The sequence below is a fragment of the Streptomyces sp. NPDC028991 genome (assembly GCF_055564775.1).
Window position 1 is genome coordinate 228,578 of record NZ_JBVHVP010000003.1, and the last position, 54,944, is coordinate 283,521.

Genomic DNA, 54,944 nt, shown 5'->3' on the forward strand with positions numbered 1-54,944 from the left:
GCGGTAGGCGAAGGACTCACCCGGCGCCAGCTCGAACTCCTCGAAGAACGCCCAGGAGAACGCGACGGTCGGGATCGGCTCGGCGCGCACGAACCAGTGGGAGGGGTGGATCGCGGCCGTCCCGTCCAGGTTCTCGGGTGCGTGCGCGAAGACGAGCGTGGAATGGGCGTCGACGTCGTCGTGCTCGGCGGTGAAGGCGAGCCAGGGGCTCCGGGTGCCCATCAGCTCGGCGGCGTCCGCGTCGCCGTCCGGGGCGAAGGCGGTGCCGCCGGTGAAGTCGCGGGGGCCGCGCCACTGGAGGCCGGTGTAACCGGCCATCTCGCGTCCTGCGGTGGTCGGGGAGCCGAACACCAGTGATTCGGCGCGGGTGTTGGTGAGGCGGATCGACCAGTCCAGGGCCCAGGCACCGGCCTCCTCGTCGACCGAGTGGACGGTCAGGCCGCGCTCCTCGTGCGCCCACTCGGCGCCGGCGTTCTCGATCCAGGTGAGGTTCTCGGTGAGCGTGAGCCGGTCGTCCTCGACCGTGAAGCCGGGGAAGCCGTCGTGCCGCATAGAGCCGATGCGCTCGGGCAGCGGGAGGTAACCCTCGCCGTGGACATAGCAGTTGCCGCCCCAGAAGTTCTGCCCGGAGAGGTGACTGGCCGTCATCTGCAGGCCCTTGTGCCAGCGGTGGTCACTGGGGCGGTAGCCGGTCACCGTGCGTCCGGCGAGGGTGCGCAACGGGTGCGCGTAGGGCTTGCGGGACTCGAAGGCCTCGGGGTCGGGGCGGTAGACGTAGCGGAGGATCTCGGTTCCGTTCGCCGCGGTGACCGCGACGTGGTCGCCGTGGGTGTGGCTGACGCTCAGGGTGCTCATGCGCGCTCCTCGGGGGCCCAGTCGGGGTGGTCGCCGTGCATGGCCGAGTGGAAGGGGTCGCCTGGTGCGATCTCGCCGGCCAGGACGGGCCGCCCGGTGAACGCCGCCTTGTACAGGGCGGCGGCGAACTCGAGCGTGTCGCGGGCGTCCGGACCGCTGCCGGGGGGCCGCTCGCCCGCGTCCCAGGCGTCCAGCACGGCGCCGAGTTGCGCGGTGTGGGAGCTGGGCACGTCCGCAACCGGGGAGCGCCAGGCGGCGGCGCGCTCGGGGACGACGTGCCGGGCCGGGGTGTAGGTCCAGTCGTCGTTGCGGTGCCCGTACAGGTGGGTCAGCTCGACCGTCGCGTCGGCACAGTCGACGCGGACGCGGCTCACCTCGTCCGGGGAGAGCACGCTGTTGACGACGGTGGCGAGGGCGCCGTTCCCGAACCGCACCAGCGCGGTGGAGACGTCCTCGCTCTCGGTGTCGTGGACCAGGCGGGACGCCATGGCCCGTACCTCCGCCCAGGGGCCGAGCAGGTGCAGCAGCAGGTCGTACTGGTGGATGCCGTGGCCCATGGTCGGGCCGCCGCCCTCGGTGGCCCAGCGTCCGCGCCACGGAACCGCGTAGTAGGCGGCGTCGCGGTGCCAGGTGGTCTGGCAGTGGGCGACCAGCGGGGCGCCCAGCTCGCCGCCCGCGATCAGGTCACGGGCGTGCGCGGCGCCGGAGCCGTACCGGTGCTGGAAGACCACGGACGCGTAGGCGCCGGACGCCTCCTCGGCCGCCGCGATGTCGTCGTACTCGGCGAGGGAGAGGCACAGCGGCTTCTCGCACAGCACCCAGGCGCCGGCCTTCAGCGCGGCCACCGTCTGCTCCCGGTGCAGGGACGGCGGCGTGCCGACGAGGACGAGATCGGGGCGTACGGCGTCCAGCATCGCCCCCATCGACGTGTACGGGGCGACGTCGGCACCCGCCTCGGCCCGGAAGGCCTCGAGCCGGGCCGGGTCCACGTCCACGGCGGCCACCAGTTCCGTGCGGTCGGCGTGGGCTCTGAGGGCGGGCAGGTGGCTGCCGGTGACGATGGCACCGGTACCGACCACGGCGACCCGGCGGCGGGCGGGGCGTGGGGACATGCGGTCCTCCTCGGACGCCGGCGCACGACATGCGCGCACGCCGCTAGAAAGCGCTTGCACTCCGGCAGACCATAAGTGCGGAGCGAATGTCTGGACAACCCCCAGCGTTTGCGGGCCCGGCAGGCGGCTGGTCGACTGGCGCGGGGGGACCGGAGCCGGTCACACCGCGCCGGCACACTCTTCAGCCCTTTTCAGAAGGAGTTCAGGCGTGAGCAACCCCAAGTCGTCGTCCGTGGAGCACCGGTCCGACGGCAGCCAGCCCTGGCTGCACCAGAAGGGCCGGACCATCCAGGAGTTCGGCACCGTCAAGCAGTTCCCCGTGGCGCTGACCATGGAGACCCGCCTGTACTCCTGCCAGCGGCTCAACAAGGTCCTGGCGGACACCCGGATCCTGCACGACCTGTACAAGAAGTACCACTGGCTCATGCGCGGGGCGACGTTCTACCAGCTCCACCTGCTGCTGGACAAGCACGCGGGCGAGCAGCTGGAGCTGATCGACACCATCGCCGAGCGCGTCCAGACGCTCGGCGGCGTCGCGATCGGCGACCCCCGGCACGTCGCCGAGATCACCACCGTGCCGCGTCCGCCGGACGGGGTGGAGGAGGTGCCGTCGATGCTGTCACGGCTGCTGGAGGCGCACGAGCTGATCCTGGCCGACTGCCACGATGCCGCGGCACGCACGCAGGAACTCGGCGACGACGGCACCAACGACCTCCTCGTCTCGGAGGTCGTGCGCACCAACGAGCTGCAGGCGTGGTTCGTAGCGGAGCATCTGGTGGACACGCCGCTGGTGCACGCCTGACCCCGCGCCGCGAGTACTCCGCGACCGCTCAGCAAACCCGTCACGCTCCGTGACCCCCCGGGCGACGGCGCTCTTGGTGCCCTTTCGCCCCGGCTGTGGAAGCGTCCGGGACATGGCCCACATGTCCCACGGCGCCCATGCCCAGCCTCCGACGCGCGGACAGCGGTGGTCCGCCTTCCGGCAGTCGCCGTTCTGGCCGGCCACCGTGCTGGTGCTGATCCTCGCGGCGGCGGCGGGTCTCTTCGCGGGTTCGTACACCTACTCGATGGCGGACCCGACGCCGCACTCGATCCCCGCGGCCGTGGTCGGCTCGTACGACGAGGCCCGTGGCCGGGCCTTCCTGGACGGCCTGGAGAAGGCGCTGAACGCCTCGGTCAAGGTGCACCCCTACGAGAGCGGGGCCGCGGCCCGTGAGGCGATCCAGGACCAGGAGGTCTTCGCGATCTTCGAACTGCGCGACGGCGGACGGACCGCCGTGCTCGACCTCTCCAGCGCGTCGGGCGCCTCGGTCGCCGAAGTGCTGGCCGACACGGCGCCGGCCGTGGGGAAGAAGACCGGCGTCCAGGTCACCGTCCGGGACATCAACCCCCTTCAGGAGGGCGACCCGCGCGGGCTGGCGATCTTCTACATCTCCCTGGCCGCCGTGATCATCGGCTTCGTCGGGGCGATCCAGCTGAGCGTGCACGCGCGCTCCCTGACCCCCTTCGAACGCATCCTCTTCACGGCCGCCTACGCCTTGCTCGGTGGCTTCGCCATCGCCGCGACGGTGGACTGGCTGCTGGACGCGCTCGACCTGCCGTTCGCCGAGTCGTGGCTGATCCTGGCGCTCACGATGTTCGCGTCCGGCATGGTCTTCACCATGTTCAACACCCTGGTCGGGCGTTGGGCGATGCTGCCGACCTGGGGCCTGATGGTGCTCCTCGGCAACCCCTCCTCCGGCGGCGCAGTGTCCTGGCCGCTGCTGCCGTCCCCGCTGGGAACGATCGGCCGGTGGCTGCCGCCCGGGGGCTCGGTCAACGCCCAGCACACCGCGGTGTACTTCCAGGGCCATCAGCACGCGTTTCCGTTCCTGGTGCTGGGCGGGTGGGCGCTGCTGTCCTGCGCGGTCTTCTGGATCTGGCGGCACCGCCATCCCGGCGGCCGCGAGAAGCAGCCGGCGCACGCCGCGGACTCCTGATCCGTGCGGCACGCGCGATCGTTGCGCAGCCGTCCGTCTGGCGCGGTGAGTGAGTGTGGACCGGTCCGTCGCCCCCGGTGGCTGCGTACCGGTCCGTCGCCCCCAGTGGCTGTGTACCCGCCCGTCACGCCCAGTGGGCCGTGTACCCGCCCGTCACGCCCAGTGGGCCGTGTACCCGCCCGTCACGCCCAGTGGGCCGTGTACCCGCTGTGTACCCGCCCGTCACGCGCGGCGGTTGCATACCGCCGCTCGCACGCGGCCGTTGCGTGCCCGTCACGCGCGTCTGTTCCGGACGCCGCCCCTGCTGCGATCATGAGGCGGAGTCCCCCGCCTCAGCTTGGAGTGCACATGGCCCTCGACGTCGGCGCGATCCGCGCGCGGATACCCGCCCTGAAGTCCGGCTCCGCCCGCTTCGACGCGCCGGGCGGCACCCAGACCCCGCAGCCCGTCATCGACGCCATCGGCGAGGCGCTGGCCAACCCGCTGGCCAACCGGGGCCGGACGACCGAGGGCGAGCGCAACGCGGACGGCATCGTCGCGGACGCCCGCAGCGCGCTGGCCGACCTGCTGGGCACCGAGCCACGGGGCGTCGTCCTCGGCCGCAGCGCCACGCAGCTCGCCTACGACCTGTCCCGGACGCTCGCCAAAACGTGGGGGCCGGGTGACGAGGTGGTCGTCACCCGCCTGGACCACGATTCCAACATCCGGCCCTGGGTCCAGGCGGCGGAGACGGCCGGCGCGAGCGTGCGCCGCGCGGATTTCGACCCGGCCACCGGAGAACTGCTTCCCGAGCACATCGAGGCGGTGCTCTCCCCGCGCACCCGCCTGGTCGCGGTGACGGCCGCGTCCAATCTCATCGGCACCATGCCCGACCTGCCGGCCGTCGCCCGCCTCGCGCACGGCGTCGGCGCGCTGCTCCACGTCGACGCGGTGCACTACGCCTCGCACGCCGTCGTGGACACGGCGGTACTCGGCGCGGACACACTGGTGTGCTCGCCGTACAAGTTCCTCGGTCCGCACCTGGGGGTGCTGGCGGCGCGGCCCGAGTTCCTGGAGACGCTGCGCCCGGACAAGCTGCTGCCGTCCAGCGACGCCGTCCCCGAGCGCTTCGAGCTGGGGACGCTGCCGTACGAGCTGCTGGCCGGCGCCCGTGCCGCGGTGGACTTCCTCGCGGGCCTGGAGCCGGACGCGCGGGGCAGCCGCCGGGACCGGCTCGTCGCCTCGTTCGCGGCGCTGGAGGAACACGAGGACGCGCTGCGCGAGCGGATCGAGCGGGGGCTGGCGGGCCTCGGCGGGATCACCGTGTACTCGCGGGCCGCGCGGCGCACGCCGACCCTGCTGTTCACCGTGGCGGGCCTGCGCCCGGCCGACGTCTACCGGCAGCTGGCCGAGCGGGGGGTCGACGCGCCGGCCGGCTCCTTCTACGCCGTGGAGGCCTCGCGCCGGCTGGGACTCGGCGACGAGGGCGGCGTACGCGTCGGCCTGGCGCCGTACAACAGCACGGACGACGTGGACCGGCTGCTGACGGCGCTGGCCGCCCTCCGCCGCTGAGGACAGGTGAGGGGAGCGAACGCCCCGGCGCCACGCCGCACGCCCACGGCCTGGCGCCGGGCCGTTCGCTCCCCTCACAGCCACCGGCCTCACCCGAGCGGCACGCTCACCTCCGCGCTGCCCTCCGCGCTCGCCCCACCCGCGACCCGCACGGTGAACGGCCGGTCGGTGCCGCTCGCGCCGACCCGCAGGACGTCCCCGTCGCGCCGTACGCGGAACGTCGCGGCGGGCATGCCCAGCAGGTCGGGCACGGTGGTCTCGGCCGCGTAGTCGGGTCCGGCGGGCGGGTGGACCAGCAGGGTCGGGGCGTCCAGCCAGTCGCCGTCGGGGCGGCCGTCGTCGGAGGCCAGCGGCAGGACGGCGCCTTCGCGGACGTACAGCGGCAGGCTGTCGTAGTCGTGCCGTTCGGTGCGCCAGGCCGGGCCGGTGACGCGCTCGCCGGTCAGGAGGTGGGTCCAGGTGCCCTCGGGGAGGTAGACCTCGACCTCGCCGTCCTCGGTGAAGACCGGGGCGACCAGGATGTCGGGGCCGAGCATGTACTGGCGGTCCAGCGGGCGGCAGCCCGGGTCGTGCGGGTACTCCAGGACCATCGGCCGCATCATCGGCACGCCGGTGCGGTGGGCCTCGGCCGCGACGCCGTACAGGTAGGGCATCAGGCGGTGCTTGAGGAGGGTGAAGTGCCGGGCTACGTCGACCGCCTCCTCGCCGAACTCCCACGGCACCCGGTAGGAGGAGGAACCGTGCAGGCGGCTGTGCGAGGAGAGCAGGCCGAAGGCCAGCCAACGTTTGAAGACGGCCGGGTCGGGCGTGCCCTCGAAGCCGCCGATGTCGTGGCTCCAGAAGCCGAAGCCGCTCAGGGACAGGGACAGGCCGCCCCGCAGCGACTCGGCCATCGCCTCGAAGGACGACCAGCAGTCGCCGCCCCAGTGGACGGGGTACTGCTGGCCGCCCGCGGTCGCGGAGCGGGCGAAGAGAACGGCCTCGCCCTGTCCGCGTTCCTTCTCGAGGAGTTCGAAGACGGTGCGGTTGAAGAGGTGCGTGTAGTAGTTGTGCATGCGCTCCGGGTCGGACCCGTCGTGCCAGACGACGTCGGTGGGGACGCGCTCGCCGAAGTCGGTCTTGAAGCAGTCCACGCCCTGGTCGAGCAGCGGCTTCAGCTTTCCGGCGTACCAGTCTCGGGCGGCGGGGCTGGTGAAGTCGACGAGGCCCATCCCGGCCTGCCACAGGTCCCACTGCCAGATGTCGCCGTCCGGCCGGCGCACCAGGTGCCCGAGGGCCGCGGCCTCGTCGAAGAGGGGGGACTTCTGGGCGATGTACGGATTGATCCAGGCGCTGACCTTGAGGCCCTTGGCCTTGAGCCGGGCGAGCATGCCGTCCGGGTCCGGGAAGACCTCCGGGTCCCACTGGAAGTCGCACCACTGGTACTCGCGCATCCAGAAGCAGTCGAAGTGGAAGACCGAGAGCGGAATACCGCGCTCGGCCATACCGTCGACGAACGACGTCACCGTCTCCTCGTCGTAGGAGGTGGTGAAGGACGTGGTGAGCCACAGGCCGAAGGACCAGGCGGGCGGCAGGGCGGGGCGGCCGGTGAGCGCGGTGTAGCGGGTGAGGACGTCCTTGGGCGTGGGGCCGGCGACGACGTAGTACTCCAGCGTCTGGTCCTCGACGCTGAACTGGACCTGCCCGACGGACTCGGAGCCGACCTCGAAGGAGACCGCTCCGGGATGGTTGACGAAGACGCCGTAGCCGCGTGAGGAGAGGTAGAAGGGGATGTTCTTGTAGGCCTGCTCGCTGCTGGTGCCGCCGTCGGCCTGCCACATGTCGACGACCTGGCCGTTCTTGACGAACGGGGTGAAGCGCTCGCCGAGGCCGTAGACCTGCTCGCCGACACCGAGCGCGAGCCGGCTCAGCATGTGGTGTGCGCCGTCGCCGGTGGTGGCGAACGCGGTGCTCTTGGCCCCCGCGCGGGTCAGCTCGCGTCCGTCCGCGTCGTGGAAGGTGAGGCCCCAGGGGCCCTCGCGGTCCAGGCGGAGGGACAGCGGGCCGCTGGTCAGCTCGGTGACCGTGCCGTCCTGGCGCACCGTGCCGGCGTCGTCCGCCGCGCCCGTGAGAGCGAAATCGGGGCCGGGACGGCGCTTGCCGGCGTGGTGGGTGACGCGGACGCCGATGACGCCCTCGGCGGGAGAGAAGCACTCGACCGTGAGGAGCGGCGCGTTGAGCGTGTCCCCCCTCCGCGTCACCTTCTTCACGGCGGCATGAGCAGTGAAGCGCTTCGATTCGGGGCGCACATCGCGTACCTCGGTGGCGTACGAGAGATGCACACCCTCGCGGATGAGCCAGAAGCCGTCGGTGAACTTCATGATCTTCCTCGGGTGGGGCGGGAGCTGTCGGGTGGCAGCACGGGGCCGTCTCACAGCGTTTTGATCGTACACAAAACAAATCCGCGCCAGGAGGGTTTCTCTCCGAGCTCGGTGCGCTGAACAGGGGTTATTACCCACGGGAAGGCCCTTCTCACACCACGAAGTGGCGAGACGGGGGCCACTTTGCTCTAGCGCGACAGCCGGTCCTTGACGTATTAGTCATCACATCAAACAAAACGGTCCGGCAGGGAAGCCGGACGGTACGACAGCAAGGGCCGCACCATGTCGAAGCGCTTCACCTCGCTCGCCTTGACAGCACACCCTCCGGCTGCCACGCGCCGCAGGCGAGGACGCTCGCGCCGGGCCGTCGCCCCGTTCGCCGCCGTCTCCGTCCTGGTCGCCGGGGCGGCGCTCACGGGCTGCGGACAGCAGCGCGACGCCGACGTATACACCGTGATGAACTCCTCGACCGACGAGTCGTACCACCGCTGGGACGCGGAGGCGATGGCCCGCTGCGGCAAGCGGCTGGGCGTCACCATCGAGCAGCAGAGCGTCCCGGCGTCACAGGTGATGACGAAGGCACTGCGCATGGCATCGTCCAAGTCGCTCCCGGACATCGTGCAGTTCGACGCGTCCGAGATGCCGACCTTCGCCGACGCCGGCGGACTGGTCGACCTGCGGACCCTCGGGCTGAGCACCGAGGACATCCCCAAGGGCATCGTCGACTTCGGCTCGTACGAGGGGACGTACTACGGTGCGGCCCGGTCCGTGAACACCCTCGCGCTCTTCTACAACAAGGACGTCCTCGACAAGGCGGGCGTCGAGGTGCCCACCACCTGGGCGCAGTTGCGCAAGAGCGCCGAGAAGCTCACCGAGGGCAAGCAGTACGGACTGGCGCTCAGCGCGGGCGGCGCGGAGGACGGCGTCTTCCAGTTCATGCCGTTCATGTGGTCCAACGGCGGTGACGAGACCGACCTCGACAGCCCGCAGGTCGCCGAGGCCCTCGACTACTGGAAGGGCCTGCTGAAGGACGGCTCGCTGTCGAAGTCGACGGTCAACTGGACGCAGGCGGACGTCAACGACCAGTTCATGGCCGGCAACGCGGCGATGATGATCAACGGCCCGTGGCAGGTGGAGACCCTCAACACCGACGAGTCGCTGCACTGGGGCATCGCGCCGATCCCGGTGCCCGAGGCCGGCGACGACTCGGTGGGGCCGCTCGGCGGCGCGGTACTCACCGTGCCCAACACCGGTGACGAGGCACGGGAGAAGACGGCCGGGAAGATCGTCGCGTGTCTCTCCAGTGAGAAGGAGCAGCTGACCTACGCGCTCAACAGCTGGATGGTACCGGCCAACGCCAAGGCCGCCGCCGTCTGGCGCGAGCGGGTGCCGGAGCTGGACTCCCTCGCCGACCAGGTGGCCGTCGCCCGGTCCCGGACCGCGCAGCTGGGCGCCGGCTGGTCGAGTGTGTCGCTCGCCCTGCAGAGCGCCTTCCAGTCCGCCCTGACCGGCCAGTCCAGTGAGACCGCCCTGAAGCGCGCCCAGCAGCGGGCCACGAGCGGGAACTGAGGTACGCGCCCATGACCACGTCCACCGTCACCGCCCAGACGCCGGCCAAGGCGTCCACGACGGGCACCGCGCCGGACCCGGCCAGGCTCAGGCGCCGGCGCCGGCTCGCCCAGTGGGGGTTCGTCGCCCCCGCCGTCGTCTTCATGCTGCTGTTCTTCGGCTACCCGCTCGTCCGCAACGTCGTGATGAGCTTCCAGCACTACACACCGAAGACCTTCTTCACCGGTGAGGCGCCCTTCAACGGCACCGACAACTGGTCCGGCGTGTTCCAGGACGCCCTGTTCGGCAAGGCGCTGTGGCACACCCTCGTCTTCACCGCGGGCTCGCTGCTGGGCCAGTTCTGCATCGGCCTGGCGCTCGCGGTCTTCTTCAGCCGCCGCTTCCCGCTGAACGGGGTGCTGCGCTCGCTGATCCTGCTGCCCTGGCTGGTGCCCATGGTGGTGTCCGGCATCGTCTGGCGCCGCATCCTCGACCAGGACACGGGCGTGCTGAACTCGTTCCTGGACACCCTCGGCCTCGGCGGCCACACGCCGTGGCTGACCAGTCCGGAGATGGCCCTGGTGTCGGTCATCCTGGTCAACATCTGGATCGGCATCCCGTTCAACATGGTCATCCTGTACGGCGGTCTCCAGGAGATCCCGAAGGAACTGCACGAGGCGGCCGCCCTGGACGGCGCGTCGGCCTGGCGGACCTTCCGCTCCGTCACCCTGCCGGTGCTCAAGCCCGTCGTCACGGTCGTGCTCGTCCTCGGCTTCATGTCGACGGTCAAGATCCTCGACCTGATCCTCGCCCTCACCGACGGCGGTCCCGCCGACGCCACCCAGACGCTCGGCACGCTGACCTACCAGAACTCCTTCGTGCAGCTGGACTTCGGCGCGGGCGCCGTCGTCGGCAACGTACTCATCCTGATCTCCGCCGTGTTCGCGGTGTTCTACCTGCGGGCCAACCGCACCGAGGGGAAGTGACTGGACGATGGCAGCTCAGACGCCCACCGCGTCCCGGCGCCGCTGGGGTTCCACCGTCGCCGGCGTGCTCGTCCTCGGCGTGATGCTCTTCCCGCTGTACTGGATGCTCAACACCGCGCTCCAGCCCGACTCCGGGCTGCTCCAGGTCGACCCGGTGCCGGAGAGCCTGGACCTGTCCGGCTTCTCCAAGGCCGTCAGCGACCAGGGCGGCAACCTGCTGACCTCGCTGGCCGTCTCGATCGGCGCGGTCGCCATCTGCCTGGCGATCTCGGCGCCGGCGGCGTACGGGCTGGCGCGGTTCGGGCTGCGCGGCTCGCGCACCATCGTGTTCGGCACGCTGATCACCCAGATGGTGCCGGGCATCGTCATTGCCAACGCGCTCTACAGCTCGTACGTCGACCTGGGCCTGGTCAACTCCTACTTCGGTCTGATGCTGGCGGACGCCTCGCTGGGCATCCCGTTCTCCATCGTGCTGATGCGCTCCTTCATGGTGTCGATCCCGGGCGAGGTGATCGAGGCCGCGCAGATCGACGGTGCCGGACCGGTGCGGACCTTCGTGCGGGTGGTGCTGCCGATGAGCCGCAACTCGCTGATCACGTCGGGGCTGTTCGCCTTCCTGTTCTCGTGGAGCGACTTCATGTTCGCGCTCACCCTGAACACGACCGACGACGTCAAGCCCATCACTTTGGGTATCTACCAGTACATCGGCGCGCACGTCGGCGACTGGGGTTCGGTGATGGCCGCCTCCGTGCTCTCCGCGGTGCCGGCGGCGATCCTGCTCGTCCTCGCCCAGAAGTACATCGCCGCCGGGATCACCGGCGGTTCCGTGAAGTGACCCTCGCACGCCCCGTACGCATGGAGATGAGCCGCACAGCATGAACGAGTACCCCAGCTTCCCGCCCGGTTTCGTCCTCGGCGCCGCGACCGCGTCGTACCAGATCGAGGGCGCGGCGCGGGAGGACGGCCGCGGTCCGTCGATCTGGGACACCTACAGCCACACCCCCGGCCTGGTGGTGAACGGCGACACCGGTGACGTGGCCTGCGACCACTACCACCGCTACCCCGAGGACGTGGCGCTGCTGCGCGACCTGGGCGTGGACTCGTACCGGTTCTCGATCGCCTGGCCGCGCATCGTGCCGGAGGGTTCGGGCACGGTGAACCCGAAGGGCCTGGACTTCTACTCCCGCCTGGTCGACGAACTCCTCGCGGCGGGCATCGAACCGGCCGCCACCCTCTACCACTGGGACCTGCCGCAGGCCCTGGAGGACCGGGGCGGCTGGCGGGTGCGGGAGACGGCGGAGCGGTTCGCCGAGTACACGGCCGTGGTCGCGGAGCACCTGGGCGACCGGGTGCCGCGCTGGATCACCCTGAACGAGCCGTGGTGCAGTTCCTTCCTCGGCTACTCCATCGGCCGGCACGCCCCCGGCGCCAAGGAGGGCCGGGGCGCTCTGGCCGCCGCCCACCACCTGCTGGTCGGCCACGGGCTGGCGATGTCGGCGCTGCGGGCGGCCGGGGTGCGCGAGGCCGGCATCACGCTCAACCTGGACCGCAACCTGCCGGCCACCGACTCCCCCGCCGACCTGGCGGCCGTGGTCCGCGCGGACACCCAGCACAACCTGGTGTGGACCGAGCCGATCCTCGCGGGCCGCTACCCGGCCACCGAGGAGGAGACCTGGGGCGAGCTGATCACCGGGGAGGACTTCCGGCGGGACGGCGACCTGGACCTGATCTCCCAGCCGCTGGACTTCCTCGGCGTCAACTACTACCGGCCGATCGTCGTCTCCGCCGCCCCGCACCGCGAGAGCGACCCGGCGCGGCGAGTGGCGACCGACAACCGGTACGAGGAAGTCGGGCTCCCCGGCGTCCGGCACACGGCGATGGGCTGGCCGGTCGTCCCGGACTCCTTCACCGACCTGCTCGTCCGGCTGAAGCAGCAGTACGGTGACGCGCTGCCGCCGGTCCACGTCACGGAGAACGGCTCGGCGGAGGACGACGCGCCGGCCGCCGACGGCACCGTGCACGACACCGACCGCGTCGCCTACCTCCGCGACCACCTCACCGCGCTGCGGGCGGCGATGGACGCGGGCGTGGACGTACGCGGGTACTACGTGTGGTCGCTGCTGGACAACTTCGAGTGGGCGTACGGCTACGACAAGCGGTTCGGCATCGTCCGGGTCGACTACGACACGCAGGAGCGCACGCCGAAGGACAGCTACCGCTGGTACCGGGAGATGATCGCCGCGAACCGCACCTGACTTGGAACGGGGGGGGCGATGGCCGTGCGGCCCCTCCCCCCCCACGTCAGCTCTGTTCGCGCTCGGCGCACGCCGCAGGGTCGGCCAGCACCTCGCGGACGATGACGCCGGCCGCCCCACGGGCCGCGTCACCGAGTGAGGACGACGCGCGCAGCCGCTTCCCGCCCTCGCTCCACAGCCCTGAGACGACACGGAGGGCGAGTTCGCGGTCGACGGCGGGGGCCAGCCAGTCCATCAGCTCGCGGTAGACACCGCCGAGCATCACCGCGTCGGGGTCGAAGAGGTTCACCGCTCCCGACACCACGACGCCCAGTTGCCGCCCGGTGCGCTCGATCGCCGACAGAGCGGCAGGGTCGCCCCGCCGGGCGCGGCGTTCGAGTTCGGCGACGCCCTGCACGCCCGCGCCCGGGTCGATGCCCGCGGCCCCCAGCAGCGCTGCCTGCCCGGCGTACTGCTCCAGGCAGCCGTGCGCACCGCACCGGCACAGCGGCCCTTCCGGGTCGACGACCATGTGCCCGATCTCCCCGGCGAAGCCGTGCGCGCCGCGCAGCAGCTCGCCGCCCAGCACCAGGGCGCCGCCGATGCCGATCTCGCCGGTCAGGTACAGGAAGCTGCGCACGCCCTCGGTGCCCGCGCCGAACCACAGCTCGGCGAGGGCGGCGGCGTTGGCCTCGTTGTCGGAGCTGACCGGCAGGGGGCGGTGGGCGGGACGCAGAGCGAGGAGCGCCTGGGCGAACAGCCCCTCGACGGCGACCCGTTGCCACCCCAGGTTGGGGGCCTGGCGTACGGTGCCGCCGGTCACCAGGCCCGGCAGGGCGACGTGGACGCCGGCCGGGACGAGGTCCTGCTCGGCCGCCGAACCGATGGCGCGGGCCGCCAGCCGGGCCGCGCGGGCCAGCACCTCGGAGGGCTGGACCCCGCGGTTGTCGAAGTGCTCCACGAGCCGGACCCGGTCGGTGCCCGCGAGGTCGACGACGCACACGGTGACGTAGTCGATGTTGATCTCGACACCGAGGCCCGCCGGGCCCGACCGGGAGACCTTCAGTACGGTGCCGGGCCGCCCCGCCTGACCGCTGCTGGTCTTGCCCCACTCGGAGACGAAGCCGTACTCCAGCAACTGCTCGACCAAGGACGACACCGCTGCGCGGGTCAGTCCGACATGCGTGGCGATACCGGCCCGGGTCGCCTCCCCCGCGTCGTACACGGCCCTCAGGACGAGGCTGAGGTTGTGCCGTCTGACCGTGGCCTTGTCGGCCTTCGGCTCCAGGGGGGTGAGGTTGTTCTTCATGGTGCTGTCGAGCGTATGCGACGCCCTGGGGCGCGTGACCGCGCCCGGCCGGGACGCCCTTGCCCCTGCCTCGTCCCGCCTTTAGCCTGACTTTGTGCCGCAAATAAACAAAACCCGATCGCACAACGCCGTGCCGGGCCCCGGCGACAACCTCACCCGCCTCCGCATCGCCCTGACCGCATTCTTCGCCCTCGACGGCTTCATATTCGCCGGCTGGGTCGTACGGATCCCCGCCATCAAGGAGCAGACCGGCGCCTCCGCCAGCGCCCTGGGGCTGGCCCTGCTCGGCGTCTCGGCGGGCGCCGTCGTCACCATGACGCTCACCGGACGCCTGTGCCGCCGCTACGGCAGCCATCCCGTCACCGTCGCCTGCGCGGTCCTGCTCTGCCTCAGCATCGCCCTGCCTCCACTCACCCATTCCGCACTCGCCCTCGGCGCCGTACTGCTGGTGTTCGGAAGCGCGTACGGCGGGATCAACGTCGCCTTCAACAGCGCCGCCGTCGACCTGGTGGCCGTACTGCGCCGCCCGATCATGCCCAGTTTCCACGCGGCTTTCAGCCTGGGCGGCATGATCGGTGCCGGGCTGGGCGGACTCGTCGCCGGGTCGCTGTCGCCGGTACGGCACCTGCTCTCCCTCACCCTGATCGGACTGCTCGTCACCCTGGTCGCGGGCCGCGCACTGCTGCGCTGCGAACCCGCCGTGCCGCCGAACCGCACCGTCCGGACCGACCCGGCCGACGGCACCCCGCGCCGGCTCGACCGCCGCACCCGCCGCCTCGTCGTCACCTTCGGCCTGATCGCCCTGTGCACGGCCTACGGCGAGGGCGCCATGGCCGACTGGGGCGCCCTGCACCTGGAGCAGGACCTCGACGCCTCACCGGGCATGGCGGCGGCGGGCTACTCCTGCTTCGCGCTGGCCATGACCGTCGGCCGGCTGACCGGCACGACGCTACTGGAGCGCCTCGGCCGGACGACCACCGTGGTGGCCGGCGGCACGACCGCCGTGGCCGGCATGCTGCTCGGCTCGCTCGCCCCGTCCGTCTGGGCGGCGCTGTTCGGCTTCGCGATCACCGGACTCGGGCTCGCCAACATCTTCCCGGTGGCCGTCGAACGCGCCGGTGCCCTGGGCGGCCCCACCGGCGTCGCCACCGCGTCCACCCTCGGCTACGGCGGCATGCTGCTCGGACCGCCCGCGATCGGCTTCATGGCCGACTGGTTCTCCCTGCCCGCCGCGCTCACCAGCGTGGCGGCGCTCGCGGCGGTGGCGGTGCTCGTCGCGGTCGCGACCCGGCGCGCGGCGGTTTCCGGCTGATCAGCACGGGACTCTTCGATCAGCACAGGACGCTTCGATCAGCACGGGACACCGTTTCCGCCGTGTCCGGCCGCGTCGAGCGGTCGGCCATCGCTTGATCGACCTCGGCAGTTCGGCGTTGCCGCCCACCGCCTCGCTCTCGTCGACATGCGTGCCATCGACCACGCCCGGTCTCCCGCCGACTGCGGCGACGCGGCCGGGCAGACAGGCTGCGGTGAGCCAACCTCCTTCGGGCATCCCGACCTGGAGTCCGTCCCCGCCTGAGCCGGTCCGCCGCTCTGAGCCGGTCCGCCGCGACGCCGCTCCGGGGCTCCCGGACTCCGCCGCTCCGGGACTCCCTTCGAGCCCGCTCCATCCGGCACACTCGCTGCCATGGAGACCGCCGCGTTCGTCGAAGTCCTGGACCACGAGGGTGCGTTGCTGGCCGCGGCCGCCGAGGCGGCGGGTACGGACGCCAAGGTGCCGACCTGCCCCGGCTGGCAGGTGCGTGACCTGCTGCGGCACACGGGGAAGGTGCATCGCTGGGCGGCGGCGTTCGTCGCCGAGGGGCACTCCGGCCCCCGGCCCGACGGTGGCCTGCCCGACCTCGACGGCACCGCGCTCCTGGCCTGGTTCCGGGAGGGGCACCGCCGGCTCGTCGGCACCCTCGCCGACGCCTCTCCCGACGTGCGCTGCTGGCACTTCCTGCCCGCGCCGTCGCCCCTGGCGTTCTGGGCCCGTCGCCAGGCGCACGAGACGGCCGTGCACCGGATCGACGCCGAGACGGCCAGGGGCGGCGGCCACACCGGCATCGGCACGGACTTCGCGGTGGACGGCATCGACGAGCTGCTGTGCGCCTTCCACGCCCGCCCGAAGAGCGCGGTCCGCACCGAGGAGCCCCGCACGCTGCGGGTGCGGGTGACGGACGCGCCCGGTGCCGTGTGGACCGTACGGCTGTCGACACGGCCACCGGAGACCGAGCGCGGCGACGCCGGGCCCCCCGGAGGCATCGAGGGCGTCGGCGGCATCGACTGCGAGCTGGCCGGACCCGCCGCCCGGCTCTACCCGGCGCTGTGGAACCGCCTCCCGTTCCCGGAGGTGACCGGCGACGCATCACTCGCCGCCCTGTGGCGTGAGAAGTCGGGCGTGACCTGACACCGAGCCGGACAGCGCCACCACACCGGTGGGCGTCATGTGCGCACCGGTGCCGTGTGGTCACGGTCGGCGTCCCACCGAGGAACCGGCGCGGTTCTGGGAGGATTGCCGACATGAACATCCAAGGGGGACGGCGTACGCAGGGCGAGCGGGACGCGATCACGGTCGAGATCGGATACGCGCTGTGCAGCGCGGCGTTCGCCGCGACCGTGCTGTTCGGGGCCGTGGCGGGGCCGGCATATCTCTTCGGCCTGCCGTCCGGCGCGCGGGGCGTGCTCGTCGGTTCCGGTACGGTGCTGGCCGTCGTGGTGTTCCTCGTCCGTGTGGTGAGCGTGCTGCTCCGGTTCGCGCGAGGCGATCAGCCCAGCCAGCCCGGCCGCACCAAACCCGACTCGTAGGCCATCACGACCAGTTGGGCACGGTCGCGGGCGCCCAGTTTCACCATCGTGCGGCTGACGTGGGTCTTGGCGGTGAGCGGGCTGACGACCAGACGGCGGGCGATCTCCTCGTTGGACAGGCCGATGCCGACCAGCGCCATCACCTCCCGCTCCCGCTCGGTCAGCCGGGCCAGTTCCGCGGCCGCCGCGGGCTCCTTGGAACGGGCCGCGAACTCGGCGATCAGACGGCGCGTCACCCCGGGTGAGAGCAGCGCGTCGCCGTCGACCACGGCCCGCACGGCGCGCAGGAGTTCCTCGGGCTCGGTGTCCTTGACCAGGAAGCCGGAGGCACCGGAGCGGATCGCCTCGAAGACGTACTCGTCGAGTTCGAACGTGGTGAGCATGACGACCTTCACGTCCCGCAGTCCGGCGTCCCCGGTGATCCGGCGGGTCGCCGCCAGACCGTCGAGGAGGGGCATGCGGATGTCCATCAGGACGACGTCCGGGCGCAGTTCGCGGATCGCGCGCACCGCCTCCTCGCCGTCGGCCGCCTCACCCGCCACTTCGATGTCCGGTTGTGCGTCCAGCAGGGCCCGGAAGCCGGCCCGGACCAGTGACTGGTCGTCGGCGAGCAGTACGCGGATCACCGGTCCTCCTCTTTCATGCCCTTGGCGTCCTTGGTGCCCGAGGCGCCCTTGACGCCGTTGACGTCCTTGCTGCCGTCCTTGCCGTCCTCGGCGTCCTTCACATCCTTGACGTCGTTGACGTCGTTGACGTCGTTGACGTCGTTGACGTCGTTGACGTCGTTGACGTCGTTGACGTCGTTGACGTCGTTGACGTCGTTGACGTGCTTCACGTCGATCGGCAGCACCGCGAGCACCCGGAAGCCGCCGTCGGATCGCGGGCCCGCCTCGATGGTGCCACCCAGCGCCGCCGCCCGCTCCCGCATTCCGGCCAGCCCGTTGCCGCTGCCGCCCGCCTCGGCGCCGGTCGCGGGACCGTCGTCGTCGACGCGCAGCCGCAGCGTTCCGCCGTCCCGGCCGAGACGCACCCGCGCGTGCCGCGAACCCGAGTGCCGTACGACGTTGGTGAGCGCCTCCTGGACGATGCGGAAAGCGGCCAGGTCGGCACCCGGCGACAGCCGCGGCAGCCTCCCGTCGACCTCCACGGTGAGGCCCGCGCTCGCGGCCTGCTCGACCAGTTCGGGCAGCCGGTCCAGCCCGGGGGCCGGCGCGCGGGGCGCGTCTCCGGGGGTGCGGAGGGTGTCGAGGACCTGGCGTACCTCGCCGAGCGCCTCCTTGCTCTTGGCCTTGATGGTGGTGAGCGCGGTGCGGGCCTGCTCACGATCGCTGTCGAGCAGGGCGAGACCGACGCCGGCCTGCACATTGATGACGGAGATGCTGTGGGCGAGGACGTCGTGCAGTTCGCGGGCGATCCGCAGCCGCTCCTCGTCCGCGCGCCGCTCAGCCGCCTGAGCCCGTTCCGCCCGCTCCCGCGCCCACTGCTCCCGCCGGGCCCGGGTCAGCTCCGACAGCGCCACGATGGCCACCACCCAGGTGGCGATCACGATCTCCTGGCCCCAGGACGCGGCCGAGTCCCCGGACGGTGGCAGCCACTGGTAGAGCCAGTGCGTCAGCAGGGCCAGCCCGGCCCACATCGTCACCATCGCCGCCCACGCGGCCCTGCGGTGCCCCGCGACGACCGCGCTGAAGCAGGCCACCGCGACGGCCACGAACACCGGCCCGTACGGGTACCCGACGAAGAGGTAGAGCAGGCTGGTGGCCGCCGTACCGAACACCACGGGCACCGGATACCGGCGCCGCCACAGCAGGGCCGCACCCGTCAGAAACAGCAGTACGCGCGCGAAGGGGTCCAGCGCGACCCGCTCCCCCTCCTGGGAGTGGGCCGCGAAGTTGGAGCCGACCAGCACGAACGCCGTGATCAGCAGGGTGGAGGGCCAGGGCCACCGGACGCGGCGCTCCTCCTCGCCCCGCTGGTTCCACCACGGAGGCCCGTGCCGCCACCACTGCGGCGGCCCGCTCCCGTGCTCACGCTGTCCGTCCATGACCGCCACGCTAGACGCCGCGCTCCTCGGAGGGCGTCACCCGCCCGTGGTGATCACACCTACTCCCTGCGAAGTACGGTCTCCCCGTCGGGCCGTCCGAGCCACCTGTCGTGCCCCGCTACGGGAAGACCAGGCCCACCCTGTGGGCGAGCCGCTCCGCCGCGTGGCGGAAGAACGTCTCCCGGTCCTCCACCACCCGGTTGAACTGCCCGAACACCTCGAAGCCGACGAGCCCGAACAACTCGGCCCAGGCGGCCACGAACACCGTCACCGTCTCCGGGGGCAGGTCGATGAGAGCAGTGCTCACAAGTGCGAGCACCGCTCTCATCACTCCATCGAGCAACCCTTGGGGATCCCATGTCCACGCACGTCCAGAAGCCCGGCTGGCTCACCGTGAACGTCCTCAACCGCACCGTGGCCTGGCTGACCCGACGCGGCCTCAGCGTCTGGGGGTCCCGTGTCCTCGCCGTGCGCGGCCGCAAGAGCGGCCAGTGGCGCACCACACCGGTCAACCTGCTGACCGTCGACGGTCGGCAGTACCTGGTCGCCCCGCGCGGCCACGTCCAGTGGACCCACAACATGCGCGCGGCCGGCGGCGGCGAACTGCGCCTCGGCAAGCATGTGGAAGCGTTCACCGCCACCGAGGTCGGCGACGACGAGAAGCCGCCGCTCCTACGCGCCTACCTCAGACGCTGGAAGGCGGAGGTCGGGGTGTTCTTCAACGGCGTCGGCCCCGACTCCCCCGAGACGGAGCTGCGCCGTGTCGCACCCGACCACCCGGTGTTCCGGATCGAGATCAGGAAGTGACCTCGTCACCGGCGGGGCTCGCGGTGCCCGGCGCTCCGGCCGCGTCCCCGGTTCCCGCGGGCCGTCGGTCTATCGCCGCCAGCGCCCGCTGTGCCAGCGGGTGGCTGCGGACCAGCTCGCCCAGCGAGGTCGAGCCCTGTGTGATGTCCCTGAACGCCTTCCAGGCCGGACGGAAGCCGGTCAGGGCCGCGTGGAAGAGCCCCGGCCGGCGTTCGAACACCGCCAGCATCCGCTTGCCGACGCTCATCTCCACACCCAGCCCGGCCTTGATCGCGAAGGCGTAGTTGAGGGCCTGCTTGCGCGCGTCCACCGCGTCGTGCGCCTCCGAGATCCGCACCGCCCACTCCCCCGCGAGCCGTCCGGACCGCAGCGCGAAGGAGATTCCCTCCCGCGTCCACGGCTCCAGGAGCCCCGCGGCGTCCCCGCACACCAGGACCCGGCCGCGCGACAGCGGTGAGTCGTCGGCACGACAGCGGGTCAGGTGGCCGGAGGAAATGCTCGGTTCGAAGCCGGCGAGGCCGAGCCGGCCGACGAAGTCCTCCAGGTACCGCTTGGTCGCCGCACCCTCGCCACGCGCCGAGATCACGCCCACGGTCAGCGTGTCGCCCTTGGGGAAGACCCAGCCGTAACTGCCGGGCATGGGCCCCCAGTCGATGAGGACCCGTCCCTTCCAGTCCTCGGCCACCGTGTCCGGCACCGGGATCTCCGCCTCCAGGCCGAGATCGACCTGGTCGAGCTTCACCCCGACATGGGCCCCTATCCGGCTGGCGCTGCCGTCCGCGCCGACGACGGCCCGCGCCAGCACCGTCTCGCCGCCCTGGAGGACGACGGCGACCGTGCGCCGGTCCGGCACCGCCGAGCCGTGCTGCTCCACCCGCGACACCGTCGCCCCGGTGCGCAGCTCGGCGCCCGCCTTCTGGGCGTGCTCGACGAGTTGCTGGTCGAACTCGGGCCGGTTGATCAGCCCGAACAGCATCTGCCGGGAGCGCCGGGTCCGGGTGAACCGCCCGTTGTTCGAGAACGTCACCGCGTGCACACGGTCCCGGAAGGGCAGTTCGAAGCCGGGCGGAAGAGTGTCGCGCGAGGGACCGATGATGCCGCCGCCGCACGTTTTGTAGCGGGGCAGGTCCGCCTTCTCCAGCAACAGCACGCGCCGCCCCGCGACCGCCGCCGCGTAGGCGGCCGAGGCCCCCGCGGGTCCCGCGCCCACCACGACGACGTCCCAGACCTGACGCGCGTCGTCCGCCGAAGAGTTCTCGCTGCTCACGATGGTCTACTGCTCCCAACAAACCGCATGCCGCACCTGACCCCCGCATCCTACGGCGGGCATCGCCGCAGGCCACTGTGGGAGGATCGGGCCTACCAATCCCAGTACTCCCAGTAGTCCTGGTACCGCCAGTACGCCTGGTACCGCCAGTAGTACTGGTACTGCCAGTACGCCTGGTACAACGTCGCACCCACAAGGAGCGTGCCCATGTCGTCGAATCCGGTCGCCGAGACCGTCTCCTCCCTGATGCCCAGGGCGAAGGAGGAGCTCACCGCGCTGGTGGCCTTCAAATCGGTGGCGGACTTCGACCAGTTCCCGCGCAGCGAGAGCGTGGGCGCGGCCAACTGGATCGCGGCCGCGCTGCGCGCCGAGGGCTTCCAGGACGTGGACCTGCTCGACACGCCGGACGGCACGCAGTCGGTGTACGGGTACCTGCCCGGCCCGGAGGGCGCCAAGACGGTGCTGCTCTACGCCCACTACGACGTGCAGCCGCCGCTGGACGAGGCCGGCTGGGCCACTCCGCCGTTCGAGCTGACCGAGCGCGACGGCCGCTGGTACGGGCGAGGAGCGGCCGACTGCAAGGGCGGGGTGCTGATGCACCTGCTCGCGTTGCGCGCGCTGAAGGCGAACGGTGGCGTGCCGGTGCACGTCAAGGTGATCGCCGAGGGTTCGGAGGAGCAGGGCACGGGCGGCCTGGAGCGGTACGCCGAGGCGCACCCGGAGCTGCTGGCCGCCGACACGATCGTCATCGGCGACGCGGGCAACTTCCGGGTCGGTCTGCCGACGGTCACCTCGACGCTGCGCGGCATGACCCTGGTCCGCGTGAAGGTCGACACGCTCGAGGGCAACCTGCACTCGGGCCAGTTCGGCGGCGCGGCGCCCGACGCGCTGGCCGCCCTGATCCGCGTACTGGACTCGCTGCGCGCCGAGGACGGTTCGACGACCGTCGACGGACTGGCGGCGGACAGCGAGTGGCAGGGCCTGGTCTACGACGAGGAGCAGTTCCGCCGGGACGCCCGGGTCCTGGACGGCGTGGGGCTGATCGGGTCCGGTTCGGTCGCCGACCGGATCTGGGCACGGCCCGCCGTCACGGTGCTCGGCATCGACTGCCCGCCGGTCGTCGGCGCCACCCCGTCGGTGCAGGCGGGAGCCCGCGCACTGGTGAGCCTGCGGGTGCCGCCGGGCGTGGACGCCGCCGAGGCCACCAAGCTGTTCCAGGCCCACGTGGAGGCGCATACGCCCTGGGGTGCCCGGGTCGGCGTCGAGCAGATCGGCCAGGGGCAGGCGTTCCGAGCCGACACCTCCAGCCCGGCGTACCAGGCCATGGCGGACGCGATGGCGGTGGCGTACCCGGGCGAGGAGATGCAGTACGCCGGTCAGGGCGGCTCCATCCCGCTGTGCAACACCCTGGCCGCGCTGTACCCGCGGGCGGAGATCCTGCTCATCGGCCTGAGCGAGCCCGAAGCACAGATCCACGCCGTGAACGAGAGCGTGTCCCCCGAGGAGTTGGAGCGGCTGTCGGTCGCGGAGGCGCTGTTCCTGCGCAACTACGCGGCGAGCTGAAGCCCGCAGGCGGCTGCACGCGGCACGCTCCGGTTCTGCCGTCGGCAGAGGAGCCTCGTCATCCGGCGGGGCGCTGCCTACGGTCCTGCCATGGACGTCATCCAGCTCCTCCCCCGCCTGCATCTGCTGCGCTTCCCGGTCGGCCAGGCCTACCTCTGGCGTGACGGCGACGACCTGACACTGATCGACGCCGGGCCGGCCGGGTCCGGGGCCCGCATCGCCGCGTTGGCCGGATCCTTCGGGCGCGTACGGCGGGTCGTCCTCAGCCACTTCCACGAGGACCACGCCGGCGGGGCGCAGGAGGTCGCCGCGCTCACCGGAGCCGAGGTGGTGACCCACGCCCTGGAGGCGCCGGTGGTGCGGGGTGAGGTGCCGGGCCTGCCGCCCGAGTTCGAGGACTGGGAGCGCCCGCTGCACGCGGACGCCGTCCGGCGACTGCCGCAGGGCGGGTTCGACCGGCCGGCGCGGGTGACCGAGGTGTCGGACGGCGATGTCCTGGACTTCGGCGGCGGGGCGCGGGTCGTCCACGCCCCGGGTCACACGGACGGGAGCATCGGGCTGCATCTCGCGCGGCACGGCGTGCTGTTCACGGGGGACGCCGTCGCCGCGTCGCCGGTCGACGGCGGCGTGCTGCTCGGTGTGTTCAACGTCGACCGGGACCGGGCCGTCGGCTCCTTCGGGCGGCTGGCCGGCCTCGACACGGAGGTGGCCTGCTTCGGTCACGGCGATCCGGTGGCCGGCGGGGCGGGTGAGGTACTCCGGGCATCGGCGCGGACCTACGGGGCGGCCGGCTGACCTCAGCCCACCGGAGTGCCCGCCTCCAGGTACAGTGCCGCCCCGCGTTCCCGGGCCCGCAGGGCCCAGCGCAGCCGCTCGTAGCGGACCGGGGGCAGCAGGCCGGCGGCCTCGTCCTCGGTGACGAAGCGCCAGTCGCGCAGTTCGGGGCCGGGGAGCAGCACGCCGGCGGCGTCGGCGGAGTCGAGCCGGCCGCCGTCGAAGAGCAGCCGCAGCCCGCCGTAGCCGGGGGGCACGGGCGATTCCCAGTCGACGACCAGCAGGCCGGGTACGTCGTCGAGGCGGATCCCGGTCTCCTCGGCGACCTCGCGCATCCCGGCACGGGCGGGAGCCTCGCCGGGTTCGACGACGCCGCCGGGGAACTCCCAGCCGGGCTTGTAGGTGGGATCGACGAGCAGCACCCGGTCCTGCTCGTCGAAGAGCAGGACGCCGGCGGCGACGGTCTCGGCGGTGGGCTCGGGCGTCTGCACGATGTCGCAGGCCGGCACGGCGCCGGTGCCGACGGCCTCGGCGATCCGGGCGGCGGCCTCGTACGGGGAGAGCGCGCCGGTGTCGATCGGGTGGGCGTCGCCGGTCAGCCAGGAGGCGAGGGCGGCACGGTAGGGCTCGATGTGGTCGTACGACCACTGCCGAACGCGTATCTCGCCGTCCGGCATGTCCTCCGGTATCTCGCGGCCCGCTATCCGCTTCCGCAGGATCGTTTCGGCCGGAGCGAGCAGGACATGCCGGACCGCGATCCGGCGAGCGGCGAGGCCGCCGAAGATCTCGTCGCGGTACTCCTGCCGCAGCAGGGTCATGGGAACCACGAGGGTCCCACCGAGCTCGGCCAGCATCGCGGCCGCGGTGTCGGTCACGAGGCGGCGCCAGATCGGCAGATCCTGGAAGTCGCCGGCCTCGGCGAGGCGTTTGGGCGGCAGCAGCTGTGCGAGTGCGCCGCCGATGACCTCGGGGTCGAAGAGCGTGCTGTTCGGGATCAGTTCGATCAGTTCCCGTGCGGTGGTGGTCTTCCCCGCACCGAACGCGCCGTTGATCCAGACGACGGTCACAGGTCCCCCTCTTCTGTTGGCCCCCTGTGGCTTGCCCGCTACACCCTGCCACGGAAACCAGGCCCAGTTGAGGGCACGAGACAGCGGCGCCGGCGCCCCTGGGAGGGACACCGGCGCCGCGTGGTCCGGGTGGTGCGATTCGGGCGGTGCGCGTCAGCCCAGCTGCCCGAGGCTGTCTTCGTCCACGTCCAGGCTGTCGACGGCGACGGTGTCCTGGACGGTGCTGACGGTGTCCTCCACGTCGAGGTTGAGCGGAAGGTCGCCCGGGACCGCGTGGGACGGGCTGACGGCCGCGACGACGAAGCCGGTGGCGAGGGACGCGATGGCGAGCATGCTGCGCTTCTTCATGCCTGCTTCAACTGCACCACGGCGCCGGGGTCACGGGCGGGGGCGTGCGGGCACCGGAAGCGCCCCCGCACGCTCCTGCCGTGGGCCCCTGCCCGGTTTGGCTCTCGCCTGCCGGCCCAAGCCCGCCGGACTCACCCCACCGAACGCAGGTTCGCCGGACCGTTCACCCGCGGACTCTGTCTACCAGGCTTCCACCTGCGGATCCCACGCTCGGAGCCCCGCAGCTCGCTGGGCTCAGACCCGCGCCGGGGTCGCGTCCCCCGCCCTCGTGAGCGCCGCCGCGGCCGCCCCCACCAGCCCGGCGTCCGTGCCCATCTGGGCGGGCACGACCGCCAGGCGCCGCACGAAGGACAGGGTCGCGTAGTCGGTCAGGGCCTTGCGCAGGGGGGCGAAGAGCACGTCGCCCGCCTTGCCGACGCCCCCGCCGACCACGGCGATGTCGATCTCGACGAGGGTCGCGGTGGCGGCGATGCCGGCGGCCAGTGCCTGCGCGGCCCGTTCGAAGGACGCCACGGCGACGGGGTCGCCCAGGCGGGCGGCGGCGGCCACCGCGGCGGCGGAGGGGTCGCCGTCCGGGCCGGGGCGCCAGCCCGCGTCGAGGGCGCGCCGCGCGATGTTGGGGCCGCTCGCTATGCGCTCCACGCAGCCGCGCGCGCCGCACGGGCACGGGTCGCCGTCCAGGTCCACGCTGATGTGGCCGATGTGGCCGGCGTTGCCGGTCGGGCCGGGGTGCAGCCGGCCGCCCAGGACCAGCCCGCCGCCGACACCCGTCGAGACCACCATGCACAGCGCGTTGTCGTGGCCTCGGGCGGCGCCCTGCCAGTGTTCGGCCGCCGTGATGGCGACGCCGTCGCCGATCAGCTCGACGGGCAGGTCACCCGCGGCGGCGCGGACCCGCCGGACGAGCGGGTAGTCGCGCCAGCCGGGCACGTTCACCGGGCTGACCGTGCCGGCGGAGGCGTCCACCGGCCCGGCGCTGCCGATGCCGACGGCCGCCACCCGCCCCCACAGCGGCGACGCGGTCAGCTCCCCGAGCACCGCCTCGACGGCCCGCATCACGGTGTCGCCGTCCTCCCGGGCGGGCGTGGCCCGCTGCGCGCGCGCCTGGATGCGGCCATGGCCGTCCACCAGCGCCCCGGCGATCTTGGTGCCGCCGATGTCCAGCGCTGCCACGAGGTCGGTGTGCATAAGAGTCGGATCTCCCCGTCGGACCGAAAAAGGCAAAAGGACGAACACAAGAGCGCACAGCGGACCGGCCCCACGGTGGGGACGGGGGCCGGAGAGTGCGTTGGACAGTGTCTCCCGCATCTGACAACGTTGTCCAGGCTCTATGCTCGACGCCACATCCTCATACAAACGCACGACCGACACAGCCCCCGTGGACGACAGGAGCCGACGCACTCCCGTGGACGACAGGACAGGACACCGCATCGTGCCCGACGCGACCCGCCGCGCAGACCGCCTCCCCGGGAACCGTTACGGCAATCGCCCGACCATGAAGGACGTCGCCGCCCGGGCCGGGGTCGGTCTCAAGACCGTCTCCCGGGTGGTCAACGGCGAGCCGGGCGTCACCCCGGAGACCGAGCGCCGCGTCCAGGAGGCGATCGACGCGCTCGGCTTCCGCCGCAACGACAGCGCGCGGGTGCTCCGCAAGGGCCGTACCGCCAGCATCGGCCTGGTCCTGGAGGATCTGGCCGACCCCTTCTACGGGCCGCTCAGCCGTGCCGTGGAGGAGGTGGCCCGCGCCCACGGCGCCCTGCTGATCAACGGGTCCAGCGCGGAGGACCCGGACCGCGAGCAGGAGCTGGTGCTGGCGCTGTGCGCGCGGCGCGTGGACGGGCTGGTGGTCATCCCCGCCGGGGACGACCACCGGTATCTGGAGCCGGAGCTCAAGGCCGGCGTCGCCACGGTGTTCGTGGACCGTCCGGCGGGGCAGATCGACGCCGACGTGGTGGTGTCCGACAACTTCGGCGGCGCCCGCGACGGCGTGGCGCACCTCATCGCGCACGGACACCGCAGGATCGGCTTCATCGGCGACATGCCCCGCATCCACACCGCCGCCGAGCGGCTGCGCGGCTACCGGGCCGCCATGGAGGACGCCGGCATACCGGTGAAGGACTCCTGGATGTCCCTGGGCGTCACCGACCCCGTGCGGGTACGCCGGGCGGCCGAGGGGATGCTCGCCGACCCGCACCCGGTCACCGCGATCTTCACCGGCAACAACCGCGTGACGGTCACCGTGATCCGGGTCCTGGCCGAGCACGCACGCGGTGTCGCCCTGGTCGGCTTCGACGACATCGAGCTGGCCGACCTGCTCCAGCCGGGCGTCACCGTGGTCGCCCAGGACGCGGCGGCCCTCGGCCGCACCGCCGCCGAGCGGCTCTTCAGGCAATTGGACGGCACCCTGATCGCGCCCGACCGCATCGAACTGCCGACCAGGCTGGTCACGCGGGGCTCGGGCGAGCTGCCACCGGCGGACTGAGCGGACCGGGCGCTTCGACGGCCCCCGTCTCGGCCCCGCGACCGGCCGGAGGCGGTCGGCGCGAGCCGGGCACCGCAGCCACAAGCCGCCGCACTGCCGAAGCCACGGCAACAGCCACGACCACGACCGCGCCCACGGCGAGTGCCACAGCCACGACGCACGACCACGACGACTGTCACAGCCACGACCCACCACCGCGACTGTCGCGGCCACGATCTGGAGGATGCCCATCGTGTCGCAGCAGCCGGCCGGCGAGGGCCCGCGGTCCGCGCGTCCGCCCGGCGGGGACCGGACGCTGCGGGCGCTCGGCCTGGCCGGCGTGCCCCGGGAGGAACCGCTGCTGTACCCGGGCGCGTGGCCCCGGGAGTCGGGGCTCCTGGACGGGGACCGGCTGCTGCCCCTGGACCGGCCGGTCCGCGAGCACCCGGACGGCCGTGTTCCCGTGCTGGCCATCGGCTCCAACGCCAGCCCGGGCCAGCTGCGGCACAAGATGGCCGAGTTCGGGATCGACTCGCCGATCCCGATGGTCAGGACGCGGGTCACCGGCGTCGACATCGGTGTGTCCGCCCACGTGAGCCGCATGGGTTACGTGTCCGCCTCACCGGTGGGCGCCCCGGGCGTCGTACGGGAGCTGTTCGTGCTGTGGCTCGACGCGGAGCAACTGGCCGTGATCGACGCGAGCGAGGGCGTGCCGATGGCCTCCGGCAACTTCGACCGCGTCTGGCTCCCCGCGCCCGACGTACGCGTCGAGCCGGCGGACGGGGACGGCACCGTGCTGCGCGGCGCGTACGCCTACGTCAACCGCCACGGCGTGCTGCACGACGGCACCGGAGCACCACGCCGGCATCCGGGCGACCAGCGCGTCCTGATCACCGAGTTGCTCCGGGGGTCGGCCCGGCTGCGGCAGCTGTTCGGGGTGACACCCGAGGAGTTCTGCGCGCGGGCGCGGGCCGACCGGCGGCTGTGCGCGCGGGGGACGCGGTTGTTCGCCGAGGAGAAACGGGTGACGGCGTCCGGCCTCGAGCGGTACGTACGTTCCGGCCGGACCGGCGAGCCCCTCCCCCGCACCCAGCCGCCGCCTACTGCGCCGATGCCGTGAGGTCACCGCGCCGCGGGGACGAGAAGCCCTCCAGGTCGGCGCGGGTCAGGCCGGTCAGCCGGGCGACCTCGCCGATGTCGAGGGCGCCGCAGTCCAGGCCGCGCAGCAGGTAGCCGCTGAGGGCCTTCGCCGTGGCGGGCTCGTCCATGACGTCGCCGCCGGTGCGGTTGGCGTAGCGGGCGAGGCGGGCGGCGGCCTGCTCGAAGCCCTCGCGGTAGAAGGCGAAGACGGCCGCGTACCGGGTCGGGATGTGGCCGGGGTGCATGTCCCAGCCCTGGTAGTAGGCGCGGGCGAGGGCGCGGCGGGTGAGGCCGAAATGCAGGCGCCAGGCGTCGTGGACCTTCTCGGTGGGGCCGACCGGCAGGACGTTGGTGGAGCCGTCCGAGACGCGTACGCCGGTGCCCGCGGCGGCTACCTGCATGACCGCCTTGGCGTGGTCGGCGGCCGGGTGGTCGCTGGCCTGGTACGCGGCGGAGACGCCGAGGCAGGCGCTGTAGTCGAAGGTGCCGTAGTGCAGTCCGGTGGCGCGGCCCTCGGCGGCCTGGATCATGCGGGCGACGGCGGCGGTGCCGTCGGCCGCCAGGATGGACTGGCTGGTCTCGATCTGGATCTCGAAGCCGATCCGGCCGGGCTCCAGGCCGCGTGCCTTCTCGAACGCCTCCAGGAGCCGCACCATGGCGGTGACCTGCTCGGGGTAGGTCACCTTCGGCAGGGTGAGGACGAGCCCGTCGGGCAGGCCGCCGGCCTCCGTCAGGCCGCTGAGGAAGACGTCGAGCGTGCGGATGCCGCGGGCCCGCACCGGGGCCTCCATGCACTTCATGCGGATGCCCATGTACGGGGCCGCCGTGCCCTGTTCGTACGCCTCGGAGATCAGCCGGGCCGCGCGGGCGGCGGACTCGTCCTCCTCGGCGTCCGTGCGGTTGCCGTAGCCGTCCTCGAAGTCGACGCGGAGGTCCTCGATCGGCTCGCGCTCCAGCTTGGCGCGTACACGGCTGTACACGGGCTCGGCGAGGTCGTCGGCGAGGCCGAGGACGGCGGCGAAGGACGCGGCGTCGGGGGCGTGTTCGTCGAGGGCGGCGAGCGCCTGGTCGCCCCAGGAGCGGATCGTGTCGGCGGCGAAGACGTCACCGGGGACATAGACGGTGTGGACGGGCTGGCGGGTGCCCGGGTCTCCGGGGTAGCGGCGCTCCAGCTCCGCGTCGACCGGCGCGAGGGAGGCACTGATCTCCTCGCCGACGCCGCCCGCGAGACTCGTCGCCACCTTCTCCTGCTGACCCATCCCACACCCTCCAGTTTTCCGCTGAACGGAATCGAATATCCGTAGAGCGAAGTTATCTGCCGGTCTCTCGCCGGTCAACACCATCCTGCGGGGACGCCGAGGCCCCCGCGACCAGGAAGGACGGTCGCGGGGGCCTCGGCCGGAGCTGCGAGCGGGTGTCAGCCCTTGCGGGTCTTCACTTCCTCGGTGAGCTGCGGGACGACGTCGAACAGGTCGCCGACGACCCCGTAGTCGACGAGGTCGAAGATCGGGGCCTCGGCGTCCTTGTTGATCGCCACGATCGTCTTCGAGGTCTGCATGCCGGCGCGGTGCTGGATCGCGCCCGAGATGCCGGAGGCGATGTACAGCTGCGGCGAGACGGACTTGCCGGTCTGGCCGACCTGGTTGGTGTGCGGGTACCAGCCGGCGTCCACCGCGGCACGCGAGGCGCCGACGGCCGCGCCGAGCGAGTCGGCGAGCGCCTCGATGATCGCGAAGTTCTCCGCGCCGTTGACGCCACGGCCGCCGGAGACGACGATCGCGGCCTCGGTCAGCTCCGGACGGCCGGTCGACTCACGCGGCGTGCGCGAGGTGACCTTGGTGCCGGTCGCGGCGGCGGAGAAGGACACCGACAGGGCCTCGACGGCGCCGGCGGCCGGGGCCGCCTCCACGGCGGCGCTGTTGGGCTTGACCGTGATGACCGGGGTGCCCTTGGAGACGCGGGACTTGGTGGTGAAGGCGGCGGCGAACACCGACTGGGTGGCCACCGGACCCTCGTCGCCGGCCTCCAGGTCGATGGCGTCGGTGATGATGCCGGAGCCCAGGCGCAGCGCCAGGCGGGCGGCGATCTCCTTGCCCTCGGCGGAGGACGGGACCAGCACGGCGGCCGGGGACACGGTCTCGTGGGCCGCCTGGAGGGCGTCCACCTTGGGCACGACCAGGTAGTCGGCGTACTCGGCGGCCTCGTGGGTGAGGACCTTGACCGCGCCGTGCTCGGCGAGCGTGGCGGCGGTGTCGGCGGCGCCGTTGCCCAGCGCGACGGCGACGGGCTCGCCGACGCGGCGGGCGAGGGTCAGCAGCTCCAGGGTGGGCTTGCGGACGGCACCGTCCACGTGGTCGACGTAGACGAGAACTTCAGCCATGGGACTTCTTCTCTCCTGCTTGCGAGATGTGAGGGGCGGTCGGCGAATCCGGGGCTCAGATGAACTTCTGGCCCGCGAGGCTGCATCACACGAACTTTCGCTCCGCGAGGAAGGCGGCGAGCTGCTTGCCGCCCTCGCCCTCGTCCTTGACGATCGTGCCCGCGGTGCGCGCCGGGCGCTCGGCCGCGGAGTCGACCTTGGTGTAGGCGTTCTCGAGACCGACCTCGTCCTCGTCGATGTCGAGGTCGGACAGGTCCCAGGACTCCACCGGCTTCTTCTTGGCCGCCATGATGCCCTTGAAGGAGGGGTAACGCGCCTCGCCCGACTGGTCGGTGACCGACACGACGGCCGGGAGGGAGGCCTCCAGCTGCTCAGTGGCGGAGTCGCCGTCGCGGCGGCCCTTGACCGTGCCGTCCTCCACGGAGACCTCGGACAGCAGCGTCACCTGCGGCACGCCCAGGCGCTCCGCGAGCAGCGCCGGCACGACGCCCATGGTGCCGTCGGTGGAGGCCATGCCGGAGACGACCAGGTCGTAGCCGGCCTTCTCGACCGCCTTGGCCAGGACCAGGGAGGTGCCGATGGCGTCGGTGCCGTGCAGGTCGTCGTCCTCGACGTGGATCGCCTTGTCCGCACCCATGGACAGCGCCTTGCGCAGCGCGTCCTTCGCGTCCTCCGGACCCACCGTCAGGACGGTGATCTCCACGTCGTCGTCGGAGTTCTCCGAGATCTGCAGCGCCTGCTCGACCGCGTACTCGTCCAGCTCGGAGAGCAGACCGTCCACGTCGTCCCGGTCGACGGTCAGGTCATCGGCGAAGTGCCGGTCGCCAGTGGCGTCGGGCACGTACTTCACAGTGACAACGATCCTCAAGCTCACGCCGGCTCTCCTACTGCGTCGACATTTCAGTGCTGCCTCTTGCAGGCAGCATAGGCGCCCCAAGCGGCCGATCCCGGTCGGGGCGACCCGCGCTCCGACCGGAATATTACTCGTCAGTACATCCAGTTCTTTCCCGCTAAGCAAGCGCTTTGAACTGTGACCTTCGCAACGCAGCGTAACCGGAACCCGACGGCTCCGGCGAAGCCGTCCCGGTGACCGGTCAGTCGCGCAGTCCGTTGTAACGCCCCTGGTGGTACAGCAGAGGACTGCCGGTGCCCGCGGGGTCGCCGAGGAGAACCTCCGCCAGCACGATGCGGTGGTCCCCCGCGGGCACGCGGCCGGCGACGCGGCACACGAGCCAGGCGAGGACACCGTCCAGCACGGGTACGCCCTCGGGGCCCTCGCGCCAGACCGTCGGCGCCCCGAACCGGTCGGCGCCGCTGCGGGCGAAGGTGGCCGCCAGGTCCTCCTGGTGGTCGCCCAGCAGGTGGACGCCCACGTACTCGGCCTCGGACACCGCCGGCCAGCTGGAGGAGCCGGTACCGATACCGAAGGAGAGCAGCGGCGGCTCGGCGGAGACGGAGGTGAGGGAGGTGGCCGTGAAACCGACCGGACCGGCGTCACCGCGGGCGGTGATCACGGAGACTCCCGCCGCGTGCCGCCGGAAGGCGGACCGCAGCAGGTCGGCGGCGGCGAGCCGCGGCGCGGCGACGTCGGGTGTGGCCGTCATTCGGGGTGTCCTTCTGCGTTGCGCCTCGGTCCGGGAAGGAGGGAGCGAGGCCTGCGGGCAGGCTGACGACGGGTGGCCCCCACATTCAAATACCTCGCGTGGTGTGGAAGCTGTGGAGAACGCCTCACCGGTGACGTGGCGGTGGTCACACCGCCTCGCCCAGTGCGGCGATCACGTCCGCCTTGCGGGGCTGCCCGACGGCGCGCCGCACGACGCGGCCGTCGGCGTCGAGCACGAGCACGGTCGGGGTCTTGAGTACACCGAGTGCGCGGACGAGTTCCAGGCGGGCCTCGGCGTCGATCTCGACGTGGGTGACGCCGGGGACCATGCCGGCCACGTCCCCGAGGACCCGGCGGGTGGCCCGGCAGGGGGCGCAGAAGGCGCTGGAGAACTGCACGAGCGTGGCGCGTGCGCCGAGGTCCGTGCCCAGGTCGGCCGCGTCGAGCCGCGGATCTGAGGTGTCGAGCCGCCCGTCGTCGCCCTGCCCGCGCACCCGTTCGCCCCTGTTCCGCCGCCACCGCGGCACCCATGGGCGCGCGTGAGCCGCGCGCCACCAGTCCGGTCGTCCCCAGGTGCAGCGCTCGCGAGACGTCCGGGATTCCCGGCTCACCCGTCGCGTTTCGGCCACGAATGGGCCGACGAAGTGATGAGGATCTCGCCACGTGCGGGCACCAAGGCTGGTACACGGGCCGTTCTTGGGGCACGATCTGCGACAAGCCGTAAACCTACGGCTGCGTAACTTTCGGCTGGGAGTCCCCTGCCCAGGCTGACAAGGAAGGGTCCGACCCGCCCATGGCAGAACTCGCCTACCGCCCGGCCATCGGTCTCGCCCGCACCCTGTTCAAGGTGTGGGACCTCAAGATCGACTGCCAGGGCTCGGAGAACATCCCGCGCTCGGGCGGCGCCGTGCTGGTGAGCAACCACATCAGCTACCTGGACTTCATCTTCGACGGCCTGGCGGCACTGCCCCAGAAGCGGCTGGTGCGCTTCATGGCGAAGGAGTCGGTCTTCCGGCACCGGGTCTCCGGTCCGCTGATGCGGAACATGAAGCACATCCCGGTGGACCGCAAGCAGGGCGAAGCGGCGTACGCGCACGCCTTGGACTCGCTGCGGTCCGGCGAGATCGTCGGGGTCTTCCCGGAGGCCACGATCTCCGAGTCGTTCACGTTGAAGAGCTTCAAGTCGGGCGCCGCGCGCCTGGCGCAGGAGGCGGGCGTCCCGCTGGTCCCGATGGCGTTGTGGGGCACGCAGCGACTGTGGACCAAGGGCCACCCGCGCAACTTCAAGCGCAGCCACACCCCGATCACGATCCGGGTCGGCGAGGCGATGGAGGCCTCCCGCGAGCAGTACGCGGGCGCCATCACCCGCCGGCTGCGCGAGCGGGTGCAGGAGCTGCTGGAGGCCGCGCAGCGCGCCTACCCGGTGCGCCCCAAGGGAGCGGACGACACCTGGTGGATGCCGGCCCACCTCGGCGGCACCGCCCCGACACAGGAGCAGCTGCGCACGGCCGAGGCTCGCTGACCCAGGCCGGCCCCGTCGTTCCTACGGCGCCAGGGCGGGCGGCAGCGTCGCCCACAGGTGGGACCGGTCGGTGGCCGCCGTCAGCACGTCCAGCACGACCGGATGCGGCGCGGCGTACAGCTCCGGGTAGTCCCCCTCGCCGACCCCGGTGTCCGGCGTGAAGGCCAGCCGTTCCCGCCCCAGGGAGAACCGGGCGTTCACGCCGGGCTTGTTGCCGCGCGGGTCCTGACGGTGCCAGGCACCGTTGAACCGCACGGCCACCAGTCCGTGCACCACGTCGAACCGCTGGTAGCACAGGGCGGTCGGGATGTCCTCGGCACGCAGCAACGCGGTCAGCGCGTGTGCCTTGGCGTAGCAGATGCCGGTGCGCTGTTCCAGGACGTCGGAGGCGCGCCAGGTGACGCGGGGATCGCCGGAGTCCTGCGAGTGCGGGATGGTGTCGCGCACGAATTCGAAGGCCAGCCGCGCATAGGCATACGAGTCCTCCGCCTCCTTGGCGAGCCTCCCGGCCACCTCCCGCACGCGCGGATGGTCGTGGTCGATGACCTCGTCGGCGGCCAGGTAGGCAGACAGGTCAGGGGTTTTCTGGATCAGCTCCATGCCCGCAGAGCATAGGAAAGCGATCACCCGTCAGTCAATGACTTTTCAGGTGAACGCATACCTATGCATAGCCTTCGGCGGGCTCGTCAGCGCGCCGTCTCCTCCTTGAGGGCGGCGACGAACGCGTCGACGTCTTCCTCGGTGGTGTCGAAGGCGCACATCCAGCGCACGTCGCCCGCGGCCTCGTCCCAGAAGTAGAAGCGGAACCGCTTCTGCAGGCGCTCGCTCACGTCGTGCGGCAGCCGGGCGAAGACCGCGTTGGCCTGCACCGGGTAGAGGATCTCCACACCGTGCACGGCGCGCACACCGTCGGCCAGACGCTGGGCCATCTCGTTGCCGTGCCGGGCGTTGCGCAGCCACAGGTCCTTGGCCAGCAGCGCTTCCAGCTGCACCGACACGAAGCGCATCTTGGAGGCGAGCTGCATCGACAGCTTGCGCAGGTGCTTCATGTGGCGCACGGCGTCCTGGTTGAGGACCACGACCGCCTCACCGAACATGGCACCGTTCTTGGTGCCGCCGAGGGACAGGAGGTCGACGCCCACCGCGTTGGTGAACGTCCGCATCGGGACGTCCAGGGAGGCGGCGGCGTTGGCTATCCGGGAGCCGTCCAGGTGCACCTTCATGCCGTGCGCGTGGGCGTGCTCGCAGATGGCCCGGATCTCGTCGGGCGTGTAGAGCGTGCCGAGCTCGGTGCTCTGGGTGATCGAGACGACCTGCGGCATCGCGCGGTGCTCGTCGTCCCAGCCGTACGCCTGCCGGTCGATCAGGTCGGGCGTGAGCTTGCCGTCGGGCGTGGGCACGGTGAGCAGCTTCAGGCCGCCCATGCGCTCGGGGGCGCCGCCCTCGTCGACGTTGATGTGCGCGCTCTCGGCGCAGATCACCGCGCCCCAGCGGTCGGTGACCGCCTGGAGCGCGACGACGTTGGCGCCGGTCCCGTTGAACACCGGGAACGCCTCGGCTCCGGAGCCGAAGTGGCTGCGGATCACGCGTTGGAGGTTCTCGGTGTACTCGTCCTCGCCGTACGCGACCTGGTGCCCGCCGTTGGCCAGCGCCAGGGCGGCGAGCACCTCGGGATGCGCGCCGGCGTAGTTGTCACTGGCGAAACCGCGGACCTCGGGGTCGTGATGGCGACGCGCGTCGGTCTTCGGTGGGTTCACGGCTTCTCGGTCAGCCACAGACGGTTTCCGTTCACTTCCGCGGCGGGCTTCTCCCAGATTCCGGCGACGGCCTCGGCGAGGTCACGCACGTCCGTGAAGCCCGCGAACTTCGCGTTGGGGCGCTCGGCGCGCATCGCGTCGTGCACCAACGCCTTGACCACCAGGATCGCAGCCGCGGAGGCCGGCCCCTGCTCGCCCCCCGCCTTGCGGAAGTAGTCCGCCATGGCCAGGGTCCACGCCTCGGCGGCGGCCTTGGCGGCCGAGTAGGCGGCGTTGCCCGCGGTCGGCTGCGACGCGCCCGCGGCACTGATCAGGACGTAGCGGCCGCGGTCGCTGCGCTGGAGCACCTCGTGGAAGGCGAGGGAGGTGTGCTGGACGGTGCGGATCAGCAGCTTCTCCAGCAGGTCCCAGTCGCCGAGGTCGGTCTTGGTGAAGGTCTGGCTGCCGCGCCAGCCGCCGACGAGGTGGACCAGGCCGTCGACGCGGCCGAAGTCCTTCTCGATGCGGTCGGCCCACGCGCGGGTGGAGTCGAGGTCGAGCAGGTCGACCGTCTCGCCGGTGACCGTGGCGCCGCCGTGCGCGTAGCGCGCCGCGTCCACCGCCTCCGCCAGTCGCTCCGGGTCGTTGTCCGAGCCGACGACCGTCGCACCCGCCTCGGCGAGCCGCAGCAACGCGGCCCGTCCTGCGGGTCCGCCCGCTCCGGCCACCGCGATCACCGCGCCGTCGAGCGTCCCGTTCCCCATGGTCCTCGCCTCCCGAGCCTGCTGTGTCTGCCTGTCCGTGCCGTCGCTCACGCGGCGGCCCGCTCGGCGCCGTCCGCCGTGATGCCCCGGGTCGAGGCGATCACGTTCTTCAGCTTCTTGGACAGTGCCTCGTAGAACATGCTCAGCGGAAACTCGTCCGGAAGCACGTCATCGACGAGCTTGCGCGGCGGCAGCGTCAGGTCCAGGGCGTCGGGGCCCTTGGCCCACTTCGAGCCCGGGTGCGGGGCGAGGTAGGTGGAGACCAGCTCGTAGCCGGCGAACCAGTGGACGATCTTCGGGCGGTCGATGCCGTCGCGGTAGAGCGTCTCGATCTCGGCGCACAGCTGGTTGGTGACCTGCGGGGCGCGCTGCCAGTCGATGAAGAGCTTGTTGTCGGTCCAGCGCACGACGTCGTGCTTGTGCAGATAGGCGAAGAGGAGCTGGCCGCCCAGACCGTCGTAGTTGCGCTGGCGCTCGCCGGTGACCGGGAAGCGGAACATGCGGTCGAAGAGGACCGCGTACTGCACGTCACGGGCCTGCGTGACGCCCTCGTCCGCCAGCTTCACGGCCTCCCTGAAGGCGGTGAGGTCGCAGCGCAGCTCCTCCAGGCCGTACATCCAGAACGGCTGGCGCTGCTTGATCATGAAGGGGTCGAAGGGCAGGTCGCCGTGGCTGTGGGTGCGGTCGTGGACCATGTCCCACAGGACGAAGGCCTCCTCGCAGCGCTTCTGGTCGTGCACCATCGCGGCGGCGTCCGCGGGCAGTTCCAGGCCCAGGATGCCGACGGCGGCCTCGGTGACGCGGCGGAAGCGGGCGGCCTCGCGGTCGCAGAAGATGCCGCCCCAGGAGAAGCGCTCGGGTGCCTCGCGCACGGCGATGGTCTCCGGGAAGAGGACGGCGGAGTTGGTGTCGTAGCCGGCCGTGAAGTCCTCGAAGGTGATGCCGCAGAACAGCGGGTTGTCGTAGCGGGTGCGCTCCAGTTCGGCCAGCCAGTCGGGCCAGACCATGCGCAGCACGACCGCTTCGAGGTTGCGGTCCGGATTGCCGTTCTGCGTGTACATCGGGAAGACGACCAGGTGCTGGAGGCCGTCCGCGCGGCTCGCGGCAGGCTGGAAGGCGAGCAGCGAGTCCAGGAAGTCGGGCACCTGGAAACCGCCGTCGGCCCAGCGGCCGAGATCCGTCACCAGGGCCTCGTGGTAGGCGCGGTCGTGCGGGAGCAGCGGGGACAGCTCCTCGACGGCGCCGGTGACGCGGCGTACGGCGTCCTCGGCGGCGGCCCGGTCGGGCGCGCCCTCGGCGTCGAAGTCGATCGACCCGTCCTTGGACTGCCATGGCCGGATCCGCTCCACGGCATCCTTGAGCACGGGCCACGCCGGGTGCTCCACCACCCTGCTCGCCGGAGGAATGTTCTCCTCCACACCCACCTGCACAAGAATTTCCGTCATGTCCAATCCTCCACGGGAGAAGCTCGCGTCAGGACACCGTATGCATACGAGGTTTCTCCCAGCAAGGGGAGCTCCCGTAAATTATCCTGCCGGACCCTAGCCTTCACCGCATTTTTTCCTGCGGGATGCCGGAGTCCGGATACCAGGCGCGGCAGTGGGGAAACGGTCCCGCAGGGCCGTTAGGCTGCCGCCCTGCCATCGCCGACGTCGACGGAAGCGAGTCGAGCCTTGAACTTCCTCACCATCGGTCACCGCGGAGTGATGGGTGTCGAGCCCGAGAACACCCTGCGCTCCTTCGTCGCCGCCGAGCAGGCCGGCCTCGACGTCGTCGAACTGGACCTGCACCTGAGCAAGGACGGCGCGCTCGTCGTCATGCACGACGCGGACGTGGACCGCACCACCGACGGCACGGGCGCGATCGCCGAGCAGACCCTCGAGGAGCTGCGGGCGCTGGACGCGGGCCGCGGGGAGCGGGTCCCGGTCTTCGAGGAGGTGCTGGACGCCGTGTCGGTGCCGTTGCAGGCCGAGATCAAGGACGCGGCGGCGGCACGGACGCTCGCCGAGGTGATGCACCGGCGTGCCCTCGCCGACCGGGTGGAGGTGATCTCGTTCCACGACGAGGCCATCGTGGAGATCGCCCGGCTCGTGCCGGGAGTGCGGACGGCGCTGGTCGCGCAGTACTACGGTCCCGAGGTCGTGGACCGTGCCGTCGAGGCCGGCGCCGGCACGCTGTGCCTGGACATCAACCGGATCACGCTGGAGATCGTGGAACGGGCCCGGAAGGCGGACCTGCGGGTCTTCTCCTGGACCGTGAACACGCAGGACCACCTGCGGCTGGTGCGCGCCCTCGGCCTCGACGGCGCGACGACCGACTACCCGGAGATCAAACGCACCGGCCGCTTCACCGCGTGAGCGCACCGGCGGACGGAGGTCAGGCCAGCGGCTTGACCAGCAGCTCGAACTGAAGGTCGTCGCGCTGCGGAACGCCGAAGCGCTCGTCGCCGTACGGGAACGGGGTCATCTCTCCCGTACGGCGGTAGCCGCGGCGCTCGTACCAGGCGATGAGGTCCTCGCGTGCGGAGATCACGGTCATGTGCATCTCCGTCACCCCCCACTCCTCGCGGACCTGCCGCTCCGCCTCCGCGATGATGGTCTTGCCCAGGCCCTCGCCCTGAAGCGTTGGGCTGACGGCGAACATGCCGAAGTAGGCGTGCGCCCCGCGGTGCTCCAGCTGGCAGCAGGCGACGATCCGGCCGTCCCGCTCGACCGTCAGCAGCCGGCTGTCCGGCGACTTGACGACCTCCAGCACCCCCTCCGGGTCCGTGCGCTGCCCCTGGAGGATGTCCGCCTCGGTGGTCCACCCGGCCCGGCTGGTGTCCCCGCGGTACGCGGACTCTATGAGCGCGACGATCCCGTCCACGTCGGCGTCGGTGGCGTCACGGTAGGTCAGTGGGCTGGCGGCGGTGTCCATGTGGGGCGTCTCCGGTTCGTTCTCGGCGATTGGCTCGCGGGCGCGGCGCGGGCACCGATGAGAGTAACGCCGCCAGTAGTCTCGGGTCGCATGGTGCATGTACTCGGCAGCCGGATCCTGCTCCGTCCCTCCGACCCCGACCGCTCCCGCGCCTTCTACGGCGAGCAGCTCGGCCTCGCCGTCCACCGGGAGTTCGGCACCGGACCCGAGCGGGGCACGGTCTACTTCCTCGGCGGCGGCTTCCTGGAGCTGTCCGGCCGCTCCGAAGCGCCCCTCGCCCCAGGGCTCAAGCTGTGGCTCCAGGTCGAGGACGCGGCGGCGGCCCACGACGAACTGCGCGCGAAGGGCGTCGAGGTCGTCCGACCGCCGGTCCAGGAGCCGTGGGGACTCGTGGAGATGTGGATCGAGGACCCGGACGGCACACGGATCGTGCTGGTGGAGGTGCCCGCGGACCATCCACTGCGCTACCGGCCGGGGATCTGAGCCACCGGGGCGGCAGGTGCCGGATGGCCGCCGCCCGGGCCCGGCCTTAGCGTGCTGGAGGGGGACGGACGGTCCCCGGCTCTGCGGAAGGACGGCCCCACGCGATGAAGCTCCACGAACCGGTGACCGGCGGGCCCTGCTGGGCCGAGCTCGGGACCAGCGACCTGGAAGCGGCCAAGCGGTTCTACACCAAACTGTTCGGCTGGCGCCCCGAGACGGACTCCCGGCGGCAGGCGGGCGGCTACACGATCGCCCGCCTCGGCGACGCGGCGGTCGCCGCCCTGACCCCGCTGTACCAGCAGGGGCAGCCGGTCGCCTGGAACGTGTCCTTCGCCGTGCGCGACGCGGACGATGCCGTACGGCAGGTGACGGCGGCCGGCGGGGCGGTCCCGCAGGGCCCCACGGACGTCTTCGACTCGGGCCGGCTCGTGGTGGCCGCCGATCCGACCGGGGCGGTCTTCCAGCTGTGGCAGGGGCGCTCGTTCCCGGGCGCCGGGCTGTTCAACGCGCCCGGCTCACTGGGCTGGGTGGAACTGCTGACCCGGGAGCCCGACCGGGCCGCCGACTTCTACACCACGGTGTTCGGCTGGAGCGTCACCACCTCGGACCGGTACCCGCAGTGGGGGATCGACGGGGCGGACTTCGGCGGCATGGTGACGATGGACGAGAAGTTCCCGCACGAGGTGCCGGCGCACTGGCTGCCGTACTTCGCGGTGGCGGACGTGAACAGCGCCGCGGTCGACACCACCGACGGGGGCGGCACCGTGCTCATGGAACCCACCTCGCCTCCCGACGGACCACGCATCGCGGTGCTGCGTGATCCGCAGGGCGCGATGTTCGGCGTGTACCGGGCAGGGGACGAGCGCTGAGCCACTGACCCGGCTACCCTGTCCGGCCCGCGGGCCATCGGGCCATCGGGCCATCGGGCCATCGGGCCAGGCGAGCATCCGTGCAGACACACTGTTCGGCCCGACCGCGTCTCGGCGTGAGCGAGCTCCGTCTCGGCTCGACGAGCACCGGCGACGGCCGGAGCCGGGGCGTCGGCACGGAGACCGGCGCCCGGGGACGACCGCCGACGGCCGACGGGCCGTCACGCCCGCAGCGCGCCCAGGCGGCCTTCCAGCTGGCCCAGCAGAGCCCCGAGCAGCGCCGCCAGTTCACCCTGCTCCGGACCGTCGACACCGGACAGTACGGCGGACTCGTAGGCGAGCTGTTCGGGCAGGATGCCGTCGACGAGGTCCCGCCCCGCGTCCGTGAGGCGGACGTGGGCGACCCGGCGGTCACGGGTGTCGCCGCGCCGCTCCACCAGTTGGCGCTCGGTGAGCTGCTTGAGGCGCTTGGTGACGGCGGCGCCGGAGGAGAAGGTCTCGCGGGCCAGGTCGCCGGGGGTCAGCTCGTGCCCGGTGCGGCGCAGCGCGCCGAGCAGGTCGAACTCGGCGCGGCTCAGGCCCGCCCGGCGCAGCGGCGCGTCCTCGGCCTGCTGGAGGAGGGCGGCGCAGCGGTTGATGCGGCCGATGATCTCCATGGGGCCGGTGTCCAGGTCCGGATGGACGGCCCGCCACTGCCGTACGACCGCGGCGACGGTGTCACCGCCCGGTCCGCCGCTCTCGTCGCCCCCGGTCGCCGAGCCCCCGTCGGTTGCGGTCATGGCCGTACGTCCTCCGTTCTCGTGCCCGTGCTCCGGTCCGGACGCGCTGCCTGGCGTCGCACCGTTGCGGCGAGCGTACGGTGTCCGGACTGCTCGGCGAGCACGACCCTCTCCTGCGGCAGGGCGCGCCCCCACCATTCGCCGGCCGCCGCGTCGACGGTGGCCCGCAGGTCGGTGAGCGCGGCGGCCAGTCTCCGGCGGGCGGCCTCCAGGGCGCCGGGGGCGGGATCGGGCTCCGCCAGGAGGCGCGCGGCGCGTTCGCGGGCGCGGTCCGCGGCGGTCACCGCCTGTCCGACGCGGCTCCCGGCGCGCCGGTTGGTGACGGCGACCGCGGCCAGGAAGCCGACCAGGGCGCCGACGAGGGTGTCCACCACCCGCTCGGTGATCAGCTCGCCGGGCTCCTGGTAGCCGGCGAACTCGGTGATCAGCAGAGCCATCGGGGTCACACAGACGCTGCCGAGCCAGTAGTTGCGGGTGATGAGCGCCTCGGCACCGAAGTTGAGGGCGAGGCAGAACAGGACGAGGAGGGCCTGGCCGAGGTGGGCGAGCGGCGCGATGGCGGCGAACAGCAGCACCCCGGCGATGTTGCCGACGACGCGCTGGACGGCACGGCTCCAGGTCAGGGTCACGTTGGCCTGGTAGAGCGCGGCGGCGGTGACCAGGGCCCAGTAGGGGCGGCCGATGCCGAGGGCGAGGGAGGCGTAGCCGGCCAGGGCGCAGCCCAGAGCGGTGCGCGCGGCGATCGGGGCCAGCGGGCCGAGCCGCTGCCACAGGGGCGGGGAAGGGACGGCGAGTTCGGCGTCCACGCCGAGGAGTTCGTCGGTGGCGCCCGGCGTGTCGCCGGTACGGGGGATCCGGCCCGTGCCCCGCAGGGCGCGGGCCCAGGCGCGCAGCCGCTCCGGGTCCGTGTCGGCGGGCGCGGCGAGCGCGACCTCGGCGCGGACGACGAGGCGCTCCAGCGCGTGCCGGGTGGTGGCACGGGTGCCCGTCGCGGGGAGGGACAGCAGCGTCTGCCAGGCGGCCTGGACGGCGGCGTACCCGGCGGCGCGGGCGGGCGTGTGACCGTCGCCGGTGCCGCGGGTGTCGGCGTACGCGGCGGCGGCCTTCAGGGCCTGGGCGGTGGCGCGGCGTTCCGGCCCGTGCGGGCGGACCAGGGCGGGCGCCATGCCGACCAGCCAGGCCCACGCGCCCGCGGCGGCGCCCAGTGCCAGGTGGCCGGGGATCTGGCCGAGGGTCTGCGGGACGAAGAGGGCGGCGGAGCTGATGAAGGTCAGGACCACGTTGCCCGGCGGGCCGACGCGGGTCGCGTCGCACAGTGCCTTCTGCACGGCGGCCAGCAGGGCTCCGACGGTGACGAGTACGACGGCGTTCCGGGTGAGCGAGGCGGTGACCAGGGCGACGGCGACGCCGCCGAGCATGCCGAGCACCACCCAGGCCAGGGTGCGGGCCCGGGCGGCGTAGGGGCGGTTGTGGGCGTACAGGGCGCACAGGGATCCGGCCATGGTGTACATCGCCAGGTCGAGCCGGCCGAGCGCCAGCAGGATCAGGTTGGGCGGGGCGACGGCGGCGACCGAACTGAGGGCGGGCTTGAACCAGATCTCGGAGGGCCGGCGCAGGCGCAGCACGCCTGCCAGGGAAAGGCGTCGGCCGAGTGAGGGGCCGGAGGTGGGGGTCGCACTGCTCATGGGGTTTAACTTTAACAGGTGTTTTACATGTAAACGACTGCCCTGAGTGTGACCCGGATCCTGCCGCTTACCAGCGGCGATGCGCCGTGCTCCCCCGAATACCCCCCGTGTACACCCTTGCGCTCGCGTGCGCGCCGCACGGCCCGGGCAGTTCTTGACCGACCGTCGAGCACCGACCGTCGAGCGTCGAGCGGGGAGGCACCCGTGCACGGACCGGCGTCGTCCGGCTGGCTGCTGGTCGCCCTCTGCGCGGCGACCGGCGCCTACTGCCTGCTGCGGATGCGCAGTCACGTGGAGGAGCAGCGCCACGCCGCGGGCGGCGAGGCACTCATGGGGTTCGGTATGGCCGCCATGGCCGTGCCCGCGGCGGTGTTCACCCCGCCGGCATGGACCTGGCCCGGCTATGCGGTGGTGTTCGGCGCCGCAGGGCTGCGCGCACTGTGGGCGGCCCGGTCGGGACGTCACCACCTGCATCATCTGGTCGGCGCCGGGGCCATGGTCTACATGGCGCTGGTGATGGCCGGTTCGCCCGCTCACGGACACGGTCACGGCAGCTCCGGCATACCCGTGCTGACCGGGGCGCTGCTGCTCTACTTCACCGGATACGTGCTGCGCACCGGTATACGGCTGATGCCGGTCGTCGCCGTGGCCGGGGGCGGACCGGCGACCGGATGGGGCGACCGTCCGGAGCTGGCGCGGGCCTGCCGACTCTCCATGGGGATCGCGATGCTGGCCATGCTGCTGACCATGTGACGCCGGACGCCGGGCGCCGGACGCGCATACCCGACATGGGCCATACGCAACCGTTGCCTGCGTCACTTTGCGCGGCGGGCCGTACTGCCGGCGGCGCCACGCTCATAGGCTGCCCCCATGATGCTCCCCGCGGCACTGCTGCTGCTCGCCGCCCTGACGGCCGTGCTCGCCCCCAGGCTGCTCGCCCGGGCCGACTGGCCGGACCGGGAACCGGTGGTCGCACTGTGGGTGTGGCAGTGCGTGGTGGCGGCCGTGCTCGTGTGCTGCGCGCTGTCGATGACGTTCAGCGCTGCGGCGGCCTGGCACGCGGTGGGCGGGCACGTGTTCGCGACGGCGCCGCGCCCGGTGGTCGAGGCCTACGCGCTCGGCACCTCCGGCCTCTGGGCGGACACGACCGCCGTCACGCTGGCCTGCGGCGGGCTGTGGAGCGCCGCGATGCTGACCCGGGAGGTCGTACGGGCCCGTACCCGGCGTCGGCGGCGCCGGGCCGAACTCCTGCTGCGTGCGCCGGTGCTGCCCGGCGAGGTGCCCGGCTCGGACCCGCTCGTCGTGCTCGAGGGAGAGCGGCCCGAGGCCTGGTGGCTGCCCGGCACTCCCCCGCAGCTGGTCGTCACCACCGCCGCGTTGCGCCGTCTCAAGGGCAGGCAGCTGGACGCGGTCCTGGCCCACGAGAAGGGGCACGCGCAGGCGCGGCACGACTGGCTGCTGCACTGCTCGGCCGCGCTGGCGGACGGCTTCCCCCAGGTTCCGGTGTTCGCGGCGTTCCGCGACGAGATGCACCGCCTGGTCGAACTGGCCGCCGACGACGTGGCCTCCCGCCGCTTCGGCCGGCTGACGACCGCCCTGGCGCTGGTCGAACTCAACGAGGACCGGGGGGTGTTCGGCCCGTGCCCCACCGCGCAGGCCCATGTCCCGCAGCGGGTACACCGGTTGCTCACGCCGCCGAACCGGCTCTCGGCGGCCCGGCGGCTGAGGCTGACGGCGGCCGCCGCGCTGGTGCCGGTGGTGCCGGTACTGGTGGCGTTCGTGCCGGGCCTGCGGGCTCTGGGGTAGTCCACCTGCCGCTCCCCGCCTCCGGAGACCGCCTCGGAGTCGCCCCGGAGACCCACCCGCGAATTGGCCCCTGACCCCCCGGGTCGGCGAGTATCGCAGGATGCAGACGCCGCCCGTCGACTCCCCGCCCGGTCCACCGCAGCCCCGCACCGCCCTCCGCGTCACCTGGGCGCTGGTCGTGTGCTCCGCGCTGCTGCTCACCCTGGTCGCCGTGGAGTGGCGGCCGTTGACCGGCCTGGACGACGACGTCGCCGGCACGACGCACCGCTGGGCCGTCGACGAACCGGACGTCACGCACGCCATGCGGATCCTCACCGACTGGGTGTGGGACACGTGGACCATGCGGCTGCTGTGCGCGGTGGTGGTGTTGTGGCTGTGGTTCCGGCGCGGGGACCGGTGGACGGCCGTGTGGCTGGGGATGACGTGCCTGCTGGGCAGCCTGTTGCAGCAGGCACTGAAGGCGGCGGTGGACCGTGCCCGTCCGGTCTGGCCCGACCCCGTGGACTCCGCGCACTACGCGGCCTTCCCCTCGGGCCACGCCATGACCGCCACGTTCGTGTGCGGCCTGCTGGTCTGGCTCCTCCACCACTACGGCGCGGCCCGCTCCCTGCGCCTGACCGCCCTGGCCGTGGCGGTGGTCTCCGTGGCCGGAGTCGGCGTGACGCGGGTGTGGCTCGGCGTCCACTGGGCCACGGACGTCGTCGGCGGCTGGCTCCTGGGCTCCCTGGTCGTGGCCGTCGCGGTACTGCTCCACCGGCGTCGGCACCCGTGACCGTGCCGGCGCGCCGAGGCGTCCGCCGCCGGGGCCTGTCCGGCGGATCAGGTCACGGGAAGGCGACGGCGCCTCGTCAGGGCGGGTGAGCGGGGGCCGGCGCGTCCGGTCGCAAGGCGGAGGAGGGCGTCGACGTGGAGCGTCGCCAACCGGCGACAACACCGCTGTCGGCACGCCCACGTCCTTGAGGCGGTGGGGAGCATGTGCCGGACCCGCGACCCCGGCAGGACCCGGACGACGCCCCCCAGGTGGGGCCGCCCGAGCTGCGGGCGGCCGTGCGGCCCGGCGCCGTGGGCCGGGCGATCCGCTCGCCCGCCGATCCGCTCGCCCGCCGATCCCGACGCCCGGGTGAGGGAGCGGGGAGCGGCGAAGGCCGCGGAGCCGCTCACGTACGGTCGTCGAGGTGACGGCCGATGACCGTCGTACGCCGTGAGCCTCGACGGTCTGGTGCGGCTCGCCCCGCGCCGCGATGGGCGCGGGGCGGGTGCGGGCGGACGGGACGTGCTGGACGCGGGGGGCGTCGGCCGCGTGGCCGGGTCGTGGACGCTCACGGAGATCGGCGACCACTCCGCCGGCTACTGCCCCGGCCTCATCTCGTGGCAGGTGGCGAGTGCCCTGGACCGGGCGGATCCGACCCGCCCCGGCCACTTCACGCACGAAGTGTCCTTCCGGCGCCGAAGGTCCTGCGGGGCGTGCTCCGTCGTCCGCGAGGAGGGCTTCGTCTGCGTCCTCCGCGGCGGGAATCCTCCCCCGGAGTGGAACGTCGCCTCGTAGGATCGGCCCATGGCCGCCGTCCTGTTCGACTTCTCCGGAACCCTCTTCCGCGTCGAGCCCACCGACGCCTGGCTGCGTGCGGCACTCGCCGGTGCCGGACTGACCCTCTCCGCGCCGGAGCTGGCCGAGACGGCCCGGGCGCTGCAGGCGGCGGGGGCGCTGCCGGGCGGCGCCGACCCGCTGCGGGTGCCCGAAGAACTCGCCGAGGTGTGGGAGACCCGGGACGAGAGCTCCGAGCTGCACCGGGCCGCGTACACCGGGCTCTCCCGGCAGGTGCCGCTGCCGGACCCCGGGCTGCACGACGCGCTGTACGAGAGGCACATGACACCGGGCGCGTGGCGCCCGTACCCCGACGCCGCCGAGGTGCTGGGCGCGCTGCGCGGGCACGGGGTGGCCGTGGGCGTGGTCAGTAACATCGGCTGGGACCTGCGCCCGGTCTTCCGCGCGCACGGCCTCGACCGGTTCGTCGACACGTACGTCCTGTCGTACGAGCACGGCGTCCGCAAACCCGACCCGCGGCTGTTCGCCACCGCCTGCGCGGCGCTCGGGGCGGAGCCGGGGCGCACGCTGATGGTCGGCGACGACCGGCGGGCGGACGGCGGTGCGGCTTCCCTCGGGTGCGCGGTGCACTTCGTCGACCATCTCCCGGTGACCGAGCGGCCGGCCGGTCTGCGGCCGGTGCTGGACCTGGTGCCGGACCTGGTGCGGTGACCGGCGCCGTGCTCGGGGGTGCCCGCCCCGACTCGGCAGTAGCCCGGGGCAACCAGCCGGGCGTTTCGCCCGCCTCGGACGATCCCCCGTGTCGCCCGAGGCAGACGATGACCGGACCTGACCCGCTGGAGCCCGTCCGTCTGCGCTGAGTATAGTTGGCTGGCAGCCAGTCAACGCAGGAGTACAGCATGTCCCCGCGCAGCGCCTCGGTCAATGAAGAGTTGCGGAGGCGTTCGAAGGAGCGGCTCCTGCAGGCCGCGGTGGAACTGGTGGGCGAGCACGGGTACGACGCGACCACGCTGGGCGACATCGCCGACCGGGCGGGCTCGGCACGCGGCCTGGTCTCGTACTACTTCCCGGGCAAGCGTCAGCTCGTGCAGTCCGCCGTGCACCGGCTGATGCACCGCACGCTGGAGGAGGCCCTGGAGCGGGAGCCGTGCACCGCCGAGGGGCCGGAGCGGATGGCGCGGGCCATCGACGCGGTCCTGGGCCTCGCCCGGGACCGGCCGGTTCTCATGCGCCAGCACATGGCGGGCCTGCTCCAGGCCGAGGTGGGATTCGTGCCCTGCCCGGAGCAGCGCCGGCTGGCTGAGCTGCTCCGGGACACCGTGGCCCGGCACGGCTCACGGGACGTCGACCGGGACTACCCGATGCTGCGCGCGCTGCTGATGGGCGCCGTGTTCGCCGCCCTGGTGCCGGGGGTGCCGATGCCCGTTCCGGTGCTGCGCGCCGAGTTGTTCGAGCGCTACCGGCTGGATTGGGAACTGGGCGTCCCGCCGGACGCCGAGACGCCCGGCGGGACGACGTACGACACGGACCTGTCGCGTTTCTTCGCGACCGGAGTGCCCGATCAGCCGGTCCGGACGGAGCGGACCGACCGGACGGCTCAGTCGAAGTAGTCCGGCTGCGTCTGCGTGTTGAGCTCGCGCAGATGGACCCGCTTGGCAGGGTCGGTGCGCCGGTCGTTGAGCCTGAGGACGTCGAAGCCCTTGGCGATGTCGTTCGAGTAGATGTAGCCGTTGTAGTAGTACGCGGACCAGGAACCGCCGGTGGTGACGGCGTCCGTGGTCAGCGGCCCACGCTCGAAGTAGGCGATCTCCTTCGGCCGCTCGGAGTCGGTGAACTCCCAAACGGAGACGCCGCCCTGGTACCAGGCCTGGACCATGATGTCGCGGCCCTCGACCGGGATGAGCGAGGCGTTGTGGGCGACGCAGTTCTCGGTGTCCGCCTGGTGGCGCGGGATCTTGAAGTAGCTGCGGAAGACCAGTTCGCGGTGGTCGCCCCTGCCGACGATGTCGTAGATGCCGTCGGCGCCGCGGTTCGGGCCGATCTCCGCGTTGCAGGTGGCGGCTCCGCCGCCGCCCAGTTCGTCGGCGAAGACGACCTTGTCGGCGTCCTGGCTGAAGGTCGCCGAGTGCCAGAACGCGAAGTTGACGTTGTCCTGGACCCGGTCGATGACCTTCGGGCGCTCGGGGTCCTTGATGGAGAACAGGATGCCGTCGCCCATGCAGGCGCCCGCCGCGAGGTCCTCGGAGGGCAGGACGGTGATGTCGTGGCAGCCGGTGGTCTTGGAGACGCCCGGATTGGTGGGCCCGCCCGGGTTGCCGCCGCCGTCGGGACCGTCACCGGGGAACAGCACGGGGAAGCCCACGACCGCCGCCCGCTCGGGGGCCTTGCGCGGCACCTTGATGACGGAGATGCCGTCGTGCGGCGGCCGGCAGTCGGGGTAGGCGGCGCTCGGCGCGTACGAGGAGACGTAGATGTAGACGTTCCTGCGCTCGGGCACCAGCGTGTGGGTGTGCGAGCCGCAGGCGGTCTCGACGGCGGCGACGTACTTCGGGTTCCGCTTGTCGCTGATGTCGAAGACCTTCATGCCCTCCCAGGAGGACTTCTCGGTCGCGGGCTGTGTGGTGCTGTTGCAACTGCTGTCGCTGCGCGAGGAGTCCGTCGACAGGAACAGCAGGTCACCGGAGACGGAGATGTCGTTCTGCGAGCCGGGACACAGCACCTGGGCGACGGTCCTCGGCTTCTTCGGGTTCTTGATGTCGAAGATGCGGAAGCCGTCGTAGTTGCCTGCGAAGGCGTACCGGCCCTGGAAGGCCAGGTCCGAGTTGGTGCCGGACAGCGCGTCCTTGGGGATGTTGGTCAGGTGCTCGATGTTCTTGGAGTGGACCGTCTCGTCCTGGCCGGGTATCTCGCCGCTCTCGATGGCGTCGCGTACCTCGGCACGCGCGCTCTTGGACACCTCCTTCGACGTGGCCGGACCGTCCCCCGGGTCGGGGGTCGCCATGGCCGGGCCGGCGGTGAGCAGCGCGGACAGGAGTCCGGCGGCGGCGGCCGCGGCTCCCAGGCGTCTGCGCCGCGTTCGCGGGGCGTTCAACAGGGTCACTGTTTCCTCCCTACGTGCGTTCCCTTCGGAACGGTTCACGCATCCCCGCAGTATCGTCTTAGGCATGCGCATATCAACAGGGGGCGACAAACACGCGATGCAGTTTTCTGATCAGTGACGCGCGGAAGCGTGCCAGGACCGTCATCGCACCCACGAGGTGCCTCGCGTCCCTCCCACCAGGGGGACACTCCCGAGCCGCAGGAGGTCGTTGTGTCCTTTCGTCCCGCGCTGTCCCGGCCGTCGCTCGCCACCGCCTCACTGACCGCACTGGCCGTGCTCGGGCTCGGGGCCTGCGACTCCGGTTCGGACACCGGATCGGCGGCCGCGGCCGGGCCTTCGGTGATCGCTCCGGGCGAGCCGGGCGAGGGCAACCGCACGCTCTCCGCCGAGGACGCCGAGAAGCAGCGCGCCGACGACGACTCCCCCAACTCGGCGGACGTCTCCTACGCGCGGATGATGATCCGGCACCATGCCCAGGCGCTGGAGATGACCGAACTCGTGCCGGAGCGGGCCGAGTCCGGCCAGGTCGAGAAGCTCGCCGAACGGATCTCCGCCGCGCAGGGGCCGGAGATCGCGGCCATGCAGGGCTGGCTGAAGAACCACGGCGAGAAGGAGGCCGGCGACGGGCACGACCACGCCTCGATGCCGGGGATGGCGACCGGTGCCCAGCTGGAGGAACTGCGTGCGGCGAAGGGCGAGGCCTTCGACCGGCTCTTCCTCAAGCTGATGATCACTCATCACGAGGGCGCGATCGCCATGGCCACGGATGCGAAGTCGCAGGGCAACAACGTGCGGATCGAGGAGATGGCCGACGACGTGGTCGCCCAGCAGACGAGTGAGATCTCGCGGATGCGCGGGATGCTGTGACGGACCGCCGGCGGGTCCTCAACGCCGTGCGCGACGCGGGGTCAGAAAGCCCTCGTCGCGCGCCTGGCCGATCAGCCTGAGCGACTTGCGCCGGCTGTGCCCCGTCGCGCGCATCACCGCCAGGACCGGGTCGCCGCCCGCCTCCCGGGCCGCCCGGTACTCCTGTGCGACGAGCCGGCACCCCTCCCTGCCGCGCGGCCACGCGGGACGGGCCCGCCGCCGCGCGGCAGCGGGTGCGACACGCGCGTCGCCAGGCACGCAGGCCTCGAAGAGCGGGTCCTCCAGCCACTCGGCGAGCACGGCCAGGTCGTCGAGGGACAGTGGCGGCTCGGCCCGTACGTCCTCGACCCGCACACCCTGACCGGACAGCACGGCGAGCGCCTCCACGCGGGCGCCGTCGGCGAACGTCAGCCGGACGTCGAACCACGAGGTGGCGGTGTCACCCTCGCGCACCACCCAGGTGTGCCGCACGGACATCTCACCGTCGTCCGGACAGCGGTCGGAAAGCTGAAGAGAACGATCAACGAAGGATGCTTCGAGCACACACGCAACGTAACCGAATGATCACATTCCATACGAACGGAACACGCACGGAACACGCGCCGTTCACCGGGCGCGGCACCCTGTCAGCGGAGCGACGGCGGTGGGATGCTGGAAGCACCAGCGACCCCCTCCGACTTCCGGACCATCCGCCTCCCGGACAAGGAGTTCCGCCGTGCTGCGTGTCGCCGTCATCGGCTCGGGACCGAGCGGGTGCTACACCGCCCAGAGCCTCGTACAGCTCGGCCGCGACGTGCACGTCGACGTCCTGGACCGGCTGCCGTGCCCCTACGGACTGGTGCGGTACGGAGTGGCGCCGGACCACGAGAAGATCAAGTCTCTGCAGAACACCCTGCGTACCGTCCTGGAGCACGAGCGGGTGCGGTTCCTCGGCGGCGTCCCCGTCGGGCCCGGGGGCGTGCCGTCCGCGCGGCTGCGCGAGCTGTACCACGCGGTGGTGTACTGCGTGGGCGCCGCCACCGACCGGCGTCTCGGCATCCCCGGCGAGGAACTGCCGGGCAGCTGGTCGGCGACCGAGTTCGTTTCCTGGTACAGCGCCCACCCGGACGCCGTGGACGACGGCTTCCTGCACGGGGTGCGGTCGGCGGTCGTGATCGGGGTGGGCAACGTCGCCGTCGACGTGGCGCGGATGCTGGTCCGCGGCGTCGCCGAGCTGAGCGGCACCGACATGCCGCAGGCGGCCCTCGCCGCACTCGCCGCCGGGCGGGTGGCCGACGTGCACATGGTGGGCCGGCGAGGCCCGGCGCAGGCCCGCTTCACCACCAAGGAGCTGCGCGAACTGGGCTCCCTGCCGGACACGGCCGTCCTGGTGGACCCGGCGGAGCTCGCGCTGGACCCGGCGTACCGGGACTCCTCCGCACTGCCCGCTCCGCAGCGCCGCAACGTCGAGGTGCTGCGCGGCTGGGCCGAGCGAGCCGCGCCGGACACCGCCCGGCGGATCCGGCCGCGCTTCTTCCTGCGCCCGGTGGAACTGACGGCGGACCGCGACGGCCGCGTGGGCGCCGTGCGCTTCGAGCGGACGGCGCCCGACGGGCGCGGTGGCGTGACGGGCACCGGGCGGTACGAGGAGATCGAGGCGCAGCTCGTGCTGCGGTCGGTGGGCTACCGCGGGGTGCCGCTGGAGGGGCTGCCGTTCGACGCGGCGAGCGGCACCGTGCCGCATCGGGCGGGGCGCGTCCTGCGGGAGGGCGCCGTCGCCCCGGGGGAGTACGTGGCCGGCTGGATCAAGCGCGGCCCCACCGGCGTCATCGGCACCAACCGCCCCTGCGCGAAGGAGACGGTGACGTCCCTGCTGGCGGACGCCGCCGCGCTCACCGGGCGGGACCTCTCCGCCGACCCTCTCGCACTCCTGCGCGCCGAGGGGATCGAGCCGGTCGAGTGGGCCGGGTGGCGGGCCATCGAGCGGGCGGAGGCGGACCTCGGCGCCTCGCTGGGGCGCCACGTGGTCAAACTGCCCGACTGGGATTCGCTGCTGGCGGCGGCGCGGACGGCCGCGAGCCGAGGGCGTCCGGCGCTCTGAGTCCGCGCCCCCCGCCCGCCGTCAGCCGGCCCCGAGGCGGGCGGCCTGGCGGGCCGCGGCGGCCAGGAGGGCGTCGAGGAGCCCCGGGAAGAGCGCGTCCAGGTCGTCCCTGCGCAGGCCGTTCATCTTCGCCGTACCCCGGTAGGTCTGCCGGATCACCCCGCTCTCGCGCAGCACCCGGAAGTGGTGCGTGGTGGTGGACTTGGTGACCGGCAGGTCGAAGTGGGAGCAGGAGAAGAGCTCGTCGCTGTCGGCGGCGAGGTCCCGCACGATACGCAGCCGCACCGGGTCGGACAGCGCGTGCAGCACTCCCTCCAGCCGGATCTCCCCGCGTGCCGGGTGCGGCAGGTCGCGGGTGCCGGCTGCGGTGGCGGCGGGGGTCACGGCGGCTCCAGTTCGTCCGGGAGGGTCCCTTGCCGGAAAGCCCTCCGTCGGCTCCCATTGTACGAGGCCCATCGTAGTTTGACACACGCCGTACTACGAGGGCTATCGTACGAGCTGTCCCTCTGCCGCGACCAAGGGAGCAGCCTCATGAGCGCCCTCTTCCAGCCCCTCCGACTGCGTGACACCACGATCCCGAACCGGGTCTGGATGCCGCCGATGTGCCAGTACTCCGCCGCACCGGACGGCCCCCTGGCGGGCGTCCCCGGCGACTGGCACTTCGCGCACTACGGCGCACGCGCGGTGGGCGGCACCGGGCTGATCGTCGTCGAGGCCACCGGCGTGTCACCCGAGGGCCGCATCTCCCCGCAGGATCTCGGCCTGTGGAACGACACCCAGGTCGAGGCGTTCCGCCGGATCACGGACTTCCTGCGGTCCCAGAACACGGTTCCGGCGATCCAGCTGGCCCACGCGGGCCGCAAGGCGTCGACCGCGCAGCCCTGGAAGGGCGGGGCTCCCGTGGGCCCGGACGCGCACGGCTGGCAGCCGGCGGCCCCGAGCGCGCTCCCGTTCGACGAGCGCCACCCGGTGCCGACCGAGCTGACGGCCACCCGGATCCAGGAGGTCGTCCGCCAGTTCGCGGACGCCGCGCGCCGGGCCCTCGCGGCCGGTTTCGAGATCGTCGAGATCCACGGTGCCCACGGCTACCTGATCCACGAGTTCCTGTCGCCGCACTCCAACCACCGCACCGACGCCTACGGCGGCTCGTACGAGAACCGCACCCGTTTCGCCCTCGAAGTCGTCGACGCCGTGCGGGAGGTCTGGCCGGACGACAAGCCGCTGTTCTTCCGCGCCTCGGCGACCGACTGGCTGGAGGAGGGCGGCTGGACGCCCGACGACACCGTCCGCTTCGCCCGCGACCTCCGGGCGCACGGCATCGATCTCCTCGACGTGTCCACCGGCGGCAACGTCCCGCGCGTCCGGATCCCGACCGGGCCCGGCTACCAGGTCCCGTTCGCCGCACGCGTGAAGGCCGAGACCCCGCTGCCGGTCGCCGCCGTGGGCCTGATCACCGACATCGGGCAGGCCGAGAAGATCCTGGCCAACGGTGAGGCGGACGCGGTCCTGCTGGGCCGCGAGCTGCTGCGCAACCCGTCGTGGGCCCAGCACGCCGCACGGGAGCTGGGCGACGCGGTCCGGATGCCGGACCAGTACGGCTGGGCCATGTGAGGCGGCGCGCACCCTTGCGCGAGGCGTTGACTAGAAAGCGCTTGCCCTCTACGGTCCGTTCATCAGCATGACCGCCGCGAACGCTGTGGGCCGCAATGACCCCACCAGCACCCCTCCGCGCTCGCGGCGGAAAACACCATCACGCACAGCGTTCACGTACATGTTCCGTTCCACCCCCACTCCCTATGGAAGGGATCAGAACATGACTGCTGCGACTCGCCCCCGCGCGCGGCGACGCGCCGCGACCGGCGCGCTGGCCGCACTCGGACTCTCGGCTGGCATGCTCATGACCTCCGGAGCTTCCGCGGCGCACGCCGCCACCTGGCCGGCTCCCAACGGGAGCCAAGGAGTCTCCTCGACCATCCCGGTCTCCGGTACCAAGGACTACGGGATGAAGCGCCTCTACGGCACGGGTGACCTCGGCTCCGGCGGCCAGGACGAGGACCAGGGCCCGATCCTGGAACTGGCCCCGGGCGCCGTCCTCAAGAACGTGATCATCGGCGCCCCCGCCGCGGACGGCATCCACTGCAAGGGCAGCTGCACCCTGCAGAACGTCTGGTGGGAGGACGTCGGCGAGGACGCTGCGACCTTCCGCGGCTCCTCGTCGTCGAACGTCTACACCGTCACCGGCGGCGGCGCCAAGGAAGCCAGTGACAAGGTGTTCCAGTTCAACGGCGCCGGCACGCTGAACGTCTCCGGCTTCGCGGTCAAGAACTTCGGCACCTTCATCCGCTCCTGCGGCAACTGCTCGACGCAGTACAAGCGGACGATCAACCTCGACACCATCGAGGTGAACTGGAAGGGCAGCCGGATCGCCGGCATCAACACCAACTACGGCGACAGCGCGACCCTGCGCAACATCACGATCGTCGGGGACAGCGGCAAGAAGATCGTCCCGTGCCAGAAGTACATCGGCAACGACGACGGCGACGAGCCGGACTCCAACGG

At 72.2% G+C, this 54,944-nt stretch carries 54 protein-coding genes and 1 pseudogene (2 of these 55 running past the window's edge); 29 read left to right on the plus strand and 26 right to left on the minus strand.

What is annotated here, in order from left to right:
* Window positions 1–855: the 5' portion of a DUF6807 domain-containing protein gene (locus tag ACZ4V1_RS08620; protein WP_468331430.1), read on the minus strand. 75 nt of this gene lie to the left of the window's left edge; only the first 855 of its 930 coding nucleotides appear in the window; its start codon is at window positions 853–855; its stop codon lies beyond the left edge, outside the window.
* On the minus strand, window positions 852–1,967 hold the full coding sequence (locus tag ACZ4V1_RS08625) for a Gfo/Idh/MocA family protein (protein WP_468331434.1): 1,116 nt from the start codon (window positions 1,965–1,967) through the stop codon (window positions 852–854). Before ACZ4V1_RS08625 ends, ACZ4V1_RS08620 begins: the two co-directional genes overlap by 4 nt.
* 208 nt (window positions 1,968–2,175) lie before the next feature.
* Between ACZ4V1_RS08625 and ACZ4V1_RS08630 the strand changes: the two genes are divergently transcribed.
* The 3 genes from ACZ4V1_RS08630 to ACZ4V1_RS08640 all read left to right on the plus strand — a co-directional run bounded on the left by ACZ4V1_RS08630 (window position 2,176) and on the right by ACZ4V1_RS08640 (window position 5,497).
* Window positions 2,176–2,769: a Dps family protein gene (locus tag ACZ4V1_RS08630; protein ID WP_468331437.1), complete on the plus strand. Its 594-nt coding sequence runs from the start codon at window positions 2,176–2,178 to the stop codon at window positions 2,767–2,769.
* A 112-nt stretch (window positions 2,770–2,881) separates the two neighbouring features.
* Complete coding sequence (locus tag ACZ4V1_RS08635) at window positions 2,882–3,946, plus strand: ABC-2 transporter permease (RefSeq protein ID WP_468331440.1); 1,065 nt, start codon at window positions 2,882–2,884, stop codon at window positions 3,944–3,946.
* Window positions 3,947–4,294: 348 nt separating this feature from the next.
* Entirely contained in the window at window positions 4,295–5,497 is a 1,203-nt protein-coding gene (locus ACZ4V1_RS08640; RefSeq protein WP_468331443.1) for a cysteine desulfurase-like protein, read from the plus strand.
* Window positions 5,498–5,586: 89 nt separating this feature from the next.
* Here the strand turns inward: ACZ4V1_RS08640 and yicI are convergent, their stop codons facing one another.
* On the minus strand, window positions 5,587–7,857 hold the full coding sequence (gene yicI, locus ACZ4V1_RS08645) for an alpha-xylosidase (RefSeq protein WP_468331446.1): 2,271 nt from the start codon (window positions 7,855–7,857) through the stop codon (window positions 5,587–5,589).
* 282 nt (window positions 7,858–8,139) lie between these two features.
* Between yicI and ACZ4V1_RS08650 the strand changes: the two genes are divergently transcribed.
* The 4 genes from ACZ4V1_RS08650 to ACZ4V1_RS08665 are packed head-to-tail and all read left to right on the plus strand — an operon-like array spanning window position 8,140 to window position 12,646.
* Window positions 8,140–9,426 (plus strand): ABC transporter substrate-binding protein, encoded by a 1,287-nt coding sequence (locus tag ACZ4V1_RS08650; RefSeq protein WP_468331449.1) that lies wholly within the window; start codon window positions 8,140–8,142, stop codon window positions 9,424–9,426.
* Between the two features lie 11 nt (window positions 9,427–9,437).
* Window positions 9,438–10,391 (plus strand): carbohydrate ABC transporter permease, encoded by a 954-nt coding sequence (locus ACZ4V1_RS08655; protein ID WP_468331452.1) that lies wholly within the window; start codon window positions 9,438–9,440, stop codon window positions 10,389–10,391.
* Window positions 10,392–10,398: 7 nt separating this feature from the next.
* Window positions 10,399–11,226 (plus strand): carbohydrate ABC transporter permease, encoded by an 828-nt coding sequence (locus tag ACZ4V1_RS08660; protein ID WP_468331455.1) that lies wholly within the window; start codon window positions 10,399–10,401, stop codon window positions 11,224–11,226.
* A 40-nt stretch (window positions 11,227–11,266) separates the two neighbouring features.
* Window positions 11,267–12,646, plus strand: a complete 1,380-nt coding sequence (locus ACZ4V1_RS08665) for a GH1 family beta-glucosidase (protein WP_468331458.1) — start codon at window positions 11,267–11,269, stop codon at window positions 12,644–12,646.
* A 46-nt stretch (window positions 12,647–12,692) separates the two neighbouring features.
* On the opposite strand, the gene ACZ4V1_RS08670 is transcribed toward ACZ4V1_RS08665, so the two are convergent.
* Window positions 12,693–13,934 (minus strand): ROK family protein, encoded by a 1,242-nt coding sequence (locus ACZ4V1_RS08670; RefSeq protein ID WP_468331461.1) that lies wholly within the window; start codon window positions 13,932–13,934, stop codon window positions 12,693–12,695.
* Window positions 13,935–14,064: 130 nt separating this feature from the next.
* On the opposite strand from ACZ4V1_RS08670, the gene ACZ4V1_RS08675 reads away from it, so the two are divergent.
* The 3 genes from ACZ4V1_RS08675 (at window position 14,065) to ACZ4V1_RS08685 (ending at window position 16,778) form a co-directional block, all read left to right on the plus strand.
* Entirely contained in the window at window positions 14,065–15,246 is a 1,182-nt protein-coding gene (locus ACZ4V1_RS08675; RefSeq protein ID WP_468332312.1) for an MFS transporter, read from the plus strand.
* A 372-nt stretch (window positions 15,247–15,618) separates the two neighbouring features.
* A complete protein-coding gene (locus tag ACZ4V1_RS08680) occupies window positions 15,619–16,380 on the plus strand; it encodes a maleylpyruvate isomerase family mycothiol-dependent enzyme (protein WP_468331464.1) in 762 nt (253 codons plus the stop codon).
* A 113-nt stretch (window positions 16,381–16,493) separates the two neighbouring features.
* Complete coding sequence (locus ACZ4V1_RS08685; protein ID WP_468331467.1) at window positions 16,494–16,778, plus strand: DUF6332 family protein; 285 nt, start codon at window positions 16,494–16,496, stop codon at window positions 16,776–16,778.
* Here the strand turns inward: ACZ4V1_RS08685 and ACZ4V1_RS08690 are convergent.
* The 3 genes and pseudogenes from ACZ4V1_RS08690 to ACZ4V1_RS08700 form a co-directional block, all read right to left on the minus strand.
* Window positions 16,739–17,404 carry a response regulator gene (locus ACZ4V1_RS08690; RefSeq protein WP_468331469.1) on the minus strand — a complete coding sequence of 222 codons (666 nt, stop codon included), beginning with the start codon at window positions 17,402–17,404 and terminating at the stop codon, window positions 16,739–16,741. The genes ACZ4V1_RS08685 and ACZ4V1_RS08690 overlap by 40 nt on opposite strands.
* Window positions 17,401–18,822, minus strand: a complete 1,422-nt coding sequence (locus ACZ4V1_RS08695; protein WP_468331472.1) for a sensor histidine kinase — start codon at window positions 18,820–18,822, stop codon at window positions 17,401–17,403. Before ACZ4V1_RS08695 ends, ACZ4V1_RS08690 begins: the two co-directional genes overlap by 4 nt.
* Before the next feature lie 118 nt (window positions 18,823–18,940).
* A pseudogene (locus ACZ4V1_RS08700) lies at window positions 18,941–19,111 on the minus strand (TetR-like C-terminal domain-containing protein); the annotation flags it as partial.
* Between the two features lie 68 nt (window positions 19,112–19,179).
* Here ACZ4V1_RS08700 and ACZ4V1_RS08705 point away from each other — a divergent pair.
* Window positions 19,180–19,629: a nitroreductase family deazaflavin-dependent oxidoreductase gene (locus tag ACZ4V1_RS08705; RefSeq protein ID WP_468331475.1), complete on the plus strand. Its 450-nt coding sequence runs from the start codon at window positions 19,180–19,182 to the stop codon at window positions 19,627–19,629.
* Here the strand turns inward: ACZ4V1_RS08705 and ACZ4V1_RS08710 are convergent.
* Window positions 19,619–20,896 (minus strand): geranylgeranyl reductase family protein, encoded by a 1,278-nt coding sequence (locus ACZ4V1_RS08710; protein WP_468331478.1) that lies wholly within the window; start codon window positions 20,894–20,896, stop codon window positions 19,619–19,621. The genes ACZ4V1_RS08705 and ACZ4V1_RS08710 overlap by 11 nt on opposite strands.
* Before the next feature lie 207 nt (window positions 20,897–21,103).
* Between ACZ4V1_RS08710 and ACZ4V1_RS08715 the strand changes: the two genes are divergently transcribed.
* Both ACZ4V1_RS08715 and ACZ4V1_RS08720 read left to right on the plus strand, forming a co-directional pair.
* Window positions 21,104–22,459: a M20/M25/M40 family metallo-hydrolase gene (locus ACZ4V1_RS08715; protein ID WP_468331480.1), complete on the plus strand. Its 1,356-nt coding sequence runs from the start codon at window positions 21,104–21,106 to the stop codon at window positions 22,457–22,459.
* Window positions 22,460–22,549: 90 nt separating this feature from the next.
* On the plus strand, window positions 22,550–23,254 hold the full coding sequence (locus tag ACZ4V1_RS08720; protein WP_468331483.1) for an MBL fold metallo-hydrolase: 705 nt from the start codon (window positions 22,550–22,552) through the stop codon (window positions 23,252–23,254).
* Between the two features lie 2 nt (window positions 23,255–23,256).
* Here ACZ4V1_RS08720 and ACZ4V1_RS08725 read toward each other — a convergent pair whose 3' ends face one another.
* The 3 genes from ACZ4V1_RS08725 to ACZ4V1_RS08735 form a co-directional block, all read right to left on the minus strand.
* Window positions 23,257–24,300 carry an NUDIX hydrolase gene (locus ACZ4V1_RS08725; protein WP_468331486.1) on the minus strand — a complete coding sequence of 348 codons (1,044 nt, stop codon included), beginning with the start codon at window positions 24,298–24,300 and terminating at the stop codon, window positions 23,257–23,259.
* Window positions 24,301–24,453: 153 nt separating this feature from the next.
* The gene (locus tag ACZ4V1_RS08730) at window positions 24,454–24,648 is read right to left on the minus strand and encodes a hypothetical protein (RefSeq protein WP_468331489.1); all 195 of its coding nucleotides are present in this window, start codon (window positions 24,646–24,648) and stop codon (window positions 24,454–24,456) included.
* A 234-nt stretch (window positions 24,649–24,882) separates the two neighbouring features.
* Window positions 24,883–25,836, minus strand: a complete 954-nt coding sequence (locus ACZ4V1_RS08735) for an ROK family protein (protein WP_468331492.1) — start codon at window positions 25,834–25,836, stop codon at window positions 24,883–24,885.
* Between the two features lie 217 nt (window positions 25,837–26,053).
* On the opposite strand from ACZ4V1_RS08735, the gene ACZ4V1_RS08740 reads away from it, so the two are divergent.
* Window positions 26,054–27,130 carry a LacI family DNA-binding transcriptional regulator gene (locus tag ACZ4V1_RS08740; RefSeq protein ID WP_468331495.1) on the plus strand — a complete coding sequence of 359 codons (1,077 nt, stop codon included), beginning with the start codon at window positions 26,054–26,056 and terminating at the stop codon, window positions 27,128–27,130.
* A 223-nt stretch (window positions 27,131–27,353) separates the two neighbouring features.
* The gene (locus tag ACZ4V1_RS08745; protein WP_468331498.1) at window positions 27,354–28,229 is read left to right on the plus strand and encodes a hypothetical protein; all 876 of its coding nucleotides are present in this window, start codon (window positions 27,354–27,356) and stop codon (window positions 28,227–28,229) included.
* Here the strand turns inward: ACZ4V1_RS08745 and ACZ4V1_RS08750 are convergent.
* The 5 genes from ACZ4V1_RS08750 to ACZ4V1_RS08770 all read right to left on the minus strand — a co-directional run bounded on the left by ACZ4V1_RS08750 (window position 28,210) and on the right by ACZ4V1_RS08770 (window position 32,759).
* On the minus strand, window positions 28,210–29,508 hold the full coding sequence (locus tag ACZ4V1_RS08750; RefSeq protein ID WP_468331502.1) for a DUF6986 family protein: 1,299 nt from the start codon (window positions 29,506–29,508) through the stop codon (window positions 28,210–28,212). The two genes, ACZ4V1_RS08745 and ACZ4V1_RS08750, sit on opposite strands and share 20 nt — an antisense overlap.
* Window positions 29,509–29,666: 158 nt before the next feature.
* Window positions 29,667–30,629 carry an electron transfer flavoprotein subunit alpha/FixB family protein gene (locus ACZ4V1_RS08755; protein WP_468331504.1) on the minus strand — a complete coding sequence of 321 codons (963 nt, stop codon included), beginning with the start codon at window positions 30,627–30,629 and terminating at the stop codon, window positions 29,667–29,669.
* An 85-nt stretch (window positions 30,630–30,714) separates the two neighbouring features.
* Window positions 30,715–31,503, minus strand: coding sequence for an electron transfer flavoprotein subunit beta/FixA family protein (locus tag ACZ4V1_RS08760; RefSeq protein WP_468331507.1), 789 nt, complete (start codon window positions 31,501–31,503; stop codon window positions 30,715–30,717).
* Window positions 31,504–31,723: 220 nt separating this feature from the next.
* The gene (locus tag ACZ4V1_RS08765; RefSeq protein ID WP_468331510.1) at window positions 31,724–32,233 is read right to left on the minus strand and encodes a flavin reductase family protein; all 510 of its coding nucleotides are present in this window, start codon (window positions 32,231–32,233) and stop codon (window positions 31,724–31,726) included.
* A 145-nt stretch (window positions 32,234–32,378) separates the two neighbouring features.
* Entirely contained in the window at window positions 32,379–32,759 is a 381-nt protein-coding gene (locus tag ACZ4V1_RS08770; protein ID WP_468331514.1) for a thioredoxin family protein, read from the minus strand.
* Window positions 32,760–33,025: 266 nt separating this feature from the next.
* On the opposite strand from ACZ4V1_RS08770, the gene ACZ4V1_RS08775 reads away from it, so the two are divergent.
* Window positions 33,026–33,754, plus strand: a complete 729-nt coding sequence (locus ACZ4V1_RS08775) for a lysophospholipid acyltransferase family protein (RefSeq protein WP_468331517.1) — start codon at window positions 33,026–33,028, stop codon at window positions 33,752–33,754.
* 21 nt (window positions 33,755–33,775) lie between these two features.
* Here ACZ4V1_RS08775 and ACZ4V1_RS08780 read toward each other — a convergent pair whose 3' ends face one another.
* The 4 genes from ACZ4V1_RS08780 to ACZ4V1_RS08795 form a co-directional block, all read right to left on the minus strand.
* On the minus strand, window positions 33,776–34,354 hold the full coding sequence (locus tag ACZ4V1_RS08780) for a transglutaminase-like domain-containing protein (RefSeq protein ID WP_468331520.1): 579 nt from the start codon (window positions 34,352–34,354) through the stop codon (window positions 33,776–33,778).
* Window positions 34,355–34,440: 86 nt separating this feature from the next.
* A complete protein-coding gene (locus tag ACZ4V1_RS08785) occupies window positions 34,441–35,511 on the minus strand; it encodes a threonine aldolase family protein (RefSeq protein ID WP_468331523.1) in 1,071 nt (356 codons plus the stop codon).
* Complete coding sequence (locus ACZ4V1_RS08790; protein WP_468331526.1) at window positions 35,508–36,254, minus strand: SDR family NAD(P)-dependent oxidoreductase; 747 nt, start codon at window positions 36,252–36,254, stop codon at window positions 35,508–35,510. The genes ACZ4V1_RS08785 and ACZ4V1_RS08790 overlap by 4 nt, the downstream gene beginning before the upstream one ends.
* A gap of 47 nt (window positions 36,255–36,301) precedes the next feature.
* Window positions 36,302–37,699 carry a DUF6421 family protein gene (locus ACZ4V1_RS08795; protein ID WP_468331528.1) on the minus strand — a complete coding sequence of 466 codons (1,398 nt, stop codon included), beginning with the start codon at window positions 37,697–37,699 and terminating at the stop codon, window positions 36,302–36,304.
* 228 nt (window positions 37,700–37,927) lie between these two features.
* On the opposite strand from ACZ4V1_RS08795, the gene ACZ4V1_RS08800 reads away from it, so the two are divergent.
* Entirely contained in the window at window positions 37,928–38,611 is a 684-nt protein-coding gene (locus ACZ4V1_RS08800; protein ID WP_468331530.1) for a glycerophosphodiester phosphodiesterase, read from the plus strand.
* 19 nt (window positions 38,612–38,630) lie between these two features.
* Here ACZ4V1_RS08800 and ACZ4V1_RS08805 read toward each other — a convergent pair whose 3' ends face one another.
* Window positions 38,631–39,170, minus strand: a complete 540-nt coding sequence (locus tag ACZ4V1_RS08805; protein WP_468331533.1) for a GNAT family N-acetyltransferase — start codon at window positions 39,168–39,170, stop codon at window positions 38,631–38,633.
* Window positions 39,171–39,260: 90 nt separating this feature from the next.
* Between ACZ4V1_RS08805 and ACZ4V1_RS08810 the strand changes: the two genes are divergently transcribed.
* Entirely contained in the window at window positions 39,261–39,653 is a 393-nt protein-coding gene (locus tag ACZ4V1_RS08810; RefSeq protein WP_468331536.1) for a VOC family protein, read from the plus strand.
* A gap of 104 nt (window positions 39,654–39,757) precedes the next feature.
* On the plus strand, window positions 39,758–40,522 hold the full coding sequence (locus ACZ4V1_RS08815; protein ID WP_468331539.1) for a VOC family protein: 765 nt from the start codon (window positions 39,758–39,760) through the stop codon (window positions 40,520–40,522).
* A gap of 221 nt (window positions 40,523–40,743) precedes the next feature.
* Here ACZ4V1_RS08815 and ACZ4V1_RS08820 read toward each other — a convergent pair whose 3' ends face one another.
* Both ACZ4V1_RS08820 and ACZ4V1_RS08825 read right to left on the minus strand, forming a co-directional pair.
* A complete protein-coding gene (locus tag ACZ4V1_RS08820; protein ID WP_468331542.1) occupies window positions 40,744–41,301 on the minus strand; it encodes a MarR family winged helix-turn-helix transcriptional regulator in 558 nt (185 codons plus the stop codon).
* Window positions 41,298–42,986: an FUSC family protein gene (locus ACZ4V1_RS08825; protein ID WP_468331545.1), complete on the minus strand. Its 1,689-nt coding sequence runs from the start codon at window positions 42,984–42,986 to the stop codon at window positions 41,298–41,300. Before ACZ4V1_RS08825 ends, ACZ4V1_RS08820 begins: the two co-directional genes overlap by 4 nt.
* A 204-nt stretch (window positions 42,987–43,190) precedes the next feature.
* Here ACZ4V1_RS08825 and ACZ4V1_RS08830 point away from each other — a divergent pair, with 204 nt between their 5' ends.
* The 6 genes from ACZ4V1_RS08830 to ACZ4V1_RS08855 all read left to right on the plus strand — a co-directional run bounded on the left by ACZ4V1_RS08830 (window position 43,191) and on the right by ACZ4V1_RS08855 (window position 47,948).
* A complete protein-coding gene (locus ACZ4V1_RS08830) occupies window positions 43,191–43,739 on the plus strand; it encodes a DUF5134 domain-containing protein (RefSeq protein ID WP_468331548.1) in 549 nt (182 codons plus the stop codon).
* Between the two features lie 117 nt (window positions 43,740–43,856).
* The gene (locus ACZ4V1_RS08835; protein WP_468331551.1) at window positions 43,857–44,792 is read left to right on the plus strand and encodes a M56 family metallopeptidase; all 936 of its coding nucleotides are present in this window, start codon (window positions 43,857–43,859) and stop codon (window positions 44,790–44,792) included.
* A gap of 100 nt (window positions 44,793–44,892) precedes the next feature.
* Window positions 44,893–45,564, plus strand: a complete 672-nt coding sequence (locus tag ACZ4V1_RS08840; protein ID WP_468331555.1) for a phosphatase PAP2 family protein — start codon at window positions 44,893–44,895, stop codon at window positions 45,562–45,564.
* 429 nt (window positions 45,565–45,993) lie between these two features.
* Complete coding sequence (locus tag ACZ4V1_RS08845; protein WP_468331558.1) at window positions 45,994–46,338, plus strand: hypothetical protein; 345 nt, start codon at window positions 45,994–45,996, stop codon at window positions 46,336–46,338.
* A gap of 9 nt (window positions 46,339–46,347) precedes the next feature.
* Entirely contained in the window at window positions 46,348–47,049 is a 702-nt protein-coding gene (locus tag ACZ4V1_RS08850) for an HAD family hydrolase (RefSeq protein ID WP_468331561.1), read from the plus strand.
* 188 nt (window positions 47,050–47,237) lie between these two features.
* The gene (locus ACZ4V1_RS08855; RefSeq protein WP_468331564.1) at window positions 47,238–47,948 is read left to right on the plus strand and encodes a TetR/AcrR family transcriptional regulator; all 711 of its coding nucleotides are present in this window, start codon (window positions 47,238–47,240) and stop codon (window positions 47,946–47,948) included.
* Here the strand turns inward: ACZ4V1_RS08855 and ACZ4V1_RS08860 are convergent.
* Complete coding sequence (locus ACZ4V1_RS08860) at window positions 47,936–49,438, minus strand: LVIVD repeat-containing protein (RefSeq protein WP_468331567.1); 1,503 nt, start codon at window positions 49,436–49,438, stop codon at window positions 47,936–47,938. The genes ACZ4V1_RS08855 and ACZ4V1_RS08860 overlap by 13 nt on opposite strands.
* A 210-nt stretch (window positions 49,439–49,648) precedes the next feature.
* Here ACZ4V1_RS08860 and ACZ4V1_RS08865 point away from each other — a divergent pair, with 210 nt between their 5' ends.
* Entirely contained in the window at window positions 49,649–50,305 is a 657-nt protein-coding gene (locus tag ACZ4V1_RS08865; protein ID WP_468331570.1) for a DUF305 domain-containing protein, read from the plus strand.
* An 18-nt stretch (window positions 50,306–50,323) separates the two neighbouring features.
* On the opposite strand, the gene ACZ4V1_RS08870 is transcribed toward ACZ4V1_RS08865, so the two are convergent.
* Window positions 50,324–50,782, minus strand: coding sequence for a DUF6214 family protein (locus ACZ4V1_RS08870; RefSeq protein ID WP_468331573.1), 459 nt, complete (start codon window positions 50,780–50,782; stop codon window positions 50,324–50,326).
* A gap of 238 nt (window positions 50,783–51,020) precedes the next feature.
* Here ACZ4V1_RS08870 and ACZ4V1_RS08875 point away from each other — a divergent pair, with 238 nt between their 5' ends.
* Window positions 51,021–52,385, plus strand: coding sequence for an FAD-dependent oxidoreductase (locus ACZ4V1_RS08875; protein ID WP_468331576.1), 1,365 nt, complete (start codon window positions 51,021–51,023; stop codon window positions 52,383–52,385).
* 21 nt (window positions 52,386–52,406) lie between these two features.
* Here ACZ4V1_RS08875 and ACZ4V1_RS08880 read toward each other — a convergent pair whose 3' ends face one another.
* A complete protein-coding gene (locus ACZ4V1_RS08880) occupies window positions 52,407–52,769 on the minus strand; it encodes a helix-turn-helix domain-containing protein (protein ID WP_468331579.1) in 363 nt (120 codons plus the stop codon).
* A 147-nt stretch (window positions 52,770–52,916) separates the two neighbouring features.
* Between ACZ4V1_RS08880 and ACZ4V1_RS08885 the strand changes: the two genes are divergently transcribed.
* Window positions 52,917–53,996: an NADH:flavin oxidoreductase/NADH oxidase gene (locus ACZ4V1_RS08885; protein ID WP_468331582.1), complete on the plus strand. Its 1,080-nt coding sequence runs from the start codon at window positions 52,917–52,919 to the stop codon at window positions 53,994–53,996.
* 202 nt (window positions 53,997–54,198) lie between these two features.
* On the plus strand, window positions 54,199–54,944 hold the 5' portion of the coding sequence (locus tag ACZ4V1_RS08890; RefSeq protein ID WP_468331585.1) for a pectate lyase. It continues 58 nt past the right edge of the window; only the first 746 of its 804 coding nucleotides appear in the window; the start codon lies at window positions 54,199–54,201; the stop codon falls past the right edge of the window.

Bases quoted from the DNA above. Each gene is read 5' to 3' on its own strand.
- ACZ4V1_RS08625 (WP_468331434.1), bottom strand. From the start codon at position 1,967: ATGTCCCCACGCCCCGCCCGCCGCCGGGTCGCCGTGGTCGGTACCGGT.
- ACZ4V1_RS08635 (WP_468331440.1), top strand. From the start codon at position 2,882: ATGGCCCACATGTCCCACGGCGCCCATGCCCAGCCTCCGACGCGCGGA.
- ACZ4V1_RS08640 (WP_468331443.1), top strand. From the start codon at position 4,295: ATGGCCCTCGACGTCGGCGCGATCCGCGCGCGGATACCCGCCCTGAAG.
- yicI (WP_468331446.1), bottom strand. From the start codon at position 7,857: ATGAAGTTCACCGACGGCTTCTGGCTCATCCGCGAGGGTGTGCATCTC.
- ACZ4V1_RS08650 (WP_468331449.1), top strand. From the start codon at position 8,140: ATGTCGAAGCGCTTCACCTCGCTCGCCTTGACAGCACACCCTCCGGCT.
- ACZ4V1_RS08655 (WP_468331452.1), top strand. From the start codon at position 9,438: ATGACCACGTCCACCGTCACCGCCCAGACGCCGGCCAAGGCGTCCACG.
- ACZ4V1_RS08660 (WP_468331455.1), top strand. From the start codon at position 10,399: ATGGCAGCTCAGACGCCCACCGCGTCCCGGCGCCGCTGGGGTTCCACC.
- ACZ4V1_RS08665 (WP_468331458.1), top strand. From the start codon at position 11,267: ATGAACGAGTACCCCAGCTTCCCGCCCGGTTTCGTCCTCGGCGCCGCG.
- ACZ4V1_RS08670 (WP_468331461.1), bottom strand. From the start codon at position 13,934: ATGAAGAACAACCTCACCCCCCTGGAGCCGAAGGCCGACAAGGCCACG.
- ACZ4V1_RS08680 (WP_468331464.1), top strand. From the start codon at position 15,619: ATGGAGACCGCCGCGTTCGTCGAAGTCCTGGACCACGAGGGTGCGTTG.
- ACZ4V1_RS08685 (WP_468331467.1), top strand. From the start codon at position 16,494: ATGAACATCCAAGGGGGACGGCGTACGCAGGGCGAGCGGGACGCGATC.
- ACZ4V1_RS08695 (WP_468331472.1), bottom strand. From the start codon at position 18,822: ATGGACGGACAGCGTGAGCACGGGAGCGGGCCGCCGCAGTGGTGGCGG.
- ACZ4V1_RS08705 (WP_468331475.1), top strand. From the start codon at position 19,180: ATGTCCACGCACGTCCAGAAGCCCGGCTGGCTCACCGTGAACGTCCTC.
- ACZ4V1_RS08715 (WP_468331480.1), top strand. From the start codon at position 21,104: ATGTCGTCGAATCCGGTCGCCGAGACCGTCTCCTCCCTGATGCCCAGG.
- ACZ4V1_RS08720 (WP_468331483.1), top strand. From the start codon at position 22,550: ATGGACGTCATCCAGCTCCTCCCCCGCCTGCATCTGCTGCGCTTCCCG.
- ACZ4V1_RS08730 (WP_468331489.1), bottom strand. From the start codon at position 24,648: ATGAAGAAGCGCAGCATGCTCGCCATCGCGTCCCTCGCCACCGGCTTC.
- ACZ4V1_RS08735 (WP_468331492.1), bottom strand. From the start codon at position 25,836: ATGCACACCGACCTCGTGGCAGCGCTGGACATCGGCGGCACCAAGATC.
- ACZ4V1_RS08745 (WP_468331498.1), top strand. From the start codon at position 27,354: ATGCCCATCGTGTCGCAGCAGCCGGCCGGCGAGGGCCCGCGGTCCGCG.
- ACZ4V1_RS08750 (WP_468331502.1), bottom strand. From the start codon at position 29,508: ATGGGTCAGCAGGAGAAGGTGGCGACGAGTCTCGCGGGCGGCGTCGGC.
- ACZ4V1_RS08755 (WP_468331504.1), bottom strand. From the start codon at position 30,629: ATGGCTGAAGTTCTCGTCTACGTCGACCACGTGGACGGTGCCGTCCGC.
- ACZ4V1_RS08765 (WP_468331510.1), bottom strand. From the start codon at position 32,233: ATGACGGCCACACCCGACGTCGCCGCGCCGCGGCTCGCCGCCGCCGAC.
- ACZ4V1_RS08775 (WP_468331517.1), top strand. From the start codon at position 33,026: ATGGCAGAACTCGCCTACCGCCCGGCCATCGGTCTCGCCCGCACCCTG.
- ACZ4V1_RS08780 (WP_468331520.1), bottom strand. From the start codon at position 34,354: ATGGAGCTGATCCAGAAAACCCCTGACCTGTCTGCCTACCTGGCCGCC.
- ACZ4V1_RS08790 (WP_468331526.1), bottom strand. From the start codon at position 36,254: ATGGGGAACGGGACGCTCGACGGCGCGGTGATCGCGGTGGCCGGAGCG.
- ACZ4V1_RS08795 (WP_468331528.1), bottom strand. From the start codon at position 37,699: ATGACGGAAATTCTTGTGCAGGTGGGTGTGGAGGAGAACATTCCTCCG.
- ACZ4V1_RS08805 (WP_468331533.1), bottom strand. From the start codon at position 39,170: ATGGACACCGCCGCCAGCCCACTGACCTACCGTGACGCCACCGACGCC.
- ACZ4V1_RS08810 (WP_468331536.1), top strand. From the start codon at position 39,261: ATGGTGCATGTACTCGGCAGCCGGATCCTGCTCCGTCCCTCCGACCCC.
- ACZ4V1_RS08815 (WP_468331539.1), top strand. From the start codon at position 39,758: ATGAAGCTCCACGAACCGGTGACCGGCGGGCCCTGCTGGGCCGAGCTC.
- ACZ4V1_RS08820 (WP_468331542.1), bottom strand. From the start codon at position 41,301: ATGACCGCAACCGACGGGGGCTCGGCGACCGGGGGCGACGAGAGCGGC.
- ACZ4V1_RS08825 (WP_468331545.1), bottom strand. From the start codon at position 42,986: ATGAGCAGTGCGACCCCCACCTCCGGCCCCTCACTCGGCCGACGCCTT.
- ACZ4V1_RS08835 (WP_468331551.1), top strand. From the start codon at position 43,857: ATGATGCTCCCCGCGGCACTGCTGCTGCTCGCCGCCCTGACGGCCGTG.
- ACZ4V1_RS08840 (WP_468331555.1), top strand. From the start codon at position 44,893: ATGCAGACGCCGCCCGTCGACTCCCCGCCCGGTCCACCGCAGCCCCGC.
- ACZ4V1_RS08850 (WP_468331561.1), top strand. From the start codon at position 46,348: ATGGCCGCCGTCCTGTTCGACTTCTCCGGAACCCTCTTCCGCGTCGAG.
- ACZ4V1_RS08855 (WP_468331564.1), top strand. From the start codon at position 47,238: ATGTCCCCGCGCAGCGCCTCGGTCAATGAAGAGTTGCGGAGGCGTTCG.
- ACZ4V1_RS08870 (WP_468331573.1), bottom strand. From the start codon at position 50,782: ATGTCCGTGCGGCACACCTGGGTGGTGCGCGAGGGTGACACCGCCACC.
- ACZ4V1_RS08885 (WP_468331582.1), top strand. From the start codon at position 52,917: ATGAGCGCCCTCTTCCAGCCCCTCCGACTGCGTGACACCACGATCCCG.